This is a genomic window from Neptunitalea lumnitzerae (genome assembly GCF_027924185.1).
GTDB lineage: Bacteria > Bacteroidota > Bacteroidia > Flavobacteriales > Flavobacteriaceae > Neptunitalea > Neptunitalea lumnitzerae.
The window spans coordinates 1,268,587-1,326,257 of the sequence record NZ_BRVO01000001.1; the positions used below are offsets into that span (position 1 = coordinate 1,268,587).

Consider the following 57,671-nt stretch of genomic DNA (forward strand, 5'->3'; position numbering starts at 1 on the left):
GCTTTGGAGCCCATACCACGCTGAGGCTGCCAATAAAATGCTTACCTATTCATTTATAGGAGATAAGCCAACTATAAAAACGCAATTAGAAGAATTTATAGCTAAAACAAATATAGATGAGCTTATGGTGGTTTCGCATATTTACGATCACCAAGAGCGTCTAAAATCATATCAATTGTTAGCTGAATTGGTGTAGTTTAGAAGGAGTAGCTTAAACCTACTCCTAGTAACTGCTTTAACTGCATTCTAGCACCATAAGAGGCATCGTTACCGTATTCGTCTTCAGCTTCCACAAACTTTACGTCGTCGTCATATTTAATATGGGTACCAATATTTGCCTTCACAAATTTATTAACGGTAAGGTCTATAGACATTTCCCAATCTACGTCTATATTACCAAAAGAATTAACATAATCTGTATAAAAGCTTACTTTGTTATTCATTGTCATATTTTCGTAGAGTTGCTTTTCCCATGACCCTGAAACCAAAATACCAAATTCACCCATATACTTTTTACCTTCTTCAATAATGTCTCCGTTCATATCATATTTGGCACCGGTAACACCAAAAGACCCTGCGTTTGCTAGTCTTTGGTCTAATACAAAAGTAGCCTTATAGGTAGCAGGAGAGAAATATGCAGTTAATTGTTCTGGTGTATCAGAATACTCCATACCCAAACCAACAAATAAATACCCAGGAGCCATTAAACGTGAAATAGGATTGTCTCTATCAGGATAATTATAACCATTTGCAAACTGAGTATTAAAGGTCATTTTAGCAGAGTAAAACCAATAGGATAGAGAATCTTTTCTATAACCAAACGTAGAGTTGATGTTTATTGCATCATCTGCTTTTCTAACTTTTTGTCCCTCTTGCAAGTTAAGCCCGTATTTTAAAACCATTTCATTATTCCATTGCATGTATTGGTCTTCATACTTTCTTACAAAGGTTGCTTTGTTAAGCATAGAAATAGAATTTTCACCCCCAGCACTCCAGTTAGAGAATGCCACCTCATTTAAGGTTGTGTTTAGCTTGTTACTTTTTGTCCATTGTGGAGGTGGAATAACTTTAGCTTTTTTGGTTTTTTTCTTTTCCGTTTTTTTCAATGGAGCATCACGGTCTACATAGTCAAATTTCAGATTTAGAATTTGTTCCATTGGAAGTCTTTTTACCCTTGTAGAATCTTGTGCTTTTAACTGAATTGTTATTAAAAACGGTAGTATAAGTAGCAATTTAAAAACCTTCATGCTTAATTAATGGTCTATTATAGTTTAGTTAATAGTTCTTCTATTTTTGTTCTAATACTTGAAACGTCAATTTTACAAATTTCTTGTAATAAATTTGTATTTCCATGTTCTACAAAAGAATCTGGTATTCCCATAGGGTAAATACGTTGCGTATATAAATGTTGGTTGGCAAAGGCTATAACAGATTCACCAAACCCACCCGTTATGCAACCATCTTCCACAGTTATAACAGCCGCATGATTTTTAAATATTTCATGTAGTAGTTGTTCATCTAGTGGTTTTACAAATCGCATATCGTAATGGCTAACTTTGTTAGGCGCTGAAATGTTTTCTAAAGCCAAGCTAACATTTTTAGCTATGGTACCTATAGAAAGTACAGCAATTATTGTACCCTTTTTAATTTCTTTAGCCTTACCAATCGTTATTTTTTTAAAAGGTTGTTTCCAGTTAATCGTAACTCCAGTTCCTCTGGGGTATCTAATGGCTATGGGATTATCTAAACCAAGTTGTGCGGTGTACATAATATTACGTAACTCTACTTCATTACTTGGTGCAAATATGATAAGGTTGGGGATACACTTTAAGTAGGCAATATCAAAAACACCATGGTGTGTAGCACCATCTCTACCAACCAAGCCTGCACGGTCTAAACAAAATATAACCGGTAGTTTTTGTAAAGCCACATCATGTATCACCTGGTCGTAAGCTCTTTGTAAAAATGTTGAGTAGATATTACAAAATGCAATCATGCCTTGTGTAGCCATACCCGCGGCTAGGGTTACAGCATGCTGTTCTGCAATTCCAACATCAAAGGCTCTATCGGGTAAAGCCTCAATCATATATTTTAAAGAGCTTCCGGTTGGCATAGCAGGTGTAATACCTACAATTTTATTATTTTGTTTGGCTAGTTCTACTATGGTATGCCCAAATACATCTTGATATTTGGGAGGTGTAGGCTCAAGAGAAGGTTTTTTAATACGTTCTCCGGTAATTTTATCAAATTTTCCTGGAGCATGATACGTAACCTGATCTTCTTCTGCTTGTTTTAAACCTTTTCCTTTGGTGGTTATTACATGCAGAAATTTAGGCCCTTTCACGTGCTTTAAGCGTGTAAGTTCTTTTAGCAATAACGGAAGGTTATGACCATCTATGGGGCCACTATAGTTAAAGTTAAGCGACTTTATAATGTTGTGTTCTGCTAGCTTAGGATGGGTTTTTACCTTAGTAAGGTATTCTTTTAATGCACCAACACTTGGGTCTATACCTATGGCATTATCATTTAATATCACCAGCATATTGGCATTGGTAACCCCAGCATGGTTAAGTCCTTCAAAGGCCATACCACTAGCAATAGAAGCATCGCCAATTACTGCAATATGATGTTTTTCTAATTCTCCTTTTAGGGTAGCGGCCATAGCCATACCTAATACAGCAGATATAGAGGTAGAGGAGTGTCCTGTACCAAAATTATCATATTCGCTTTCGCTAATTTTAGGGAAACCACTAATACCATTTAATAATCTGTTGGTGCCAAATACATCTCTTCTACCCGTAAGTATTTTGTGGCCATATGCTTGGTGACCAACATCCCACACTAGGGTATCTTCTGGAGTATTAAAAATGTAATGAAGCGCAATAGTAAGTTCTACCACACCCAAACTTGCTCCTAAATGGCCTTCTTTGGTAGCTACAATATCAATAATAAATTCTCTCAACTCTTTAGAAAGTTGTTCCAGCTGTGTTGCATCAAGCGCACGCAGGTCTTTTGGAGAATTAATATGTGCTAACAGATTTTGACTCATTACCGTGGGCAAAATTACAATTATTTATCATTCTTTGTTAGTTCTATTACAATGTTTACACAATAAGCGAGATGAAATTATTTGAGGATGATACGGTTGCTTAGTTGGTGCTGTAATTGGAGCTTTTTTATTTGTATTTTTACTTCATGGAAAACATACTTGATGATGCTTATTTTATGAAAAAAGCCTTGCAAGAGGCAGAAGTGGCTTTTGAAAAAGGCGAAATACCTGTGGGTGCTGTAATTGTAATAGATAATAGAGTTATTGCGCGTGCGCATAACCTAACAGAAGCTCTTAATGATGTTACCGCCCATGCCGAAATGCAAGCTATTACTGCGGCAGCTAATTTTTTAGGAGGTAAGTATCTTAAAAATTGTACCTTGTATGTAACCTTAGAGCCTTGCCAAATGTGTGCTGGTGCCTTGTATTGGAGTCAGATAAGTAGAGTAGTATATGGTGCTACTGATGAACACCGTGGTTGTGGTGTTATGGGAACCAAACTACACCCTAAAACAACCATAGAAGGAGGTTGTATGGCCGAAGAGGCATCTACTCTTATGAAGCGCTTTTTTATTGAGAAACGGAATTTGAATTAAAATCCTTTCGCATTGCTTTACCATTTTTAAAGGTGATTAGTCTATTCCTTTTTTGAGGTAACGGATTGCTTGATAAGCTTGTATTGAAATAAATATCGCTGATACCATCTCCATTGAAATCAGATATCACAAAGGAAGGGAATAAATCATCTTCTTTAACGGATTTTAATTCTGATACATCTCCTAAATAAGGCATGTCTGTATCTAAGTCTTTAAACTTAAACAGCGTGTTATTGGTGCTAAGTTGTACTTCTAAATAGAAATATAAATGAACACCTCCTTTTCCAATAAACTTTAGATTATCAGAAATCCCATCACCATCAAAATCCCAGTTATTTGATAAATTTAAAATATTCAACGAATCATTGTATTCAAATTTAAGATGGCTGAAATTATCATTGTAAAATGATTCATAAGGATTTGTAGGGAGTGGATTTACAGTATCCTGGGCATAGGTATTCGTGTAGGTAATGAAAAACAGAATAAGATGTAATAGACCATATTTCATTAGAAATGTTTTTTGAGATATTATACTATAATTTAATTTTCCTTTTTTATTAAAGATAGTTAAAATAAAGCTGTAACAATTCTATAGAGTTATATTAATAGCAGTTTTTTCCATAAAAAAAGCAACCCATTGGGTTGCTTTTCTTTTAGTCAAAATAAAATATTCTATATCTTGAAATTAGCCGATGATTCTTACGTCAGCTGCTACTAATCCTTTTCTACCTTCTTCTTCAACATATTCTACTTTGTTGCCGTCTGATAAAGTAACTCCTTTAAGTGCTGTTACGTGCACAAAAATGTCTTTACCTGTTTCGTCGTTTGTAATGAATCCGAACCCTTTAGATTCATTGAAAAATTTAACTGTACCTGTCATTATAAATGTAATAAAATAATTATGGGCTAAAAGTAATGTTAAATTTCGAGACTAAGACAAGAAAAATGAAATTTATTTTTTTTAAATGAATTGATTATCAGTGTTTTTTGTTTTTTTCTCCTGAAGAATCATTCATTTTGTCAAGATTTTCCTTGGTTAACATGTAATTACGAATGTCCTTACCCTTCCATCTATGATAAATAAAAAGTGGCATTAAAATAAAAGAGGTAGCCAATACACAGATACCCATAATACGGTCTCCATTTACTTTATCTCCACTTATTAATGTATAGGTGCCATAAATGACTCCACCAATAATTAAAAAAAAGACAATTTGTATAAGACGTTTCATGTTGTTTATATTAAATACCAGAGTTTATTTATTGTTGGGTAAAGGTAATTAGTTTTCTTCGGTAGGCAGTTAAAAGCTTCGACTTAGAAATAAAGCCTACATATTTTTGATTGCTAATCACTGGTAAGTTCCAGGCACTACTATCCTGAAATTTTTGCATTACTTCAGACATACGGTCGTTTTCAAGGTCTATAACAGCAGGTGCGTTTTGCATCACATCTTCTGCTAAAATTTCTTTGTATAGCTCTTGGTTAAACATGATAGGTCTAATATCATCTAGTAATATAATACCTTCTAAGGCATTGGTTTCAAGATCTACCACCGGGAAGATATTACGGTTAGACTTTATCACTGCCTTGTGTACAATTTCACCTAAGTTCATTTGCGGATGTACCGGAACAAATTTTTTCTCAATTAAACTTTCTAAGTTCATTAAGGTTAGTACCGCCTGATCTTTATCGTGTGTAATAAGGTCTCCTGTTTTAGCAAGCTCCATACTATATACCGAGTATGGTAAAAAGTATTTGGTAATAGCAAAGCATATTGCTACTGTTATCATTAAGGGTAAAAACAATTTATACCCTCCTGTAAGTTCTGCTATAAGAAATATAGCTGTTAAAGGGGCTTGTAATACACCACCTAATACACCTGCCATACCTACTAAGGTGAAATTTTTCTCAGATAAATCAAAGTTTAAAAAGTTTAGGGTATTAATTAGTTTTGCAAAAAAGCACCCTAATACAGAGCCCATAAACAAACTAGGCGAGAAAATACCTCCAATACCTCCAGCACCAAAAGTAAACGCACTAGCTATAATTTTAAAAACAACCAAACCAGCTAACATACTAATAATAAACCATGCATTATGAATTTCAATATGCATAAAGTTGTTATCTAGCGCTTCGTTGTAGTTGCCCTTTAATACGTTGTTTATAACATCAAACCCCTCACCATAAAGTGGAGGGATAAAAAACACAATAACACCTAGCCCTAAACCACCTATTAAAAGTCGTTTTATGGGAGATGATATACGCTCAAAATAATCGTGAAAAAATTTATATACCTTGGTGAAGTATATTGAAGTTAACGCGGTTAAAATACCAAGAAACGCAAAATAAGGAACTTGGTTTAAGCTAAATTTATCTTCTAATTGAAAGGGTAAAATAGTATCTGATCCGTAAAAGAAATAGGATAATAATACCCCAGAAATAGAAGCTATTAATAATGGTAATAATGATGATAATGTAAGATCTAAACTAAATACCTCTATAGCAAATACAATAGCGGCAATAGGAGCCTTAAAAATACACGCTATGGCACCTGTAGAGGCACAACCAATAAGTAAAGTTCTTGTAGATTGGTTGGTATGAAACAATCTTGAGATATTAGAACTCATAGCTGCTGCGGTAGAAACCGTAGGCCCTTCTAGTCCTACAGACCCACCAAAACCTACTGTAAAAGGTGCTGTAAGTAATGCAGAGAACATTTGATATTGTTTCATAATACCTTTCTTTTTAGCAATAGCCTTTAAAGTAGAAGGTATCCCATGACCAAAATTATGTCTTATCACATACTTTTTAATTAAGAAAGTAATGGTAAGCCCCACAATAGGAAATACAAAGTAGAATGCGTGGTGATAATCACTAATTACTTTGGCTTCTAACAAATGTTGAATAAAGTGCGTAAGGTTTTTTAAGGTTACAGCACCTAACCCTGCAATTAGCCCCACCAGTATACTTAGTATGTACACAAAGTTACGTTGCGGAATGTGTTTTGTTTTCCATAACAAAAACCGAGTAAGTATCGATTTGTTTTGTGTATTTGGCATAGTACAAGTCTAAAAATCCCGTGTAAACGGGATTTTAAAATTAAACATTCAGTTTTATATGTAGTTCTTTCAATTGCTCATCGTCAATAGTAGCAGGAGCGTCAATCATCACATCTCGTCCTGAATTATTTTTAGGGAAAGCAATAAAGTCTCTAATCGTTTCTTGTCCTCCTAAGATAGCAACTAATCTGTCAAATCCAAAGGCTAAACCTCCGTGTGGTGGTGCACCGTATTGGAAGGCATTCATTAAGAAACCAAATTGCTCTTGTGCTTGTTCTGGTGTAAATCCTAATAAAGAGAACATACGGCTTTGTAATTCTTTGTCGTGAATTCTTATAGACCCACCTCCAATTTCATTACCGTTTAATACCAAGTCATAAGCGTTTGCTCTTACTTCTCCCGGATTGGTTTCAATAAGACTAAAGTCTTCTGGTTTAGGAGAGGTAAATGGGTGGTGCATTGCGTGGTAGCGTGCTGTTTCTTCGTCCCATTCTAATAGCGGGAAGTCTACAACCCACAATGGAGCAAACTCGTTTGGTTTTCTCAAGCCTAAACGTTCTGCCATTTCCATACGCAAAGCACTAAGCTGCGCTCTTACTTTGTTAGTAGCACCAGATAAAATACAAATAAGGTCTCCTGGTTTAGCTCCGGTAGCTTCAGCCCATTTAGCTAAATCTTCTTGGTCGTAAAATTTATCTACAGAAGATTTAAAAGAACCATCTTCATTACATTTTACATACACCATACCTAAAGCACCTACTTGTGGGCGCTTCACCCAGTCAATTAATTTGTCAATTTCTTTTCTGGTATAAGAGTTAGCACCTGGTACTGCAATACCTACTACTAATTCAGCATCATTAAAAACTTTAAAGTCTTTGTGTTGTGCTACTTCGTTTAGTTCGCCAAACTCCATCCCAAAACGAATGTCTGGTTTGTCGTTACCATATTTTTTCATTGCCTCTGCATAGGTCATTCTTGGGAACGATGCTATTTCAAAGCCATGTATTTCTTTTAGCAAGTGGCGTGTTAAGCCTTCAAAAATATTTAAAATGTCTTCTTGCTCAACAAAAGCCATTTCACAATCTATCTGAGTAAACTCAGGTTGGCGGTCTGCACGTAAGTCTTCATCTCTAAAACATTTCACTAATTGGAAATATTTATCCATGCCACCTACCATTAATAACTGTTTAAAAGTTTGAGGAGATTGTGGTAATGCATAAAACTGCCCTTCATTCATTCTAGATGGAACCACAAAGTCACGAGCTCCTTCAGGAGTAGATTTAATTAAATAAGGGGTTTCAACCTCTATAAAACCTTCGTTAGATAAATAGTTACGTACCTGCATAGCTACTTTGTGTCTAAATAAAAGGCTATTTTTAACTGGGTTACGTCTAATATCTAAGTATCTGTACTTCATTCTTAAATCTTCACCACCGTCAGTTTCATCTTCAATAGTAAATGGAGGTGTTTTAGCAGTGTTAAGAACTGTAAGATCGGTCACTAGTATCTCAATATCTCCTGTTGGGATATTAGGGTTTTTAGAAACCCTTTCAATTACTTTACCTGTAACTTGAATTACAAACTCTCTTCCTAAACCTTGTGCTTTTTCAAAAACAGCTTTCGGGGTACGTTCTTCATCAAATATAAGTTGTGTAATACCATAACGGTCTCTTACATCAACCCAAACCATAAACCCTTTATCTCTAACTTTTTGTACCCACCCTGAAAGTGTAACTTCTTGATTTATATGTGCTGAACGCAGCTCTCCACAAGTGTGACTTCTATACATTTTAACAGATGTTTTTTGAAAGTGCAAATGTAGTAAGTTAGTTATTCTTAATAAATAAAATTGTGAAGTAATTCATGTTAACAGGTGTTTTTAATTTAAACAACTGTAAATCAGTATTTTATCGTTTCAATGTTAATTTAATGTTATGTAAATGTTTGGTGTATGTAAAATTTTAGTATATTTGTTATAGAGAAAGACGGAAAATGAACTTTAAATTTTAGAGCGGTATGAAAAAAATTATATTCACTTTGGCAATGGTTTTTACGTTAGCAGGATTTGCTCAACAAGAAAAGCCGGTTTTAGAGAAACAAGGAGATTTAGTGAAAGCAACATATACTAATGAAGAAGGAGTAGTAACGCAGATTGGATTTTTTAAAGATGGAAAACCGCATGGAGAATGGGTAGCTTTTGATGATGCTGGTAAGAAAATTGCTATGGCTACGTATGACGAGGGTAAAAAAGTTAATACTTGGTTCTTCTGGACTGATAATAAGAAAAGTTTAAGCGAGGTTGAATTTGATAATAATGAGATTAAAAATGTTACCAATTGGAGTAGCATGGATGCATTAGCAACAAATCCCTAAGAAACATTACTATTGTTTAAAAACTTTGTGTTAAGAGTTTAAACCCGGAATTTACATTCCGGGTTTTTTTGTACCTTATAGTAGGGAAGAAAATACACCTTGGTTTTGCATTTAATTAAGTAATACTTTCTATTTAATTGGTAACTAGTCTTGGCGTAGTATGGAAATGAGGTAATACATTAGGAACAATGTAAATTTGTACAGACTATGGCGAATAGTCATACAGTGCTATAATAACATGTGCCAGTCTTATAATACTATTGATATGTTTATAAAAAAAGCCCTGCTTTTAGTAAGCAGGGCTTTTTAATATTATGGGTAAAAGAATTATTCTTTTACTATTTTAATAACTTTAAGACTGTCACCTACCATTACTTTTACGAGGTAATTACCAGAGGCTAGCTCATGCATTTCCATTGTGTATACGGTGGTTTCAGGAGTAAGATAGGTTACTTTTTGACCTAACATATTAAATACTTCTATAGAATAGATTGGCTCGCTACCTCTAAGATTTAAAATGTTATGATTAACTGGGTTAGGGTAGTAGCTAAAGCTTACAGAATCTACATTTTGTGTATTGGTACTATCTAAGTCTATTACTTCTATACCAAAAGTACCTTGTAAACCTACCGTACCAGCATCTACTTGAACATAGTACGTATCTCCCGGAATTAAAGTTCCGTAGGTAGTGCCGTCAAAGTAAATCATTTCGCTTTGTGCTATGTTCATACCATTATCTTGCATACATGCTTCTGGTGCTGCTAAAGTAGATAGGTCGTTACAATAACTTCCTGCGGCATTGTACACAGCAATTTCTGTATCTAATAAAGACCCTCCTAATAAGTCGGTAGTTACTAATACTTCTCCAGATGGTGGGGCTACAAAGCTAAACCATACCGAACCGTCAATACTTCCATTAAAACAAGAAGGTATAGGTTCATTGCCTACAGCTGTGGCGCCTACAGTAGTATAAGTGTCTCCAGGGGTACTTCCTGCAGTTGCTAAATCAAGTACGTTTAATGGTATAGCATTACAAGTGTCGTCATTATCCGGAGGGAAAACTGGACAGGTATACGTAAAGTTTCCTAAATCTATATTACAACTAGCATCGGTACCATGCTCTAGTAATAATGCTACATTAGCTCCATTTACAAACGGACCTACTTGCATAGTACCAGTAGTTGTTACCGTCCAAATATTTGTTCCATCTGAAATGGCTGGTGTACCATTACCTAAATCTGTGATGGTTACATCTACATAGAATTGACTGTTGTTACAATCTTCCGTTATAACAGCGGTACTGTAGCTGGCTGGGCTACAAACAAACGGACAAGTATAAGTGAACGAGCCTAGGTCTACATCACAGGTTGCATCGGTGCCATTTTCTAATAGTAGGTTTACAGTGGTATCACTAGCAAATGGTCCTACAACTCTAATACCTGTGTTGTTTATTTGCCAAGTGTTTGTGCCATCTGTAATGCTTGGCATACCACTACCTAAATCAGTTACATCTACTAAAACAAAGAATTGGTTGTTATTACAATCTTCATTAACGGTAGCAGAAGCATATGCAGGGGCTGAACATACTGCCGGGCATGTATAGGTAAAGTTTCCTAAATCAACATCGCAGCCTGTATCGGTTCCGTGAGCTAAGGTAAGTATTGCCGAAGTACCGTCTGTAAACGGACCAACTTGTGTAATGCCTGTTGCCGTTACTGGCCATGTATTGGTGCCATCTGTGATGGTTGGTGTGCCATTTCCTAAATAAGATACATCAACATCTACATAAAATTCTGTATTGCTACAATCTGCGCTTATAACTGCCGAATCATAATTAGGCGCATTACAAACAAACGGACAAGAATAGGTGAAGGTACCTAAATTAACATCACAAGTAGAACTTGAACCATGTGTTAATGTTAATGCCACATTAGTGTCACTAGCAAATGGCCCTACTTGCATATCTCCAACACTGCTTACATTCCAAACTGATGTACCATCTGTTATAGTAGGTGTGCCATTACCTAAATTAGTAATAGTAACATCTACATAAAACTGGGCGTTGCTACAATATGGTGTTACGGTTGCATTTGCGTATTCAGGTGCCACACAACAAGTAGAACTATAGGTGCCTATTAAGGTATTACAAGAAGCGTCTGCCCCATGTAACACATTTAAAGTAACCGTGCTTATATCACTAAAAGGTCCTATTTGTATAACCCCAATAGCAGTTAAAGGCCATGTATTAGTGCCATCGGTTATGGTTGGTGTACCATTTCCTAAGTCTGTAACATCAACATCTACATAAAATACATCGTTAGCACAGTCGTCTACTATACTAGCACTAGCAATAACCGTAGGTGTACATGGTAATGGGCACGTGTAAGTAAAAGAACCTAAATCAACATCGCAAGTGCTCAATCCTCCGTGTTTTAAGGTTAGTAGTGTGGTGCTTCCATCTACAAACGGACCTACTTGAGTGGTTCCTAATGAGGTCACATTCCAATTGGTAGTGCCGTCTGTAATATAAGGGTAGCCATCTCCAAGGTCATTAATATTTACATTTACATAATACTGATTGTTATTACAATCTGCCCATACACTTGCTACGGTATAGCTTGGTGCATTACATGAGCTAACACAAGCATAGGTAAAAGTACCTAAGTTGTTGTTTTGACAGCCGTCATTCAGTATAATATTAGGAGAGGTGTTGCCACTGGTATAAGGTCCTATTTGTATAGTGCCTAAATTAGTAATAGGTAATGTGGTAGTACCATCTGTTATGGTTGGTGTGCCATTACCTAAATCGGTAATATCTACTGTTACAAAAAATTGATTGTTTGCACAGTCTTCAAATACCGCTGCATTGGCATAGGTTAAAGGCTCACAGCAAGTAGAAGTAAAAGAACCAATAGCCGCATTACAAGAGCTGTCCATTAGATTCTCAATTACTAATTGCGTCGTTGAGCCATTAGTGAAAGGCCCTACTTGAATTATACCTGTAGAAGATAAATTCCAACTGTTACTACCATCTGTAATAGCAGACCCGCCCATTCCTAAATCAGAAATGTTTAGTTCTACAAAATACTGGTCATTAGCACAATCATCTATAACGGTTACATTATTATAGAGCACCGGGCTACATACTAATGAGCATGAATAGTTGAAACTACCTAAATCTACATCGCATGTACTATCAATACCATGCGTTAATGATAAGTTTACTGTAGAGGTATTTGTAAACGGACCTACTTGCATAACACCAAGTCCGGTAATATCCCAGTTGTTAGTACCATCTGTAACGGTACTATATAATCCATTCCCAAGTCCTGTAATATTTATATCTACATAAAATTGTGCGTTTGAACAATCAGGATCAATAATAGCAGAACTATATGTGATAGGGGTACATTCAAGGTCTATGATTTCAATGTTAAAGTTAGGAGCACTACCTGTAACCTGATTAACTTGCACAAAATAAGCATTTCCTGGTGTTAAGCTATTGCTTCCTGTAAACTCCAAAAAGGTGGAGGTGTTTGTACATCCTATTTCTGTAGTAGGTGTGGTTAAAAAGGTACAAGCAGTAGAATCTGCTTCAAAAACTGCTAGTTCAATATCTGTATAACCAGAAGGTAAATAGGTAGCTACTTTTACTTGTCCAGATGTAGGGGCTGTAAAAGTATACCATTGTGTTTGGTTAATACCACTAGTAAAACAAGAGCCTACAGGTTCTTGTGGTTCTAAAATATAATTACTAAAATCAAATGGATATGTGGTGCCTAGCCCAGCTTGGTTAAGCTCTATAGGTGTTAATGTAGTAGCGTTGTCACTAGTAAATTCGTTTTCATCTACAGGTGTTGTAACATTTACTGTTACATCATCTGTTAGTGTAACTACAGAACCATCACAAGTGTTATAGCTTATTTGGGCTGTATAGGTTGTAGTATCTAAAGGGTTTACAGTAATATCGGCATCATTGCTAACAAAGTTTCCGCCTTCTAACCATTCAAAAGTGTAATTGGCTGGCCCAGAAGGTACATATCTCCAGTATTCATTTTGAGCAATCCATGTACCGGTATTTCTGCCCGGTGGTGTATAGCCAAGTGTTCCATCTGCATTTTGTATTCCAACAATTGCATTACCTGAATTCCAAGATGCACAAGCTGGTTTGTCAATAATGTTAATTTCAATGGCATTGGTGGTTTCATGTATGATGATTTGAGTTGTAGCAATTAAATTAGTACAGCTATAAAAACAAACATCAGTATAATTAATAATAAATGATCTATTAGGGGCGGTACCACTTTGTGCATATTCTATAGCACCACATACTCCAGGGTCTAAATCTTGATAAGCTCCAAAAATAGCATTTAATGGAAGGTTAGGGCTAGGTACTGATTGGGTGAATGCCCATGGACAGTTTTGGCCTGCTAAGGTAGTGTCGAATGATACTACTCCATTGGCACCAATAACTAACTGATTGTAAATACCACCAAAGAAACAAAAATCAAATCCTATGTCAATAGCATTAGAGTACCGGTCATCAATAACTACATTAGCAGAGGTTCCCGGAGTAGTATCTGGGTCGCATCCAATACTACTTAATTGATAAGTGTTTGTATCGGTACCTGAAAAAATAAAACTCGCATTTAAGTCAACATCTGTAATACCACAATCTATATCAACATCTTCACCGGCATCTATTGTGTTACATGTTACACTTGGTATAAGAGGGCAAGTTGATTGTGTAAGAGGGTTACTATAAACATTACAATTTGGTATATCTCCATTTGCAAGGTTAATTACCACATTTGTATTGTTGCTATAAGGCCCCATAATGTAAATAGATGGGCTAGAAACTGTTAATGGAGCTCCTCCTTGGTTGTCACTAATAACAATGTTAGATGCACCCGCCATATCTGTAAGTTCTACATTTACCATAAATTGTGGTCCGTTAGCACAATCACTTACAACCGTGTAAATAGCTTCAGGAGTATTGGTGCAACCTAGGCAACTAACTATAAAATCTAGCGGTTGCGTTACACTTCCACTTTCACAGCTATTGGTAGAGTCAGAATCTATTTGAATATATAAACCAGGTCCGCTAGAGGTAAAAAAGAGGCCTGTTAAATCTCCAGAAGATCCATACCCTGAATATAATAAGGTCATATCATAATCATAAATCAAAATTTCATCATTAAGGTCTTCTACCATTCCTGAATTGAAAAATACATTTAATAAAGAGCTACCATCTGAAGGAGTGAAACTAAATAGCGTTGAATCATTATCGCCATAGCAATAATTAATGTTAGTACTGGCAGATGTGCCACAGTCTACAACATAGTCTGTTGCTATTTCGGTTTCAAATGTTTCAGGGCCAGCCCAATCACTGTAAATACCTGGGGCACATTCAGAGCGTACATAAATGTCATAAGAAGTGCTATAGTCTAGCAGTATATCATCAAGAAATGTTGTGGTACTAGGAGTTCCAGAACCTGTTGGAACCCCACTCCCTGTAGGTACAATTACATATTCCCATCCTGTTTCAATACTACTAGGGATCCAGTTTATATCAACACTATTATCATGTATGTCTGAAACTTGAATAGAAGTTGGAGAAAGACATACGTCACTACATGCTTCTACACGTAGATAGTCAATAGACATGTCTCCCACAGGAGAGGTAGCAGGATGTGTCTGCTTAAACTGTAAGTAAATAATTTGTCCTGCGTATGCGGATAAGTCAATACCCACTGGTAGCCAATCATCATTTCCTGAGGTTTGGTAATCACCTGAAAAATTAAAAATAGATGTAAAAGAACCACTTATAGAATTACCAATACCAACTTCAAGATCTCCCATGCCAGCGCCATAAGCATAAAGATAGAACGATAGCTCTATGTTTCCTGTTATGGCAGTTAAATCAATAGCTGGAGAGATAACTTCTGCTACAGTTCCACTGGATGCTCCTGAAGCTTCAAAATTCATGAAGTTGCTGCCGTTATAACCAGTGTTTGGTCCGGTAGAGGCAGAAGTAGATCCGTCTGGGATTTCCCATGAACCTCCTCCTGAATTCAAATCACCAGTCCAATCTCCAGGGACATCAAAATTTTCTACAAAAATAAAGCTATTGTACCCTGTTGTACAACTTACTCCAGAGGGTGGAGTAGGTGTATTATCAGAGGTAGTGAAAGTAACAGGGCCTACCCAGTTACTTTCTATATTAGTACCGCAAATAGCGCGTATATAAATATCGTAAGTAGTTTCAGCTGTTAAACCGTTATAAATAAAGTTGGTATTGTTATAAGATGTAGTTCCACTAGTAGGGGTAGTGCTGCCTGTAGGTACTACGGCTACTTCCCATTGGTTTTCACTACCTGTTGGTGTCCAAGATATGGTAACTGTAGTATCGTCAGATGGATCAAAAGTTATATTTGTTGGTTCTGGGCAGGGTGGTGGTCCGGCAGAATATATAGAGGGGCTACTAACACAAAAACCATAGGCGCTACTGTTTCCATCAGTATAGAAAACTCTATACTGAAACGAGGTTAATTGAGCTAAAGAAAACCCACTAATGTCTAGACCACTAGATACATAAGTTTGCGATATTCCTGCACAGTAATTATCTGTAGGAGCAGATGGAGTATCGGTGTCAAATGGGGCATCTAAATTAATCCACGTACCAGTTGTAGTATCATAATATTGAAACATTAATTGGTCTGGTCCATTGTTATTGTAAACATAATCCGCAGTTATGTAAATGTAGGTTTCACCCGCATAAAATGCACTGGATAGATCAATTATGGGAGATTCTGCGGCAATACTATTGAAGCCGCCAATAGCTGCATCATCATAAGCAAAATTAGGATTGATTAAAGGGTTTCCTTCAAATACTCCGGTGCTTACATAGTAGCTACCGCTAATAGTCCAACTGGTACTAGGCCAGTTGGCAGATTGATTTAATACTTGTCCCTTTGCTAGAATGCATGAAAAAATGAAAAATAGAGATAGTAGGAACTGAGTTCTCTTCATTGGTTGTTGATTTAAAACAAATTGGTGTTTAAGTAATAATACAAGTGCATATTTTTCATCTATATTAATAGATAAAAAATAGTATAGGTCATGTGTTCCTAGTTTTATTTTTTAAAACGAGAACAACTCATAAAAGACTGTGGGGAATATCCTTTCTAACAAGGATTTAGGTATGTATAATATCAGAGGTAAAAATAAAAGATTATTTTCACTAAGCAACGTTTTTAATATAAAAAAAAGCGCTCAAATGAGCGCTTTATGTTAAATTTTAAAATTATTCTTTAATGATTTTTACAATTTCTTGATGATCACCAATAGTTATTTTTACTAAATAGTTTCCTGCAGCCAAGTCGTGCATTTGAATTGCATATTCACTACTGTTTGGGGTAAGGTGTAATACGCTTTGTCCTAAAATATTTAGAACTTCAATTGTGTTCATTGGTTTGCTAGCTCTTATATTTAGAATGTTATGATTAACCGGGTTAGGATAATATGTGAAGTTAACTGCGTCAGTTGAAGCTGTGGTAGTGGTATCTAAATTAATAACTTCTATACCAAATGTACCTTGTGCTCCTAGTGTACCAGCGTCTACCTGTACATAATAGGTAGCTCCAGGTGTTAATGTAGCATTGGTAGTACCATCAAAATAGATAGCTGTGCTTTGTGGTATATTAGAACCATTGTCTTGCATACATGCTATAGGGCTAAGTCCGCTTACATCATTACAATCTGCACCTAAGCTGCTGTAAACAGCTACTTCTGTATCTAATAATGTGCCTCCTATTAAATCTGTAGTAACTAATACTTCTCCGGTTGAAGGAGCAGTAAAGCTAAACCATACAGATCCTTCTATAGAACCATTAAAACATGAAGGTACTGTTTCACTAATTTGCGAAGTAGCGTCTATTGTGGTAAACGCATCTCCTGGTGTACTTCCCGCGTTACTTAAGTCTAATACCGTTAAGTTTGTGGCATTACATGCATCATCATTTGCAGGTGGTGTTGTAACCGTACATGTATATGTATATGTTCCTAAATCAACATCACACGTAGCATCAGTGCCATGTTCTAAAGTTAAGGCTACAGTGGTAGCATCAGCAAAAGGCCCTACTTGAGTAATTCCTGTAGTAGTAATTGGCCAAGTGGTAGTTCCGTCTGTAATAGCTGGGGAACCATTTCCTAAATCAGTAATATCTATATCTACATAGAATAGAGCGTTATCGCAATCTTCATTTATTGTAGTAGAAGCATACGTTGCAGGGCTACAAACAAACGGGCAAGAATATGTATATGTTCCTAAATCAACATTACACGTAGCATCAGTACCATGTTCTAAAGTTAAGGCTACAGTGGTAGCATCAGCAAAAGGTCCTACTTGAGTAATTCCTGTAGCGGTAATAGGCCAAGTAGTAGTACCGTCTGTAATAGCTGGCGAACCATTTCCTAAATCAGTAATATCTATATCTACATAGAATAGAGCGTTATCGCAATCTTCATTTATTGTAGTAGAAGCATACGTTGCAGGGCTACAAACAAACGGACAAGTGTAAGTATACGTTCCTAAATCAATATCACACGTAGCATCAGTACCATGTTCTAAAGTTAAGGCTACAGTGGTAGCATCAGCAAAAGGTCCTACTTGAGTAATTCCTGTAGCGGTAATAGGCCAAGTGGTAGTTCCGTCTGTAATAGCTGGGGAACCATTTCCTAAATCAGTAATATCTATATCTACATAGAATTGAGCGTTATCGCAATCTTCATTTATTGTAGTAGAAGCATACGTTGCAGGGCTACAAACAAACGGGCAAGAATATGTATATGTTCCTAAATCGACATCACAAGTAGCATCAGTACCATGTTCTAAAGTTAAGGCTACAGTGGTAGCATCAGCAAAAGGCCCTACTTGAGTAATACCTGTAGTGGTAACAGGCCAAGTGGAGGTACCGTCTGTAATGCTTGGTGTACCATTACCTAAATCAGTAATATCTATATCTACATAGAATTGTGCGTTGTCACAATCTTCGTTTACCGTAGCGGTAGTGTATGTGGCTGAGCTACAAACAAGCGGGCATGTGTAAGTGAATGTTCCTAAATCAACATCACAGGCATTATTTAACCCGTGCTCTAATACTAGAACTGTACTAGTACCATCAGCAAAAGGTCCTACTTGAGTAATTCCTGTAGCGGTTACTGGCCATGTAGTAATACCATCTGTAATAGCTGGTGTACCATTTCCAAGGTCTGTAATATCTACATCTACATAAAATTGTGAGTTATCACAGTCTGCATTTAAAGTGGCTGAAGTATATGCTGCCGGACTACAAACAAACGGACAGGTATATGTGAAGGAACCTAAATCTTCAGAACAACTAGCGCTGGTTCCGTTCTCTAAGGTTAAGGTAACATTATCACCATCTAAAAATGGTCCTATTTGTGTGATTCCTGTAGTGGTTATTGGCCAAGAGCTTATTCCGTCTGTAACTACAGAACTACCGTCTCCAATATTGGTAATATCAATATAAACGTAGAATTGTGAGTTTACACAATCTTCGGCAATATCAATTGTAGTATACGATGCAGGGTTACAAACAAACGGGCATGTATAAGTAAAACTACCTAAATCAACATCACAAGTAGTATCTGTACCATGTTCTAGCGTTAATGTTACGGTAGAAGCATCAGCAAAAGGCCCTACTTGTGTAATACCTGTAGCGGTAACAGGCCAAGTAGAAGTACCATCTGTAATGCTTGGTGCACCATTGCCTAAGTCTGTAATATCAACATCAACATAAAACTGTGAAGTGGTACAACTAGTTACAACTGTAGCACTAGCATATGCTGCTGCACTACATGGCATAGGTATTACATCTATATTAGCATCAATAGTTACTCCTTGTGGACCACTGTAACATGGGTTTGGTGGTGTTTGTCCGTCAAATGCAGTGCCAATTCTCATTTTATGTTGCCCTACAGCAACAGAAGCAGGTACCGTAAAGGTGGCGCTTAAGACAGTAGGGTTGGCACTAGCTGAGGTACCAGAGTAAACTAGTTCACTAGCGTCAAATGTATAATTATCATTAAAATCAATCCAAATATTCGCGTCGTATGGTATTCCGGTAGCAAATGTAATGTCTACTGTTGCATTAGCACCTTGTTCTATAGAAACTACTGGTATTATTTCGTAATAAGTAACATCAGGTATGCTATTAGAAGTTGACTCTATAGTAACATTGGTAATACCTGCAAGATCATTACTTGTTGGAATAGACTCACAATAACATGGTGTAGCTGCTGTAGTAAAATTATATTCAGTACAACTAGTAGCAGTTCCAAAAGTATTATAAGGTGTTATAGTAACATAGTAGGTAGTGGCAACCGTTAAGAAATCAGTTGTGTAAGCTGTTACATTTCCTAGATCAATATTATTTAAAATATCCGTGCCACCTGGAGAGGTACCCATAGAAATATAATAACCTTCTGCATCTAAGGTAGTATCCCAGGTAATGTCAGCAGGATAATTTCCGCAACTTCCATTATCAGTTATCACCACATTTGAAGCACATTCTGGTGGGCATACATACGTAAATGCTCCTAAATCTATATCGCAATCGGTATCTAATCCATGTTCTAATACTAAAGAAACGTTTGTGCCATTAGTAAAAGGACCTACTAAATTAGTTCCTAACGTTACATTCCATACCGTTGTGCCGTCTGTTAATACAGGTGTTCCATTTCCTAAATCAGTTACATTAAATGAAATTGAGAATTCATCATTTGTGCAATCAGGTACAATAGTTGGAGTAGTATAAGAGGTTGATGAACAACCAAAGTATAATACTTCAATACCAAATGAATCTAATAAATCATCTGGGTTGTTTACTTGAATATAATAAGTTTCTCCTGGAGTTAATGCATTAGAGCCGTTCAAACTTAAGGTGGTGCTGCCAGAAGCACAGGCCACTTCACTACCTAAGGTGGTGATATCGGTACAGTCAAAAGAACTATTGCTGCTATACACAGCAAATTCTACATCTGTTGTAGCTCCTGTTGGGTGGTAGGTATTTATTTTTACTTCTCCTGTTGGAGGCGCAACAAACTCAAACCATACTGTGCCATCTAACCCACTGCTGTAGCAAGAGCCTACTGGTTCGTTAGTTTGGTCAAAAGCGGTTTGTAGGTCATAAGCATAACCATCAACCGAACCTTCATCTGCTAAAGGAAGTGTAGTTAATGGTGTAGCATAGCATATAAAGTTATTATCAGGAGGACAAAAACCTAAGTTTAAAGTGTGTGAAGATAAAAACACTGCAGAGTCATAATTAGAATCCCCATTATCTTGAATAGCTAATTTTAAATGATAAGTTTGCCCTGGTATCACATCGCTTTCTGCGGTAAGTACAACCGTTTGTCCGTTAAAATCAATTTCTCCAGTTCCACTAGCATTATAGGTGTCAAAATATTGAGCATTTGCTGGTCCACAAGCGCCTATGCCTCCATGTACATTTACTACCGTAACAGGAATATTACTGTTTGGCAATACTGCCATATTAGTAGTGTTTCCATTCTGATCGGTTAGCAAAAACGCAAATACATCAGAAAAATTACATTCAAATTGAGCAAGGTATTCTTCTGATGCAAATATGTAATCAAAACTAATATGTTCCACTTGCGGAACAAAGTCAAATTCTATATAAGAGGCATTAAATCCAGGGCCAGAGATAGCAGTTAAATCAGCATCTGAAGGCCAGGTTGTAGTTCCGCCGCTATGATTTGCAACATTAGGTCCTTCAGCCGTAAAAATATCCCCTGTAGATAAAATAATACCTTCCTGAATAGGGAAGTTCCAAGCGGCAGAAAATGATCCTATTCCGTTTACATTTCCATAATTACTTCCTGTAGAGTATTGAATGTTACTGGCTGTAGAGCATGATTCATTAATTAAAACATCTTTAATTAATTGGTCTACGGTGTAATCAGTATCAGAAATTACTATTGGAGGGCAATCTACTGGCACTAGCGGAGGACTAGTTATTGAGCAGCTACTATCTGTAGGGTCTGTTATTTGAAATTCAATTGGGTTTGAAAACGCATATGGTCCAAATGTGTATACACCTGCGGAGTTCACAGTTTGGCTATAAAGGCCTGCATCATCTGAAATAACCAGTGATGAAGCTGATCCCATAGCGGTAATATTTACTTCTACATTAAAATCTAATCCTATAACACAATTTCCAATTACTTGGTAGTCTACTGTTGGAGAGTAACAAGATATACATGAAACATCAAAGTCTAAGGGGGTAGAAATTCCGCCGTCATCACAACTCACGTTTGTATTAGAAATAATTTCTAAATAAATTTCAGACCCTGTAGCCTGAAAGGATAGCCCTGATAAATCTCCTGAAGTTCCATACCCTTGATATAGGATAGTAGTAGCATCTGAATCATATATGGTTATTTGGTCTCCGCCATCTTCTACCATCCCTGAATTAAAATTAAGGAGTAAGTATTGATTTGGATCTGTTGAGGTAAAATGGAATGTAGTGTTTTCAAGATTTTCATAACAATAAGTCATATTGGTTGGAGCTAAACCACAGTCTACTATAAAATCGGTTTGAATAGATGTAGTGAAGTTTGCTGGTCCTTCCCAATTGCTAAAGAAGTTTGTAGCACAAATAGCTCTAACGTATACTTCATAATCAGTATCAGGTGTTAAGCCGCTAATATCATCTAATGAAGTTGTGGTTACCTCTGTTCCCGAAGTTGGAATACCTGTACCTGCGGGCTGTATCACATATTCCCATAAAGTTTCGTTGCCATTAGAAGTCCAAGAAATATCTACACTGGTATCTGTAATATCTGAAGTTGTAATACTAGTTGGTGTAATACAAAAGTTACCACAGGCTTCAATTCTTAGTAAGTCTATAGCCATATCGCCAAGTGGACCGTCTACAGCTGTTTGTTTAAACTGTAAGTAAATTGTTTGTCCTGCATATGCTGTAATGTCTATACCAACAGGTAACCAAGGGTCGGTGGCACTTGTTTGGTATTGATCGGTTAAAGTAAATATTGTTGTAAATGTACCTGTAGGAGATGTGCTAATACCCAACTCAAAAGTACCAATATGTAATCCGAAGGCATGCATGTAAAATGATAGTTCTGCTTCTCCGGTAACATTGGCTAAATCAATAGCAGGAGAAATAATAGTACCCACATCGCCATTCATGGTGGCTGTAGCTTCAAAGTTCATATAATTAGAACCGCTGTAGGCGCTAGAAGGCCCGGTGCCTACCGTTGTAGAACCGTTAGGGATTTCCCAAGAACCATTTCCGCTATTTACGTCTCCTGTCCACCCTGTTGAGTTGTCAAACTCTTCAATATACATGTATGTGCCGGTGCCAGAAGTACAGCTTACACCTGATGGTGGCGTGGGTGTACTCATGGCTGTGGTAAAGCTAATAGGGCCATACCAATCGCTATAATCTCCACCTCCACAGTCAGACCGTACGTAAACATCATAGGTGGTTGTTTCAGATAATCCGTTGTATGTATAGTTATTATTAGTAGTAGCTGATGTTCCTGATGATGGTGTTGTACTGCCGGTTGGTACTACAGCAACTTCCCAAGCAGTTTCCATATCGCCAGGATTCCAGTCTAAGGTAACAGTTGTGTCTGTAAACGTTACAACGCTTAAATTAGAAGGAATAAAGCATGTAATGGGCTCATCGGAATATATAGTAGGACTGCTAAAGCAAAATCCTTTAGCCCATGAACTGTTGTCATTAAAATAAAAACGATATTGAAAATTAGATAATTGGTTAGCAGAAAATCCTGAAACATCTAAGGCTTGTGACACAAAATTAGCTTGTGTACCTGAGCAGTAATCATCTGCTGGCGGAAAGCCAGGAGTGTCGCTATTAAAAGGAGCTTGCCAGTTTACCCAGTTGCCAGTGTCTGCATTATAGTATTGAAGCACGAGGGTTTCTGATGCTTCAAAATTATATACATATAATGTTTGAACAAAAATATCGGTTTCCCCCGCAGTCACGGCAGAATTCAAGTCAATGATAGGTGATTCTGCTGCAATTTGGTTAGGTACTCCAGACCCCGATGCGTAATCATCATAGGCAAAGTTGGGGTTAATGAGTGGATTGCCTTCAAATAAACCTGCACTTACATAATAACTACCAGAGATAGTCCATGAAGTACTTGGCCAGTTTGCTGGCTCATTAAGTACTTGCGCAGATAATGGTAGGAATGAAATAAGAAACAGGTAAAAACAATATAGTGTAGTTTTTTTCATAAGTAAAGCGCTGTTTATTAAATTGGTAGGTTAAAAATATTGTTTTTTTACACAAGGGAGTGTTAAAATTGTAGTTTTTTTCTTTTAACAACTGTATTACTTTGGTTAAATGTGTGTTATTTAACAATTTTGATAAAAAAAATGAAATAAAAAAAAGGGTTGGCAATTGCCAACCCTTTTAGGTATGTATATGTAAAGAAAATTATTCTTTTACAATTTTTACAGTTTTAGAATGTTCACCAATCCAAACTTGAACAAAATATGTTCCACTTGCCAATTGAGACATGTTTACAACATAATTGCTTGTGTTAGGAGTAAGTTTCATAACTTCTTGACCTAATACGTTGCTAATGTTTACAGTACTAATTTCTTCGTCTGAAGATAAAGTTAGCATGTTGTTGTTAACAGGGTTAGGATAGTAAGTGAAGCTTACATTGTTGAAATCTTCAACTTTGGTAGGCGCCATGTCTATAACTTCAATAGAGAATGAACCTTGTGATCCATCTGACCAGCTATCTACTTGAATGTAGTACATTTCTCCTGGAGTTAATAAAGCATTAGTAGTGCCATCAAAATAAATAATAGAGTTGAAAATTTGGTCAATACCACCATCTTGATCACAACCTACTGCTGTGCTTAATGTACTCAAGTCTCCGCATGTAACACCATTGGCACTATATACAGCAATTTCGGTATCGCCAGATGATCCTCCTAAATAATCTGTAGTAACCATTACATCACCAGAGGTAGGAGCTACAAAGCTAAACCAAACAGACCCGTTTAAGCCACTACTAAAACAAGCACCAAGTGGCTCATTTGTTTGAGCAGTAGAACCTTCTAAAGTATAGTCTGCACCAGTTACGTTACCAGCAGTACCCATGTCTACTACAGTTAATGATGTAGCATTACATAAATCGTCATTAGCTGGAGGGCACATATCATAAGAGTAAGTTCCTATAGAGAAATCACAAGTAGCGTTAGTACCATGTAACATAGTTAATGTAACAGGAGTACCAAAAGGGAATGGCCCAACAGTTGTAATACCTGTAGCAGCAACTGGGTATGTATTTGTGCCGTCAGAAATAGCAGGTGTTCCATCTCCTAAATCGGTAACATTTACATCTACACTAAATTCACTGTTAGCACAGTCATAGGTTAAATTAGTGCTATCTACTACAGCAGGAGCACAAGTTAATGCTACTATTTCAATTGTGAAGTCTACAGTAACTCCCCAAGAACCACTATAACAAGGGTTAGGTATAGCTTGTCCGCTATCTGCAGTACCAATACGCATTCTATGTAACCCTAAGGTGGCTATAGTTGCATCTGGCATCATAAAAGAAGTGTCTAATGTAGTAGGGTTTGAAGCTAATGATACTCCGTCAAAAACAATTTCACTGTCTTCAAAAATATAGTTATCATTAAAGTCAATCCAGATATTGGTGTCGTATGTGAAACCAGTTTCAAAAGTAATAGAAGAAGTAGCTGAAGCTCCTTGAGCAAACTGAGTTACAGTAGCCGATGTTAAATCTTCATAAGTTACGTCAGTAACAGAATAACTATTACTTCCTAAAGTAATATTAGTAATACCGTTATTATCATTACTTGTTGGTAAAGATTCACAGTAGCATCCTGTAGTAGCCGTAGTAAACATGTATTCTGTACATCCGGTAGTAGTACCAACAATATTATAAGGTGCTACTGTGTAATAGTAAGTTGCACCAATTTCACCAACAAAAGCATATGAAGTAGTGTTCAAAAGGTCTTCATTATCTAAAACATCATTGGCTCCACTTGTAGTTCCAATGGTTAAATAATATCCGTCTGCATCTGCAACCTCATCCCATGTGATTATAGTAGCTTCATTTCCGCAAGATGCATCAATGGTAGCCATTACATTAGCAGGGCATGTAGTAGGAACAGAAGTAGGAGCTTCATCAAAAGTAACGTCATCAATAGCAACGTCATCATAGAAATCCGTTCCGTTATTTTCGTCTACCACAAATCTAGCTCTAACATCACCAGAAATAGTATAGGTGCTTAGGTCTATCGTAAATTTAGTCCAGCTTGGTACGTTAGTGTTGCTAAAGAAAACATCGTTATGCCATGTAGCACCATCGTAAAAATCTACAGAGAAATCTACATTTGAGACCCCTTCGTTGTTACTAGTCATGTAAAAAGATAGTATCGGGTTTGTTAATGGAGAAACGTCTATCCATGGAGTGTATAGTTCAGTAGTAATACTGCTAGGAGAACTATCATCTACATATGCAAAGTAGTTATCGGTGTCAGTTGAACCAGAAATTGTACCAGCATCACCCACGTGTCCTGCAGTTGTAGCAAACAACCAACTTTCTCCATTAGAAGCACCTTGTTCCCAACAAGTAGGAATATCACCTGCGTTTTCGAAACCTTGTGTATAAGGAGCTACTTGTGCTAAACAGTCAGTTGTGAAAGTTATAGGCCCTATTTCTAAACTTTGAGCTGTATAACATTCAGCTTGAATATATACATCATAAGTAGTTGCATCCATTAAAGTTTCAATAGTTGCTGGGTTTGTGTATACAGTAACAGAAGTTCCAGTACCTGGTGTAAATCCTGTTGGACCGTATTCAATAATCCATGCTTCAGCAGTTCCGTTCTCTACCCAAGCTAGTTCTACTCCACTAGGAGTAACGTTGCTAAATGAAAGGTTAGAAGGAACCGTACAAGTTGGCATTTCATCAAACATTACATCATCTATTGCAACGTCATCATAAAAAGTAGTGTTGTTGTCATCAACAACAAATCTTGCTTGTACAGGACCAGTCACAGTATAAGAACTTAAGTCAATTGATACAAGTTCCCATCCGTTAGTATTAGAGTTACTAGTGAAAACACCCGTGTTCCAAGTAGCACCATCGTAAAAATCTACAGAGAAATCTACATTTGTAAACCCTTGGTTGTCACTGATTAAGTAGAACATAAGCGCTGGTGTGCTTAATCCTGAAATATCAACTAGAGGAGTTAATAAGCTAGTACCTAAATTGTTAGGAGAGCTATCATCTACATAAGCAAAGTATCCTCCACTAGAAGTACTTCCTGTAATAGCACCGCTGTCACCTACATAACCAGCTGAAGTAGCAAAAACCCAATCTTCTGAGTTAGAGGCACCTTGCTCCCAACAGTTAGGGATAGAACCAGCGTTTTCAAAAGTTTCATGGTATGGAGTACCGTAAATATCACATTCTGTTGTAAATGAGTATGGACCTGTAGTAATGCTTGTATCACCACCGCCACAATCAGAAGTTACATAAAAATCATAATCTGTAGCAGCTGTTAAACCAGTTAACGTAAATGGGTTACTTGTAGCTGGTACAGTAGTTCCCGTTCCAGGAGTAAATCCTTCTGGGCCATATTCTATATTCCAAGCAGTTTCTGTACCTAATGATGTCCAAGATAGCTCAGCTTCAAAAGGAGTGAAGTTGGTAGCATCTAGGTCTGATACAGGTAAACATGATGGCATTTCATCAATATAAATATCATCAATAGCAAGATCATTATAAAAATCAGTACCATTGTTTTCGTCTACTACAAATCTAATTTGAACAATTCCATTTGAAGCATAAGGAGCTAAATCTACAAGTGTGAATTCCCACTCTGATGTATCGGTATTCAAGAAAAATACATCGTTTGTCCAAGTAGTACCATCAAATACGTCAATAGAGAAATCTACATTTGAAAATGTATCTCCATTATCACTATTTAAGTAGAAATATAAAGAAGGGTTTGTTAACGTAGTAATATCAATAAGTGGTGTTAACAATGAAGTTCCAGTATTGTCAGAAGAACTATCATCTACATAAGCAAAGTAACCTCCACTTTGGCTAGCTCCATCTCCTACATAAGTAGCTGAAGTAGCAAAAATCCAATCTTCTAAATTAGCATCTCCTTGATTCCAACAAGTAGGAATAGATCCTGCGTTTTCAAAATCTTCATAATATGGAGCAGCTATAGGAGAACATAGTGTTGTGAACGAGAATGGACCAACCCAAGTGCTCGCATCTCCACCGCCACAGTCGGCTTGTACATATAAATCGTACGTAGTGTTACCTGTTAATCCAGTAATAGAAAAAGGTACACTAGGTGCAGTCATTGAAGTTCCTGTACCAGGAGTAAATCCTGCAAGACCATATTCATAATTGTAACCAGCAATAGTACCTACTTGTGTTAATGAAGTGGATACAGAAGTATCTGTTAACGCATCAAAAGAGATGTCTGAAGGATCTATACAAGTCGGTAGTTCATCAAATGTAATATCATCAATAGCAACGTCATCATAAAAATCAGTTCCATTATTTTCGTCTACTACAAATCTTACCTGAATAGGGCCTGTAATAGTCAATGTGCTTAAATCTATGTAGATTTTTGTCCAACTTGGTTTGTTAGTGTTACTAGTGTAAACTGCAGTTTGCCAGGTAGCACCATCAAATACGTCTACAGAGAAATCTACGTTAGAGTGTCCTTCGTTATCGCTTAATAAATAGAAATAAACAGAAGGAGTAGTTAAACCTGAAACATCTACATAAGGAGTGTATAACGCAGTTCCTGTATTGTGAGTAGAACTATCATCAACATACGCAAAGTATCCATCACTATCTGTATTTCCAGAAATTGTACCAGCATCACCTACGTGACCACCTGATGTAGCGAAAATCCATGATTCGTTATTAGAAGCACCTTGCTCCCAACAGTTAGGTATAGAACCACTGTTTTCAAAATCTTGAGTGTAAGGCGCTACTTCACTGGTACAAGCTGTAGTAAAGGAGTATGGACCTTCCCAAAGACTTGTTCCACCAGCAGCACAAGCTACTTGAACAAATACATCATAGTCTGTACTAGCAGTTAAGCCACTAATAGTGTAAGGGTTAGAAGTAACAACATCTGTTGTACCTGTACCTAAAGCAAAACCAGAAAGTCCGTATTGTACGTTCCAAGTAGTTTCGCCACCATTCTCTACCCAAGTAATTTCAGCACTGTCGGCTAAAACTGTGCCCGAAGCTAGTGAAGTAGGAGTAGGACAATCTGGAGGAGTATCAGAATATATCATTGGAGACTGTATACAGAATCCGTAAGCATAAGCTCCACCATCATCAAATAAAATGCGGTACTGGAAACCAGCTAACTGTGTAGCGGTAAAACCAGAAATGTCTAGCTCATCAGAAGCTAGTGTTTCATAAGTACCTGCGCAATAACTAGACGTTGGTGCACCAGTAGTAGATGTGTTAAATGGAGTAATCCAAGTTACCCATGCTGCAGCATCTGCATCGTAGTATTCAACGGTTAAACTTGCACTTGTAAATTGTCTGTAAACATAGGGTGCAGTGAAGAAAATCCAAGTTTCTCCTGCGGTAGCTGCAGTAGTAAGGTCTATAACCGGAGATTCTGCAGCAACGCTATTTACTGAAGAACTCCCTGCATCATCATCATCAAAGCTGAAGCTTGAGGATACGGTGGGGTCTTCATACAGATACGTGGCGTTGTAAGAGCCCGTAACTGACCAAGTCGCATTAGGCCAATTGGCCTGTTGATTAAGCACCTGAGCAAAACTCAAAGTACTTACCAACATCAAAAAAATCAGTAAAGTAGTTTTTCTCATTTATCTATTAATTTTCGTTTCCGACCAAATATAATTAAATATTATGTTAAAACAATAGGTATTTTTTCGTTGGTTATTATAAATTTTTGTGTTTTTGGAATTTAATTGTTTTTTATGTTAATTTTTGATTAAAATAAAAAAAGCCACCTGTAAAAGGTGGCTTTCTTGTTAGTTATTAGAGTTTTACCTAAAAAATAAGTTACTCTTTAATAATTTTTACGGTTTTAGAGCTTTCTCCAATCCAAACTTCAACGAAGTAAGTTCCCGAAGCTAACTCAGACATATTAACGGTATAGTTGCTAGCGTTTGGTTCTAGCATCATAACTTGTTGTCCTAAAAGATTGATTACATTAACTGTAGTCATCTCTTTGTTAGCGGTTAGTGTTAACATGTTGTTGTTAACTGGGTTAGGATAGTAATTGAAGTTCACGTTAGCAAAATTATCTGTTGCTGTTGTGTTAGCATCTTCAAAAGTAATATCATCAATAGCAACATCATCATAGAAATCAGAACCATTGTTTTCGTCTACAACAAATCTAGCCTGTACAGGTCCAGAAATAGTGTAAGTAGATAAATCAATAGACATTTGAGTCCATGAAGTAACATTAGAATTGCTAAAGTATACATCATCATGCCATGTAGCACCATCATAGAAATCTACAGAGAAATCTACATTTGTATAACCTTCATTATTACTAATCATAAAGAATGTTAATACAGGGTTGGTTAAGGTAGTAATGTCTACATATGGAGTGTAAAGTGTAGTTCCAATACTGCTAGCAGAACTATCGTCTACATATGCAAAATAGCTGCCGCTTGTTGTGCTACCAGATAATGTACCAGCATTACCAACGTGTCCTCCACTTGTAGCAAAAATCCAGTCTTCTCCATTAGAAGAACCTTGTTCCCAACAGTTAGGTATTGATCCGCCGTTTTCAAAGTCTTGAGTATATGGAGCAACAAATGTAGCACATTCAGTAGTGAAACTAAATGGGCCTACCCATGCAGTAGTAGAGCCACTACAATCTGTTTGGATATAGAATTCATAAGTAGTAGCAGCCGATAAACCTGTTAATGTGTAAGGGTTTGTAGTAGCTGAAACTGTTGATCCTGTACCTTGTGTAAATCCTGGAGTTCCGTATTCAATGTTCCATCCGGTTACGGTACCTGGTTGGAAAATTGAAAGTTCTGCAGTGGTATCTGTAGTACTTGTTATGGCAACGCCTGTTGGTTCAAAACACATTGATGGTAGTTCATCAAAAGTAATATCATCAATAGCTAAATCGTCGTAATAAGTAGTGTTGTTTTCATCAACTACAAATCTAGCTTGTACTGGCCCTGAGATAGTATATGTACTTAAATCAATATAAATTTGAGTCCAGCTTAATTTATCCGTATCACTAAAATACACATCATTATGCCAAGTAGCACCATCATAGAAATCTACAGAGAATTCTACATTGTCACCAGTTTGGCTATCGCTAATAATATAGAATGATAAAGATGGGATTGTTAAGGCAGAAAGATCTACAAATGGAGTTACTAAAGTAGTACCGTTGTTGTTTGTAGAGCTATCATCTACATAAGCAAAGTAACCACCTGTAGCTGTAGAACCAGAAAGAGTACCGCCTGTACCAGCGTAGGATGCAGATGTAGAGAAAATCCAATCTTCTGCATTAGAAGCACCTTGAGACCAACAGTTAGGAATGTTACCTGAATTTTCAAAACCTTCAGTATAAGGAGCCATAAACGTAGCACATTCTGTTGTAAAGCTAAATGGCCCTACCCATGCAGTTGTTGTACCACTACAGTCAGACTGAACGTAGAATTCGTAATCAGTAGCTGGAGTTAAACCAGTTAAAGTTAACGGGTTGGTAGTACTGTTAACTATGGTGCCTGCACCTGTATCAGGAGTAAATCCTGGGGTTCCGTATTCAATGTTCCAAGAGGTTGGTGAACCTGCTTGATAAATTGAAATTTCAGCAGTATCAGCAGTAACAGAATTAACAACAGCTCCGTTAGCAGCTAAACAAGATGGTAATTCATCAAAAGTTACATCATCTATAGCAATATCGTCATAGAAAGTAGTATTGTTGTCATCTACCACAAATCTTGCTTGTATTGGTCCTGTAATGGTAAATACACTTAGATCAATATAAATTTGAGTCCAACTTGTTTTGTTTGTATTACTTGTAAATACGTCATTGTTCCATGCAGATCCATCATAGATATCTACTGAGAAGTCAACATTTGAGTATCCTTCATTATTACTAATCATGTAGAAATACATAGATGGAGTAGTTAATGCTGAAACATCTATAAATGGAGTGTATAGCTCAGTACCTGTGTTGTTTGGTGAACTGTCATCTACATAAGCAAAGTAGTTATCAGTGTCAGTTGCACCAGAAAGTGTGCCTGTATCACCTACATGACCACCTGATGTAGCAAACACCCAATCTTCTATGTTAGCAGCACCTTGCTCCCAGCAGTTAGGGATGTCTCCTGCGTTTTCAAATCCTTGAGCGTAAGGTGCAACTTGCACAGCGCATTCGGTTGTAAGTGTTGCAGGTCCTATTTGTAAACTTTGAGAGGTGTAGCATTCTGCTTGTATGTAAATATCATAAGTAGTAGAATCGTTTAAACCTTCTAAAGTTACAGGGTTTGTGTAAACAGTTACAGAAGTACCTGTACCAGGAGTAAAACCAACTGGTCCGTATTCAATAATCCAAGCTTCTGCTGTTCCGTTTTCTGTCCAGCTAATATCTCCACCTATAGTGGTTGGGTTTGTAACAAGTATGTCAGAAGGAATGTCACAAGTAGGCATTTCGTCAAACATTACATCATCAATAGCAAGGTCATCGTAAAAAGTAGTGTTGTTTTCATCTACTACAAATCTTGCTCTAACAGGACCGGTAATGGTATAAGAGCTTAAGTCAATAGAAACTAATTCCCATCCGTTAGTGTTAGAGTTACTTGTGAATATTGCGTTGTTCCATGCAGCACCATCGTAAAAGTCTACAGAGAAATCTACACTAGTAGACCCTTGGTTATCACTAATTAAATAGAATAAAAGAGCTGGTGAGCCTAAACCTGAAATATCTACTTGTGGAGATATTAAAGAAGTACCTGTGTTGTTAGGTGAGCTATCATCTACATAAGCAAAGTGTCCGCCACTAGAAGTACTACCTGTAATAGTACCACCGTCGCCTACATAACCGGCTGTAGTAGCAAAAATCCAATCTTCTGAGTTAGAAGCGCCTTGCTCCCAACAGTTAGGGATGTCTCCTCCGTTTTCAAATGTTTCATGGTATGGAGTTCCGTAGATAGCACATTCAGTTGTGAAAGTGAATGGTCCTGTAGTAATACTAGCGTCGCCACCACCACAATCAGAAGTTACATAATAATCGTAATCAGTTGCAGGGTCTAAACCTGTTAAGGTAAATGGGTTAGAGCCAGCAGGAACAGTAGTACCAGTACCAAGAGTAAATCCTTCTGGTCCGTATTCAATATTCCAAGCAGTTTCTGAACCTGTTGAAGTCCAAGATAATTCTGCGTCAGACGTAGTCATGTTTGTAGCATCTAAATCAATAACTGGTAAACATGTTGGTAATTCATCAATGTGAATATCATCAATAGCAAGGTCATTGTAGAAATCAGTACCATTGTTCTCGTCAACTACAAATCGTATCTGGATAGTTCCAGAAGATGCGTAAGGTGATAAATCTACTACAGTAAATTCCCATTCAGAGGTGTCTGTATTAAGGAAAAATACATCATCTGTCCAAGTAGTTCCATCAAATACATCAATTGAGAAATCTACATTTGAGTATATGTCACCACTGTCACTATTTAAATAGAAATATAATGAAGGTGTTGTTAAAGCAGATACATCAAAAAGAGGTGTTACTAATGTAGTACCTACATTATCAGTTGAGCTATCATCAACATAAGCAAAATATCCTCCACTTTGGCTAGTTCCAGGTCCTAAATATGTTGCAGAAGTGGCAAAAATCCAATCTTCAGAATTAGTAGCACCTTGTGTCCAACATGAAGGTATAGATCCTGCATTTTCAAAATCTTCATAATAAGGAGCAACAATTGGAGAACATAGTGTAGTGAAAGCAAATGGTCCTATCCATGTACTAGTATCTCCACCACCACAATTTGTTTGAACATAAACTTCATAGTCTGTATTTCCTGTTAATCCTGAGATTGTAAAAGGAATCGTAGAAACTGTTGTTGCTGAACCAGCACCAGGAGTAAAACCTAGTGGGCCATATTCTATATTGTAATCAACAGCTGTACCTACTTGGTTTAGCGTAATTGTAGCTGTAGTGTCTGTTATAGTATCTAAAGCTAAATCTGTAGGGTCAATACACGCTGGTAGCTCGTCAAAAGTAATGTCGTCAATAGCAAGGTCATCGTAATAAGTAGTGTTGTTTTCATCTACTACAAATCTTGCTTGTACGTCTCCAGAAATAGTATATGTACTAAGATCAATAAAAATCTGTGTCCAGCTTAATTTGTCTGTATTGCTAAAATACACATCGTTGTGCCAAGTAGCACCATCATAGAAGTCTACAGAAAATTCTACGTTTACACCTGATTGGCTATCGCTAATCAGGTAAAATGATAACGCTGGAGTTGTTAGAGTAGAAATGTCTACAAAAGGAGTTACTAAAGTAGTACCGTTATTATTTGTAGAACTATCATCTACATACGCAAAGTAACCACCAGTAGCAGTAGAACCAGAAACAGTACCACCTGTACCTACGTAAGTAGCAGAGGTAGCAAAAATCCAGTCTTCTGCATTAGAAGCTCCTTGCTCCCAACAGTTAGGTATAGCACCTGCGTTTTCAAATCCTTGTGTATAAGGAGCTACAAATGAAGTACATTCTGTTGTAAAGGTGTATGGTCCCATCCATGTAGCTAGGTCACCCCCACCACAATCAGTCTGAACATAATATTCGTAATCAGTAGCTGGTGTTAAACCAGTAATTGTAAATGTAGCTGAAGTGGCTGCCATAGTAGCGCCTGTACCTTGGGTAAACCCTGCAGGTCCGTATTCTATATTCCACCCAGCTGCTGAACCAGTTTGAAGTACTGTAATTGTAGCGCTATCAGAAGTAGTGGCGTCTGTAGCAGCTTCTGTGATATCTAAACATGAAGGTAGTTCGTCAAAAGAAATATCGTCAATGGCAAGATCATCATAGAAAGTGGTGTTGTTATCATCTATAACAAACCTTGCTTGTACCGGCCCAGATATGGTATAAGTACTTAAATCAATGTATATTTTGGTCCATAATGGTTTGTTAGTGTTACTTGTGTACACATCATCATGCCATGTAGTACCATCAAAAATATCAACTGCAAAATCTACATTTGAATATCCTTCATTATTACTAATCATAAAGAATGAAAGAGCAGGTGTTGTTAAAGCAGACACATCTACATAAGGAGTGTATAATTCTGAACCTATATTATTAGGAGAACTATCGTCAACATACGCAAAGTATCCTCCAGAGTTTGTAACTCCAGAAATGGTACCTGCATCGCCAACGTGCCCGGCTGAAGTTGCAAAAATCCAGTCTTCTGAATTAGAAGTACCTTGTTCCCAACAGTTAGGGATAGCTCCACTATTTTCAAAATCTTGTGTATATGGAGCAACTTGGTATGTACATGCAGTTAAGAAAGTCATAGGGCCTTCCCAAAGGCTACTTCCTCCGGCTGCACAAGCCACTTGAACATACACATCATATTCTGTACTAGCAGAAAGGTTGCTAATAGTGTATGGGTTTGTAGTTGCTACATCTGTAGTACCAGTACCTAAAGCAAATCCTGTAGGTCCGTATTGTACGTTCCAAGTAGTTTCACCCCCATTTTCAACCCAAGAAATTTCTGCGGTATCTGCCATAATTGTACCTGTAGCTAAAGAGCTTGGTGTAGGGCAATCTGGTGGTGCAGATGAATATACTGTTGGAGATTGAAAGCAAAATCCGTAGGCATAAGCGCCACCGTCGTCAAACAAAATACGGTACTTAAATCCTGATAATTGAGTAGCAGTAAATCCAGAAATATCTAACTCAGTAGAAGAAAGATTTTCATAAGTACCACTACAATAGCTAGATGTTGGTGCGCTGGTTGTAGAGGTGTTGAATGGTGCAATCCAAGAAATCCACGCAGCTGCATCAGCATCCCAGTATTCTACAGTAATACTTGCACTAGTGTATTGTCTGTAAACATAAGGAGTTGTAAAAAACATCCAAGTTTCTCCTCCTGTTACAGCGGGTGTTAGGTCAATTACAGGAGATTCAGCTGCAACACTGTTTATTGAGCTTAATCCTGCATCATCGTCGTCAAAGCTAAATCGGTCTGACGTGGTAGGGTCTTCATACAAATAGTTAGCATCGTATGAGCCTGTAACAGTCCAATTGGTGTTTGGCCAGTTTCCAGGTTCATTAAGCACTTGAGCAAAACCCAAGGAGCCTAATAACATGAATAAAATTAGTAAAGTAGTTTTTCTCATATGGTAATTTATATGTTTAATTGTTTCAAATTTAACTAAATACAATGTTAAAATCATAATAATTTAAAAGAGTTTTAGGTTAAATACTGATTTATTTGTTGTATTTACAACAAATAAATAGACTAATTTATATATACAAAAAGCCACCCATTTGGGTGGCTTTTTTCTTTATTTTAAAGGTAGCTTAGTGCTTACTCTTTAATTATTTTAACTGTTTCTGATGCGTTTTCTGTCTGTACTTCAACGAAATACGTTCCGGATTTTAATTCAGACATGTTAATAGTATAGTTAGAAGTATTAGGGGTTAGAGTCATTACTCTTTGCCCTAGTAAGTTAAATACATTAACTGTATTTATTACTTCTTGAGAGTTTAATGTTAAGTTGTTATTCTTAACTGGGTTAGGGTAGTATGTAAATACATTTGAATTGAAATCGTCTGTTTTAGCAGGGTTCATATCAATTACTTCAATACCAAATGATCCTATAGAGGAGTTTCCATAGCTATCTACTTGGATGTAGTACATTTCTCCTGGGGTTAATAATGCGTTAGCTGAACCATCAAAATAAATGATAGAGTTAAACGCAACATCACCAAATGCATCTTGGTTACAAGCTAACTCAGTACCTAAAGTTGTCATGTTACCACAGTTAACACCGTTTGCACTATAAACAGCTATTTCAGTGTCTCCAGAGGTGCCTCCAGTAATATCTGTAGTTACCATAACATCTCCAGATTGAGGAGCAACAAAGCTAAACCAAACAGAACCGTTTAATCCTCCGTTGAAACAAGAAGGTGTAGGCTCATTTACTTGCGAAGTAGAGAATTCAGTTGTATACGCATCTCCTGGAGTTGTATTAGCACTACCTAAATCTAAAACTGTAAGTGCTGTAGCATTACATAAATCATCATTAGAAGGTGGACAAGCATCATAAGAGAATGAACCAATAGGTAAATCACAAACACTGTCGTTTCCGTGTAATGCAGTTAAAGAAACTGGAGTACCGTAAGTGAATGGACCAACATTAGTAATACCTGTTGCATTTACAGTCCAAGTGTTAGTTCCGTCAGAAATAGAAGGAGTACTGTCACCTAAATCAGTTACGTCTACATCAACGCTAAATGTTCCTGTAGCACAGTCGTGTACTACTGAAGTACCTGCAATTGTAGGGGCTGTACAAGTAGCGGCCGTTATGTCTACTACGAAATCTAAGGTAACCCCATAAGATCCGTTGTAGCATTGGTTTTCTGTACCATTCCAAACACCGTTAATTCTCATAACGTGTTGTCCTGTAGTACCAGCAGGTAACTGAATTTGTGCCATCAAGGTATTAGGGCTATAGTTAGCTGACATACCAGAGAATAATTTTTCGCTATCTTCAAAAGTATAGTTGTCATTTAAATCTATCCAAATACCTGTAGCGTACTGGTAAGTAAATGTATCATAGGTAATTGGGATAGTAGAAAGTACTCCTGAAGCTAATGTAGCTGGGGTAGCTGTAAAGTCATTGTAAGTATTAGGGCCTCCTACAGTATTGTCATACGTAGAAGATCCAATAACTACTTGTGTAATACCTTGGTTGTCTACAGAAATAGGGTTAGATGTACAATAACATCCGGTAGCTACTGTTGTAAAGCTATACTCTGTACATCCTGTAGCAGTGCCAGAAGCGTTGTAAGGTGATACTGTATAGTAATAAGTAGTATCGTAACTTCCTTCAAATGCGTAGAAGTTAGAGTTTCCTAAGTCTTCGTTATTCACAACATCAGTAGCACCTGGTGTAGTTCCTACAGAAATATAATATCCATCTGCATCAGCAGTAGCATCCCAAGTAATTTGGTTAGCAAAGTTACCACAACTAGCATCTGGTGTAGCTACAACATTAGTAGCGCATCCAGGCGCAGTAGTTGGTATTGCAGTCCATTCAAAATCGTCAACATATAAAGTTTGGTATGTTGCTGTGCTACCATGTTTTATAGCTACATAGCTATCAGTAGTAGGTGTATCAAAATCTACTATGTATTGTAAGTAATCTCCAGTAAGGTCAAAAGTAGCCACAGAAGTAAATGTAGATGGGTCTGTGTTGTCACTCATAGTACCTACTTCAATTGAAATTGTAGACCATGCAGAACCCTGAGCATAGAATTTAGCTCTGTGCGTTCCGTTAGGAAGATCTGTAAGCGCTGGAGTTATTAATAGTAAATCTGAATTAATATCTCCTGAGTTGTACATGCTTATATTGTTAGGGCTTGAATTTGGGTTCCAAGATTCTACTTGTGTATAAGCGTACTGATCTGTAGTGTTTTCTAAGATAGACCAACAAAGTGGTGTTTCACCAGTAGTTGTAGTATCAAAACTTTCTACAAAATCTCCGAATGGTAAACATAAGGTAGTAAATGTTAATGGACCTACCCATAAACTTGTAGAAGATCCACAGTCTGCTTGAATGTAAATATCGTATGTGGTAGCATATGTAAATTCTTCAACAGTAGTAGGGTTAGAAGTAGCAGGTATAACTGCACCAGTTCCTGGTGTGAATCCTTCTAAACCATATTCAATGTTCCAAGAAGTAGCACTTCCGTTTTCAACCCATGAAAAATCAGCACCATAAGTAGTGATGTTAGATACGGTTAAATCTGTAGGGATAGTACAGCTTGGCATTTCATCAAACATTACATCATCAATAGCAACATCGTCATAGAAATCTGTACCGTTAGTTTCACTAACAACAAATCTAGCTTGAACAGGTCCTGTGATGGTGTAAGCAGATAAATCAATAGTAACTAAAGTCCATCCGTTAGTGTTAGCGTTGCTAGTGTAAATACCAGTATTCCAGCTAGCGCCGTCAAAGAAATCAACAGAGAAATCTACGTTAGTGTATCCTTCGTTATCACTAGCCATGTAGAAAATAAGCGCAGGAGTAGCAAGTCCTGAAACATCTACTAAAGGAGTTTCTAAGCCTGTGTTAGCACTCTCAGGAGAAGAGTCATCTACATAAGCAAAATATCCACCACTTGTAGTAGAACCTGTTAAAGTTCCATCATTACCAATGTGGTTTCCTGCAGCAGTGTTTGTAAAGTACCAATCTTCTGTGTTACTAGCAGATTGTTCCCAACAGTTAGGGATTACACCTCCATTGTTGAAAGTTTCAATGTAAGGAGAAGGGTATACTGAACATTCAGTTGTAGCAGTAAGCGGACCAGCTAGTACGCTGTTAGTACCTGTTGCTATGTCGCAATTTGTTGCTACATAAAAATCATATTCTGTAGCTGCATCTAAACCGTTAACAGTAGCGGTTGTAGTAGTTGCAGTTGTTGTAGCTCCTGTTCCTGGAGTAAACCCTTCAGGACCATATTCAATCGTAAATCCTTCAGGAGTTCCTGTTGCAGTCCATGACAAATCTACCGAGCTAGCTGTAATATTGGTAGTTTCAAGGTCTGTTGCAGGTAAACAGTCAGGGTATTCTTCAAAAGTAACGTCGTCTATGGCAATATCATTTGCTGTAGTGTAATTTACTTCAGTTACTCTAAATCTGGCTCTAACAGGTCCTGTGTATCCGGTAAGGTCTACAGCAATATAGGTCCAGCCTAGAGTGTCTGTGTTGGATGTAAATACAGAAGTGTTCCAAGTAGTACCATCAAATATATCAACGGTGAAACCGTTGGCTCCTAAGGCAGTGTTGTTGGTGTTGTACCAAAAAGTAAGTGCGGGAGTTGTTAACGTAGAAATATCTACTAAAGGAGAAAGTATACTAGTGTCTGTATTTTCAGGATAAGTATCACTTACATAAGCAAAGTATCCTCCACTTGCGCTTGCTCCAGGTCCTATAGAAGCAGTGGTGTCAAATAACCAATCTTCATCGTTGTCTTCACCTTGAAGCCAGCAGTTTGGAATTGCACCTGCATTTTCAAAATCTTCTGTGTATGGAGCAGTAAATGGTGAGCATAGGGTGGTAAATGTATATGGTCCTATCCAAGTACTTGTATCACCAGCTCCGCAGTTAGTTTGTATGTAAAATTCATAATCTGTATTTTCTGTCAGGGTAGCTATGGTGTAAGGCATGCTAGAAGCTGAAACCGTAGTTCCTGTTCCTTGTGTGAATCCTGGAGTTCCATATTCTATATCCCATCCATTAGAACCACCGGTTTGTTGCAGTGTAATTTGGGCACTATCATAACTAATAGAAGATATTTCTACATCCGTTGGTTCAATACATGAAGGTAGTTCATCAAAAGTAATATCGTCAATTGCTACATCATCATAATAGTCAGATCCGTTTGTTTCACTAACAACAAAACGTACTTGTACGTTTCCTGATAGCGTATAAGTTGATAAATCTATATAGATTTTAGTCCATTGGGTTTTGTTAGAGTTACTAGTGTAAACTCCATTGTGCCATGTTGCACCGTCGTAAAAATCAACAGAAAAATCTACATTAGTATATCCTTCATTATCACTAATCATATAAAATGAAACAGATGGAGTTGTTAATCCAGTAACATCAATGAATGGTGTTAGTAATGCAGTATTTGAGCTTTCTGGATAAGAGTCTTCAACATAAGCAAAATATCCATCTGTGTCTGTATTTCCACTTAGAGTACCCTCGTAACCTATATGAGTACCAAGAGTTGAACTTGTAATTATCCAGTCTTCTGAATTTGATGCTCCATGATTCCAACAAGTCGGAAGATCACCGCCATTATCAAAACCTTCGGTATATGGTGCTGTAATTGCATTGCAGGCAGTAGTAAATGTAATTGGTCCTATCCAAGCACTTGTTTCAGATCCACAATCAGATTGAACGTAGATATCGTAAGTGGTGTTTCCGGTTAACCCTGTAACATTGTAAGGATTATTTGTAGCACTGTTTGTGCTCCCTGAATCTAATGTATACGGACTTTCTCCGTATTGGATGTTCCAGCCAGCGGCAGAACCATTTTCTATCCAAGAAAAATCTGCTGTAGCATTGGTAATGTTGTTTACAGCTAGCATAGTTGGGTCTGGACATGTTGGTGGAGTTTCTGAATAAACTAATGGGTTTTCAAAACAAAATCCATATGCATAATCAGTTCCGTCATCAAACAATAAACGGTATTTGAAGCCAGATAATTGAGTTGCTGTAAACCCTGCAATGTTAATAGGGTCGCTCAATGTAGTTTCAAATGTACCTGTACAGTAGTCTAAATAAGGTGCACTTGTGGTAGATTCGCCTATTGGATTTACCGCGTTCACCCATGTGTTTGCATCTGCGTCAAAGTACTGAAAGTAAATAAAATTGTTTCCCCCTGTATAAAAGGTGAAGACCATGTCTGCTTGAATATAAATCCAAGTCTCACCGGCATTATAAGCTGCTGTTAAGTCAATTGTAGGAGACTCTGCGGCAATGCTATTAATAGAGGAACCGCCCGCGTCATCATCATCAAAACTAAAATTTGAAGTGGTTGTGGGGTCGGAGTACAAAAAGGTAGCATCATAACTACCTGAAATCGTCCAGTTAGCATTGGGCCAGTTACCGGTCTCACTTAGTGCTTGTGAAAAACCTAAATAACTAATTAGCATCAATGCTAAAGTTAGTGTAATTCTTTTCATGAATAATGTGGTTAAAAAAATTGGAGGCGTAAGTTAAAAAAATTAACATTAAACCTTTATTTTTGATATCACATTTAACAGTTTAAAAGAAATATATTCGTTTTTGGTGTAAAATGTAAGGTATAGTGAGAATTATCTCCTGATGTTTTGAAGTTAAAAAATAAAAGCGTTTAGGTGTTTTTAGGTTGGTGTTATTTGTTTTTTATAGTAGTTATATTAACAGATTATTGGAGTATTTCTAATAAGCGTTCCATTTGCATACCTCTAGATCCTTTTATTAAAATGGTGTAATTATGAATATCTAGATTTTTTAGATAGCTTTTTAATTCATCGTAACTTGTGAATTTTAGGTGAGAAGAGTTGGTGTTGTAGAAATGTTCTCCTAGCGTAATAACTTTAGTGAAGTTGAGTTCTTTAGTTAAGTTGATGATGTTTTGATGTTCAAAACTGCTGTCTTTACCTAGTTCAAACATGTCTCCTAAAATAACCATTGTATGGTTAGCTTCTAAGTTTTTTAGGTTTTCTAAAGCGGCTGTCATGCTGGTAGGGTTAGCATTATAAGCATCTAAAATAAGTGTGTTAGTTGCGGTTTTAAGTATTTGAGATCGGTTGTTGGTTGGGGTGTAGTCTTCGATACCTTTTTTTATGGTAGCTATGTCTATTTTAAAATGTGATGCTATCAATATTGCGGCAGCAATATTTGGTAGGTTGTATGTGCCAGTAAGATTAGATGTGATTTCAATATTGTTTATAGTAACTGATGCAGCACTGGTATTAGATGTTTTACTCAGCGTTATGTTGCTATTGCCGTTTTCAAAACTATAACTGTATTTGTTAGGGTAGTCTTTTAGTATTTCTGATTGTTTAGCATCGTCTGCATTGTAAAATATAGGGCGATTATGATTCATCAAAAAATGATATAGTTCACTCTTTCCTTTTACAACTCCTTCTAAGCTACCAAAACCTTCCAGGTGTGCTTTACCAAAATTGGTAATGTATCCAAAATCAGGTTCTGCTATAGTGCATAATAATTCAATTTCTTTTAAATGATTGGCTCCCATCTCTACCACTGCAAACTCGGTATCTTTTGTGATAGAAAGTAATGTTAGTGGAACTCCAATATGGTTGTTAAGGTTTCCTTGGGTAGCTACGGTTTTGTAGGTAGTGGCAAGTGCAGATTTTATTAGTTCTTTGGTGGTGGTTTTGCCGTTACTACCGGTTAATGATATGATTGTTGTGTTTAATTGTTTACGGTGGTAATTAGCTAGTTTTTGTAGTGTGGTAAGTACGTCTTTAACTAAAATAGTGCCTTCGGTATGGTATTCATCTTCATCAATAACGGCGGCTATGGCTCCGTTTGCTAGCGCGGTGCTAGCATATTTATTTCCATTGAAGTTTTCACCTTTTAAGGCAAAGAACAGGCAGTTGGGAGTTATTTTTCTGGTGTCTGTAGAGATACCTTCTGCTAAAGAGAAGATTTTATATAATTCCGCAATGTCCATGTGTTCTTGTTTTAAAGTGTGAGTGGTTAAAAATAAAAAAGCTCTGAAATATTTCAGAGCTTTTTTAAAGATATTATTTAAGAAAAATTATTCTCTTGTCTTTTTACCACCGTTTGTAGATTTAGCACCTACTTTAGACATAGCACATCTAAATCCGATATAATTTGTTGCCATGTATTCTGGGTAGTATCTACGTTGAGCTGGGTCTAACCAGTAAGCTCTGTCTTTCCAAGAACCACCTTTGTAAACTCTCGCTTGGTTGTCAATTAAAGTAGTTCTGCTGTTAGACTTGTCGTACTGTCTGTTAAGTTCACCTAAAGAATCTGAAGTTACAGTTCCTTTTGGAGAGTTGTACATTTCAAATGCAGTTTGAGAAGATGGATCTTCTTCATTAAATCTGTCAAAGAATCTTGTAGATTGTGGGTCACCGTCTCTATAGTTTCTGTTGTCAGCTTTAGAATAGTTTGTTCTTAAGTAAGTTTGCTCAAGACCAACTTCTTCTTTAGCAATTTCACCAGGTAAAGTTCTCGCAATAATTTGACCTTGTGGTAAAGTGTCGTACTGAATGTCAGCGTCTGTTGTTACAACAACTTTTCCGTCTTCACCAATTTGGTTTTTCATATATACGTTACCACGGAAGTAGTTAAAGTCATTAGCTTCATCATCAACAATAGGTCTGTAGATATCTGCTACCCATTCTGCAACGTTACCAGCCATATCGTATAAACCGAAATCGTTAGGAGGGTAAGACTTCACTTCGTTAGTGATGTCTGCACGGTCATCAGACCATCCAGCAATTCCACCGTAGTCACCTTTACCTTGCTTAAAGTTAGCTAATTGATCACCTCTCGTTCTTTTAGCACCAGTTCTTGTGTACTCACCAGACCAAGGGTATTTTTTTCTACCTCTAATATTGTTGTATTCTCTTAAGCCGTTTAATGCTACAGCAGCGTATTCCCATTCAGCTTCAGTTGGAAGTCTGTATTCAGGGAAAAGAGCACCACTTTCTTTTTTAGCAAATACTGGTACAGAATCATTTTTGCTTTGTTTTCTACCTTGTAAGGTATCAATTGCTCCTCCGTAAGTTTGAGAAGGATTGTTTAAGTAAGTTTCTGTACTGAAGATACCAGAATTGTTTCCGTCTTCATTACTAGCATACATTACTTTTTCATCTATGTAACCTTCGTTAACTAATGCAGCTTCGTTTACACGGTCAGTTCTCCACTTTGCGTATTCAACAGCTTGAATCCAGTTAACACCAACTACTGGGTACTCCGCATAAGATGGGTGTCTTAGGTAGTTGTTAGTCATATTTTCATTAAATCCAAGTGGGCTTCTCCATACTAAAGTATCAGGTAGCGCACCGATATAAATGTTTTTATAATTTTCGTTTGATGGTGGGAACATACGTTTAATCCAATCTAAATACTCAAGGTACATAACATTGGTAACCTCAGTTTCGTCCATATAAAAAGATTGAACGTGCTGTTGGTTTGGTGAGTTGTTCCAGTCGTGCATTACGTCGTCCTGAACTTTACCCATTGTGAAGGTACCTCCTTCTACAAAAACAAGGCCTGGGGCAGCTTCTTGTTCCGTATAGCTTGTGTTATACTGGAAACCGCCATCTCTGTCATTGATTCTCCATCCGGTTCCTCTGGAAACATCGCCTTTGGAAGAAGACTTTTTGCAGCTAACAGCAAATGAAGCTACAACTAAAGCAAGTAGGAAAAATTTAATTGATTGCATTTTCATGTTATCGGATTATGGTTATCTAAAAATCGTTCGCAATATACTAATTAACTGTAAATAATCAATTTTTTTAAAAAAAATTAAGGTAGACTCGGTAAACTATTATCAGTTAACAGTTCAATTAACGATTATATTGAATTATTATTATTTTGTATCTGCAAATTTTTATAATTATTTTAATATTTGCCATACGATTTGAAATCAAATGTCGTTTTTAGTTCATGAAAAAAATTCTAACAATATTAGTATTCTTCTATAGTTTCTTGTCTTTTGGGCAGCAAAAACATTTCAATTTAACTTGGGACGGACCACGTGTTCTTGAGAATAGACTGAATAAGATTACAGTGCCTTACTTTGATAATGAATATACTGATTTTACAGATGGAGTGTTAGAATTTGGTTTTCATTGGTTAGATAATCAACGTGTTGATCCAGCTTCTTTAAAAGTTTTTAATGTGCAATATGAAACTATTAGTGTAAGTGATTTATACGATTTAAAACTTACTTCTTTAAAAGAGGATTTAGGTGCTACACTCAAAACTTCTAAAGCAAGGGAGCAGTTGCATACTTTTTTAAGGTTTAACCCTATTGTGTATAATAATGGTGTTATACGTAGAGTAAAATCTATTGATGTTTCTTATTCTTATTTAAATAATGGGTATAAGGTAGATGATGTGCCGGCAATTTCTAATTCGATATTAGCTACGGGGAATTGGTATAAATTTTATGTAGAGGAGTCTGGAGTTTTTAGAATAAATAGACAATTTTTAAATTCTCTTGGGGTTAATTTATCAGAAGTAGATCCTAGAACTATTAAAATATATGGCTATGGTGGAGATATGTTGCCATTGTTGAATGAGGATAATGAGTATTATGATTTGCCTGAGATACCTTTACAGGTAAGAGGAGAGGAAGATGGTAATTTTGACTCTTCTGATTATATATTGTTTTATGCTACAGGACCTAATGAATGGAATGAAGATAGTCAAACCAATAATAATCTCTATAATGATATTATTTATTATTATTTAACCTACGGAGGGGTAAATGGTAAAAGAGTTCAGGTTGGGGTTGAGCCGAATTTAGGAGCGTCTCAGTCTATTACTATGTATGATGATTACCAATTTCATGAGTTGGATGAATATAATATTGTGAATTTGGGTAGAAGATGGTTTGGTGAAATTTTTAATGGAGATGCAGAGGAGTCTTTTGAGTTTGATTTAGAGAATTTGGTTACCACAGAGCCTGTGAGGATAGGTGTGAAAGCAGCGGCTACATCTTCGGTAGTTACTAGTATGGATGCTTCTGTAAATGGGCAAAGTTTGTTTACACTTTCTTTTAATCCTATTGATGAAGAGGGTGGTTTGTATGCAACAGAAGATTCTAATGTTCCAGGAGTGCCTTTCACTAGAGGGTTGCGCTACGGAGAGGTAAATGTAAGTTCTGAAGAGGTTACAGTAACGCTTAATTATAATAGTAATCAGGTGCCTTCTTCTTTAGGTTTTCTTGATTATATAACGGTGGAGTCTAAGCGTATGTTATCGGGTAGAGGAGAGCAGTTTTCGTTTACTTATAATGATGCGGCCACCATGACGGGAGTTGGAGAATATGTGATTAGTAATGCTTCTAATGTGCGACAGGTTTGGGATGTTACCGATATGTATAATGTGTCAGCTTATCAAAATGTTGGGCAGGATGATGTGTATAGTTTTAAAGTAAATTTAGGAGAGGCTAGAGAATATGTAGTGGTAGATGCTTTGGGGTATAAATCTCCTTCTATTAATTCTTCTGATAGAAATGTGACCAATCAGAATTTAAAAGGAACCATATTTACAGATGAAGTTGGAAATTTTGCAGGAGTAGACTATATTATTTTTACGCCAGATATTTTTAGAAGTCAGGCAGAAAGGTTGGCTAATTTTCATCGTTCCTATTCTGGGTTAAATACGAAGGTGGTTACTTTTCAAGAGGTGTATGATGAGTTTAGTACCGGAAATCAAGATATAGTAGCTATACGTAACTTTATAAAGTATGTGTATGATAATGCACCATCGGCTGCTGAGCAGTTACAATATATATGTATGTTTGGTGATGGGTCTTATGATTATAAGAATATAACTAGTGGTAATACCAATTTTGCACCCTTATTTCATTCATACTACAGTTTTAGTTTAACCACTTCTATATCTACCGATGATTTTTATGGGATGATGGATGCTGATGATGGGGCTATGGATACTAATGATTTATTAGATATTGCTGTTGGTAGAATTGTAGTAGATGATGTTCAGCAGGCATCTGAAGTGGTTGACAAAATTATAAATTATGTAGATAACGAATCTTATGGTAGGTGGCGCAATAATATTTTATTGGTTTCAGATGATGTAGATTTAAGTTGGGAGTATCAAATTGAAGAGTTGCAAGATGCGCTTGGAGATGAGATTGAGGTTAATAAACCTTTCTTTAATATAGAGAAAGTGCATACCGATTCTTATGTGCAACAAACAACATCGGGGGGTGAGCGTTACCCTGATGCAAAAAGTGATTTGCTTGATAAAATAAAACTAGGAGCATTGGTAATAAGCTACTTTGGGCATGGAGGAGAAGAGGGGCTTTCTAGTGAGCGTATTTTTCAAACTGCTGATGTGCAGCAGTTAGATAATGAGTATAGGTATCCTTTATTTATAACGGTAACTTGTGATTTTTCTCGTTTTGATAACCCTTCTCAAGATACGGCAGGAGAATATTTGTATTGGAATGCTAATGGAGGTGCTATATCTCTAATTACAACTACTCGCGAAATCTATGCTATTAATGGTGGTATTTATAATGATATTATTGCTGAGTATTTATATGGTTACGGAACTACAGATTATGTTTCTATAGGTGAAGCGCTTCGTTTAGCAAAGAACGATCCTATGTTTGGAACATCTATCCAGAAAAGAGTGGTTTCTTATATAGGAGACCCTGCGCTGAAATTAGCCATTCCTGAGCCGCAGGTGAATTTAACACATGTAAATGGGGTGCCTGTTGCTCAAGCGGACGAGGTTTTGGAGGCATTAAGTACAGTAACGCTAAGAGGTAATGTGACTAATGAAAATGGGGTATTGCTTAGTTCTTATAGTGGTAATGTGTTTGTTACTGTGTATGATAAAGATATTGAAAGACAAACTTTGGGTAATGATGGTGTAGTGGTAGATACTGCTTCTGGGGAAGTGTATAAAATGGATTTTAAAGTGCTGGGAGAGGTGTTGTTTAGAGGAAAAGCTACTGTTGTTAATGGTGAGTTTGATTTTGAGTTTGTGGTGCCTAGGGATGCTTTAATTCCTGTAGATAATGGTAGAATAAGCTTTTACACTATAGATGATGAATATACTGGTGATAAAACTGGGTATAATACAGATATTTTAATAGGAGGTTTAAATGAGAATGCTCCAGAGGATAATGATGGTCCGGAGATTACTTTATATATGAACGATCAGAATTTTTTATATGGGGGTATGACAAATCAGTCTCCTATTTTATTGGCGTATTTAACGGATGAGAATGGTATTAATACCTCTAGCGGTATTGGGCATGATATTGTGGCTATATTAGATGGAGATGAATCCAATCCGTATGTGTTGAATGATTATTATGAAACCGAGTTGGATGTGTATACAGATGGGGTGGTAACATTTCCGTTCAGTGATTTAGAGCCAGGATTGCATACGCTTAGTTTTAAAGCTTGGGATACCTATAATAATTCATCAATTGCTGAAATACAGTTTTTGGTAGTAGATGATGAAGAAATGAAATTAGAAAAAGTGTTGAATTACCCGAACCCGTTTGTTAGTTATACCGAGTTTTGGTTTCAGCATAATAAACCATACGAACCTTTAGATGTGCAAGTGCAGGTGTTTACAGTATCGGGTAAGTTGGTATGGACACACAATCAAACTATTACAACGGAAGGGTATTTATCAAGAGATATTACCTGGGATGGAAGAGATGATTTTGGTAATAAAATAGGAAAAGGTGTGTATGTGTATAAGATAACGGTAAAATCTACGTTATCTAACAAAGTGGCAGAAAAGTTTGAAAAACTTGTCATACTGTAATTAAGAGTTATATTTGTTGAAATTTCTAGACTTAAATGAAAAAAGTACTATTTTTTACCTTTTTGGGTTTAATCGCTTTTAAATCCTTTTCTCAGAATCCTACGACGCTGATACCGAATACATATGATACTCGTGTAATTACAACAGGAGTTCCTTTTTTAATGATTGCTTCTGATGCACGTGCTGGTGGTATGGGAGAGCAAGGGGTAGCAACTTCACCTGATGCTTATTCGCAACAATGGAACCCTTCAAAGTATACCTTTATAGAAAAACAAATGGGGGTAGGTGTTAGTTATACACCATATTTAAGTCAGTTGGTAAATGATATTGCCTTAATGAATTTGACTTTCTATAATAGATTTTCTGAAAACAGTGCTTGGGCGTTTGGGCTTAAGTATTTTAGTTTAGGGGATATTGAGTTTACTGAACAGGTAGGTAACGATATTGTTTCGCAAGGTATTGAAAGACCAAATGAGTTGGCGATTGACGCATCTTATATTTTAAGACTTACCGAAAGATACTCTATGGGGGTTACGGGTAGGTTTTTAAGTTCTAATTTAAAAATTCCTTCTGAAGGGGTAGATGCTAAAGCAGCTAGTAGTTTTGCAGTAGATGTTTCTGGGTATTACCAAACAGAAGAAATAGCATATGATAATTTTGATGGTAGATGGAGAGCTGGTTTTGCGGTAACTAATATTGGACCTCCAATTAGTTATGACGAAAGTTTAGGAGATGAATATGATAGTTTTTTACCTACCAATTTAAGATTAGGAGCTGGTTTTGATTTTATATTTGATGCTTACTCTAAACTATCTGTTGCGGGTGAGGTAAACAAGTTATTAGTGCCAACACCACCAATTAGAGGTGTTGAAAGAGAATATGTTGATAATAATGATAATGGAGTATATGATGAAAATACCGATGATTTAGGAGATGTAGTAAATGATGATGTTATTATTTCAGGAATGGATGATAATGTGAGTTTTGTGTCTGGTATGTTCCAATCTTTTTATGATGCTCCAGGAGGATTTTCAGAAGAGTTAAGAGAGTTAACTTGGGCTTTAGGGGCTGAGTACTGGTATATGGACTCGTTTGCGGTGCGTGCTGGTTACTTTAGTGAGGCTGAAGATAAAGGGTCTAGAAAGTTCTTTACACTTGGAGCTGGTTTTACGTATAACGTAATTAAAGTAGATTTATCCTATTTATTCTCTGCATCTAAAGTTAGAAACCCATTAGAAAATACATTGCGTTTTTCTTTAACATTAAACTTTGGAGAAGAGTACGACGAGTATTAGAATAAAATGAAAGAAATTCAAATAAATTCAACTATACAGGTTTACGATTCAGTTCAGGAGCTTCCTAAAAATGTTCAGGAGTTGATGGAGAAAGCTGTAGAGGCAAGAAAAAAAGCATACGCTCCTTACTCGAAATTTCAGGTAGGAGCGGCTTTAATGCTTGCAAATGGGGAGGCTGTTTCTGGTAATAATCAAGAAAATGCAGCCTATCCTTCTGGTTTATGTGCAGAACGTGTAGCGGTGTTTTATGCGGGAGCTCATTATCCGGGTGAAACGGTTGAAATGATGGCTATATCTGCTACTTCTTTAGATAAGCCTGTAACTACTCCGGTACCTCCTTGTGGTGCCTGCCGTCAGGCAATAGCTGAATATGAAATAAAACAAGAAAAGCCTATAGCACTTTATTTTATGGGTGAAAAAGGAGCGGTGTATAAAACCAATTCTTTAAAAGATTTATTGCCTTTAATTTTTGATGGTAGTATGCTTTAATTGTTAGTTTTCTTTCGCTTTTAAATTTTCTTGTAAAATCTTCTATAAAACTAGGTTTTCTTTTTTCTTCTTAAAAAGTAAAATAGTAATTTTGTGACCGAACGTTTTTAAGGGTTCATTAAATAGTCGTTATTTGTATGAATTAACAACCTGAATGATCTTTTAAAAATTGAAAGTTTATCTATTCATAGAAATTATTAGTAACACATGAAAAAAGTAACCAAGGAAGTTTACCTTAAATGGTACGAAGACATGCTTTTCTGGAGAAAGTTTGAAGACAAACTTGCTGCTGTATATATTCAACAAAAAGTTAGAGGATTTCTCCATTTGTATAATGGGCAAGAAGCGGTACTTGCAGGTACCTTACATGCTATAGACCCTTCTAAAGATAAATTGATTACAGCGTACAGGAATCACGTTCAGCCAATTGGTATGGGTGTAGACCCGCGTAAAGTAATGGCAGAGCTTTATGGAAAAGCAACAGGTACTTCTCATGGTTTGGGAGGATCAATGCACATTTTTTCTAAAGAGCATAACTTTTACGGAGGTCACGGTATTGTAGGTGGTCAAATTCCGTTAGGAGCTGGTTTGGCTTTTGGAGATAAGTATTTTGAAACCGGAGGTGTTACTTTATGTTATATGGGTGATGGTGCTGTTCGTCAGGGTTCATTACATGAGACTTTTAACATGGCAATGAACTGGAAGTTACCAGTAGTATTTATTTGTGAAAACAACGGATATGCTATGGGTACTTCTGTAGAAAGAACTGCAAACCACCAAGAAATTTGGAAATTAGGGTTAGGGTATGAAATGCCTTGTGGACCTGTAGATGGTATGAATCCAGTGAAAGTTGCTGAAGCTATTAGCGAAGCAGTAGAAAGAGCTAGAAGTGGAGAAGGACCAACTTTCTTAGAAATGAAAACATATAGATATAGAGGTCACTCTATGTCAGATGCTCAGCATTATAGAACTAAAGACGAGGTTGAAGAATACAAGAAAATAGATCCTATTACTCAAGTGTTAGATGTAATTAAAGAAAATAATTACGCAACAGAAGAGGAAATTAAGGCTATGGATAAGCGTGTGAAAGATTTAGTAAAAGAGTGTGAACAATTTGCTGAAGAATCTCCGTTCCCAGAGAAAAACATCATGTACGATGTAGTATATGACCAAGAAAATTATCCTTTTTTACCTCATAAATTATAATTAAAAATGGCAGAAATTATAAATATGCCTCGTTTGAGCGATACCATGGAAGAAGGTACCGTTGCAACATGGCTAAAAAAAGTTGGAGATAAAATTGAAGAAGGAGATATCCTTGCTGAAATTGAAACTGATAAAGCAACTATGGAATTTGAGTCGTTTAACTCAGGTACTTTATTGCATATTGGTGTACAAGAAGGTGAGACCTCTCCGGTAGATACTTTATTAGCAATTATTGGAGAAGAAGGAGAAGATATTTCTGCTTTGTTAAACGGTGGTGCTTCTGAAGCGAAAGAAGAGGCTCCTGCTGCTGAAGAAAAATCAACTGAGGAGGCGGCTCCTGCAACTGAAGGTGGAGCAGAAATGCCTGCTGGTGTTGAAGTGGTTACGATGCCTAGGTTGAGTGATACAATGACTGAGGGTACTGTTGCTACTTGGTTGAAAAAAGAAGGAGATAAAGTAGAAGAAGGTGATATTCTTGCTGAAATAGAAACGGATAAAGCTACAATGGAGTTTGAATCTTTCTATTCTGGTGTGTTGCTTTATGTTGGTATAGAAGAAGGTGGTTCTGCACCTGTAGATTCTTTATTAGCAATTATTGGGCCTGAAGGTACTGATAAAGAGCAAGCTGTTGCTGCTGCTAAAGGTGGTGCTACTGCTGCACCTGCTGCTAAGAAAGAAGCTGCATCTGAAGAAACTAAAAAAGAAGCTGCTGCTGCTGCACCTGCTGAAACTCCGGCTGCTGCTGATGGTGGTAGAATCTTTGTTTCTCCGTTAGCTAAGAAATTGGCAGAAGAAAAAGGAATTGATCTTGCAACTGTTAAAGGTTCTGGAGATCAAGGAAGAATTATAAGAAGAGATATTGAGAATTATAAAGCACCTGCTGCTGCGGCTGCCCCTGCGGCTCCAAAAGCTGATGCTCCTGCTGCTGCACCGGCTGCAATGCCATTTGTACCTGCTGGTGAAGAGCGTGTAGAAGAGGTTAAGAATTCTCAAATGAGAAAAACTATTGCGAAGCGTCTTGGTGAATCTAAATTTACTGCGCCTCACTATTATTTAACGGTAGAGTTAGATATGGAGCAAGCAATGGCTTCTCGTGCACAAATAAATAGCTTGCCAGATACCAAAGTATCTTTCAATGATATGGTTGTGAAAGCTTGTGCTATGGCACTTAAAAAGCACCCACAAATAAATACTTCATGGAAAGGTGATGTTACACAATACAACCAACACGTGCATGTTGGAGTTGCAGTAGCGGTAGAAGATGGTTTAGTTGTTCCTGTACTTAAGTTTACAAACGAAATGAGTTTAACTCAAATTGGAGGTAAAGTAAAAGAATTAGCAGGAAAAGCTAGAAACAAAAAACTTACGCCAGCTGAAATGGATGGTAGTACGTTTACTGTATCTAACTTAGGTATGTTTGGTATAGAAGAGTTTACTTCTATTATTAACCAACCTAACTCTGCAATTTTATCTGTTGGTGCTATTGTTCAGAAACCAGTAGTTAAAAATGGAGAGATTGTAGTAGGTAATACTATGAAAGTTACTTTAGCTTGTGATCACCGTACTGTTGATGGTGCTACGGGAGCTCAGTTTTTACAAACTTTAAAGGCTTACATAGAAAATCCGGTAACAATGTTAGCGTAATAACGTTAAAGATTTATTAGAATATATAGAAAGCATCCAGTATTTGGATGCTTTTTTTATATTTAAGAAAAAAAGATTGATGAAAAGATTATTTGTTTTTGTTGTAGCCTGTTTTCTTCAGGTTTCAATGTTCGGTCAAACCACTGTGAAGACCGTGGAAAACCATATGAAATTTTTAGCTTCAGATGATTTGCAAGGTAGAGATGTGGGAACCGAAGGTATTGCCAAGGCAGCTTCGTATATAGAGAAGTGTTTTAAAAAACACGGTGTTAAACCGTATTTTACATCTTATAAAGATACGTTAGGTAATTTAAAGGAGTTGGCTTATAATATAGTTGGTGTAGTACCTGGGACCGATGAAAAGTTGAAAGAAGAATACATTGTAATTGGTGCGCATTACGACCATATAGGTTTTCAAGACGCAAAGAATGGTGATGAAATTGCTAACGGAGCTAATGATAATGCATCTGGAACAACGGCTGTATTAGAATTTGCCAAATATTTTGGAAAACATAAATCTAATAAGCGTAGTTTACTATTTGTATTATTTTCTGCGGAAGAGAAAGGACTGTTAGGTTCTGAGCATTTGGCAGAGAAGTTTAAAGATGAGAATTTGAATGTAGTGGCTATGCTTAACTTTGAAATGATTGGTGTGCCAATGAAAAAGGATTATATTACCTATCTGACGGGGTATGATATGTCTAATGCTGCTACTGTAATAAATGAAGAAGCAGGAACCAATTTGGCTGGTTTTTTACCAGAGGCAGAAAAGTATGGCTTATTTAAAAGGTCTGATAACTTTTATTTTTACTCATTATTAAATGTACCTGCGCATACCATTTGTACGTTCGATTTTACAAATTACGAGTATTACCATGATGTAGCCGATGAGGTTAGTGAGATGGACTTTGGGCATATGACTAATGTTATTAACGCATTTATACCTGTTTTAGATAAGTTGGCTAATACAAAAGAGTTTTTGATTAAATTATAATAAATGAAGCATGTTATTGTAACCGGTGCTAGTAGAGGTATTGGTTTTGAATTGGTACAAATACTAGCTAATGAGCCTTGCAAAGTGTTGGCGCTTTCTAGAAATATAGAACCACTGAAAGAACTATCGTGTGATGGGATAGAATTTTTAGCTTTTGATGTAACAGAAGAATCTCATTACAAAGGTCTAGTAGACTATATAAAGAACGAATGGGCAGGTAAGGTAGATGTACTTGTAAATAATGCCGGTTTGTTAATAAATAAGCCTTTTAGTGAGCTTACTAAAAAGGATTTTTATGATGTGTATAATGTAAATGTTTTTGGAGTATCAAAAATGATTCAAGCCTTAATACCATTTATGGGAGCAGATGGCCATGTAGTTACCATAAGTTCAATGGGGGGTATACAAGGAAGTATGAAATTTGCCGGGTTAGCGGCGTATTCTTCTAGTAAAGGAGCAGTTATTACGTTATCAGAGCTATTGGCAGAAGAATATAAAGAAACTGGTCCTGCGTTTAATGTGTTAGCCTTGGGTGCTGTGCAGACGGAAATGTTACAGGAGGCCTTTCCTGGTTATGAGGCATCTGTAAGTGCATATGATATGGCATCATATATAAAAACGTTTGCTCTAACCGGAGCAAAAATTTATAACGGAAAAGTGTTACAAGTTTCCAACTCAACGCCATAAGAGTTAATGAGTACAGTTTTAGAAAAATATTTACCAAAAAGTGCAGTGATACCTTGTTTTGAGTTGATAAGGTTAAATAATGTGCATCTTAAAATTGTAGATGAAAGGGCTACCCGTCATGGCGACTATAGAAGGAATCCAGACGGTACACACCAAATAACAATCAACTCAAGCCTGAATGAGTATAAGTTTCTAATAACGCTGATACATGAAATAGCTCATTTAGTGGCGTTTAAAAAGTACGGGCAGTATATTAAGCCTCACGGAAGAGAGTGGAAACAAACTTTTAGAGATTTAATGTTGCCTTTTATACATCCGGCGATATTTCCCTCTAGAATACTTCCTGTAGTAGCAAATCATTTTAAAAATCCTACCGCAAGTAGTGATACAGATGCTAAATTATCATTAGCTTTACATTATTACGATAAAAAGACTGATAAAAATTATATATTTGAAGTACCGTTTGGTAGTAGATTTAGGATATATAACGGAAAAATTTTTAAAAAAGGTAATAAAAGAGTAAAGCGATATGAGTGCCTAGAAGAGGCTACAGGCAAAATTTACCTTTTTCAGCCCCATGCTGAAGTCGAGCTTTTATAACAAACATTAAGAATATAAGAAACATCTAACTTCAAATTATGAATAAGAATTATTATGCAATTTTAATGGCTGGAGGCGTAGGATCTCGTTTTTGGCCGGTAAGTAAAAATGATTTTCCAAAACAGTTTCACGATATGCTAGGTACCGGAGAAACACTCATACAAAAAACCTTTAGCAGATTAAGCAAACTAATACCAGCGGAAAATATATTCATCCTTACCAATGAAAAATATAATGATCTTGTTCTAGAACAATTACCAGAAATAACTGCTCGCCAAGTAGTATTAGAGCCTGCTATGAGAAATACAGCGCCTTGTATTTTATATGCATCGATGAAAATACAAAAAGAGAACCCGGATGCAATGATGATTGTAGCCCCTAGTGATCACTGGATTGAAGATGAAGATATGTTTACAGCAAATGTTAATGAATGTTTTGATGCTTGCGAAAAAGAAGATATACTTGTAACACTTGGTATTCAACCAACGTTTCCTAATACAGGATATGGTTATATTAAGTTTGAGAAAGAAGGAGATTCTTCCATTAAAAAAGTAGCACAGTTTACTGAAAAACCAGATTATGAAACTGCAAAGAAATTTTTAATAACTAAGAGTTATTTATGGAATGCAGGTATTTTTATTTGGAGTGCTAAGAGTATTGTAGCAGCTTTTTCTAAATACCAAGAGGAAATGACTACCTTATTTGAAAAGGGTATGAGTTGTTACAATACAGAGGAAGAAAAAGACTTTATTGATGAAAACTATCCGAAGGCAGAAAATATCTCTATTGACTACGCAATTTTAGAAAATGCACCTAATGTGTATGTATTGCCTGTTTCTTTTGATTGGAATGACCTTGGTACTTGGGGATCTTTACACAGTAAGTTAGATAAAGATGAAAGTGAAAATGCTGTGGTAAACGCTAAAACTATTTTAGTAGATGCTAAAAATAATATCATACGTACCAACCCAGATAAAATTGTGGTGGTAGATGGTCTTTCAGATTATATTATTGTAGATAAAGATGATGTTTTAGTTATTTATCCAAAGAGAAAAGAACAAGATATTAAAAAGGTAAGAAGTGCCGTGAAAGATGCTTTCGGAGAGCATTTGGCATAGATTGTAAGTTTTTAGAGAGGTTTAGGGGCATGGAAGAGAAAAAGGAAGAAAACTTACCGGAGGATACTAATAATTTAAATGCCTCCTCAAAAGAGGTAAAAGAAGAACTGTCTGGTTTTTTAGGTAGTTTGAAAGGGTTTCTAGTAGACCTTTTGGATATACGTGAAAATACAGACAGAGATACTACCATATCAGATATAAAAGCAGATATTCCTTTTAAAGGTCATACTGCTTGGATTTTGGTATGTTCTATCTTTATTGCATCCATTGGATTAAATGCTAATTCTAACCCAGTGGTTATTGGTGCCATGTTAATTTCTCCATTAATGGGGCCTATATTAGGTATGGGACTTTCTTTAGCAATTAATGATGTAGATACACTTAAAAGATCTTTAAATAATTTTTTAGTTATGGTAGGTCTAAGTGTATTAACCGCTTTTTTGTTTTTTACCTTTTTTCCGTTAAAAGCAGATTCTTCAGAACTTTTAGCAAGAACAAAGCCCGATATTAGAGATGTGCTTATTGCCTTTTTTGGCGGTATGGCACTGGTTATTGCACGTGCTAAAAAAGGTACTGTAGCCAGCGTTATTTTTGGGGTAGCAATTGCTACCGCTTTAATGCCGCCTTTATGTACTGTAGGGTATGGCCTAGCAGTATGGCAACCCGATTATTTTTTAGGAGCATTATATCTATTTATAATTAATACCATTTTTATTGGTCTAGCAACCTATTTGGTGCTTAAGATACTTAAGTTTCCTATGGTTAGGTATGCTAACAGTAAAAAAAGAAGACGCACCATGCAATTGGCTTCTGTTGTGGCTGTAATTGTTATGGCGCCTGCCATGTATACGTTTTATAATGTTTTTCAAGAGGCTGCATTTACCAATCAGGCTTCTAAGTTTATAGATGATCATATAAAAACCTATAAGTTTGACGATCAGGGTTTCTTTATTGATAAGTTTTCTACCATATCATTTAATGATGGTGATAGCCCTACTATAGAATTGGTTTTTGGAGGTGATGAAACCATTCCAGATAAGGTTATTGAAACATGGAGAACACATAAAAATACCTATCCTAGATTAACCAATGCTACCCTAGAGATTAAAGGAGGCGGTGCTGATA

General features: G+C 36.6%; 27 protein-coding genes (2 of these 27 only partly in view). 13 read left to right on the forward strand and 14 right to left on the reverse strand.

The window, feature by feature from the left end; translation table 11 throughout:
• Positions 1-196 carry the 3' portion of an LLM class flavin-dependent oxidoreductase gene (locus tag Y10_RS05685; RefSeq protein WP_309297819.1) on the forward strand. Its footprint begins 809 nt before the window's first position, so the window shows 196 of its 1,005 coding nt (coding positions 810-1,005); its start codon lies beyond the left edge, outside the window; it ends in the stop codon at positions 194-196.
• A gap of 1 nt (position 197) precedes the next feature.
• Here Y10_RS05685 and Y10_RS05690 read toward each other — a convergent pair whose 3' ends face one another.
• Both Y10_RS05690 and Y10_RS05695 read right to left on the reverse strand, forming a co-directional pair.
• Positions 198-1,157, reverse strand: coding sequence for a DUF3078 domain-containing protein (locus Y10_RS05690; RefSeq protein WP_281764397.1), 960 nt, complete (start codon positions 1,155-1,157; stop codon positions 198-200).
• A 107-nt stretch (positions 1,158-1,264) separates the two neighbouring features.
• A complete protein-coding gene (locus tag Y10_RS05695; RefSeq protein WP_281764398.1) occupies positions 1,265-3,049 on the reverse strand; it encodes a 1-deoxy-D-xylulose-5-phosphate synthase in 1,785 nt (594 codons plus the stop codon).
• Positions 3,050-3,195: 146 nt separating this feature from the next.
• On the opposite strand from Y10_RS05695, the gene Y10_RS05700 reads away from it, so the two are divergent.
• Complete coding sequence (locus Y10_RS05700; RefSeq protein WP_281764399.1) at positions 3,196-3,645, forward strand: nucleoside deaminase; 450 nt, start codon at positions 3,196-3,198, stop codon at positions 3,643-3,645.
• Here the strand turns inward: Y10_RS05700 and Y10_RS05705 are convergent.
• The 5 genes from Y10_RS05705 to aspS form a co-directional block, all read right to left on the reverse strand.
• Positions 3,620-4,153 (reverse strand): hypothetical protein, encoded by a 534-nt coding sequence (locus Y10_RS05705; RefSeq protein WP_281764400.1) that lies wholly within the window; start codon positions 4,151-4,153, stop codon positions 3,620-3,622. The two genes, Y10_RS05700 and Y10_RS05705, sit on opposite strands and share 26 nt — an antisense overlap.
• A 177-nt stretch (positions 4,154-4,330) precedes the next feature.
• Positions 4,331-4,525, reverse strand: coding sequence for a cold-shock protein (locus Y10_RS05710; protein ID WP_281764401.1), 195 nt, complete (start codon positions 4,523-4,525; stop codon positions 4,331-4,333).
• A 97-nt stretch (positions 4,526-4,622) separates the two neighbouring features.
• Positions 4,623-4,877 carry a hypothetical protein gene (locus tag Y10_RS05715; RefSeq protein ID WP_281764402.1) on the reverse strand — a complete coding sequence of 85 codons (255 nt, stop codon included), beginning with the start codon at positions 4,875-4,877 and terminating at the stop codon, positions 4,623-4,625.
• 28 nt (positions 4,878-4,905) lie between these two features.
• A complete protein-coding gene (locus Y10_RS05720) occupies positions 4,906-6,705 on the reverse strand; it encodes a chloride channel protein (RefSeq protein WP_281764403.1) in 1,800 nt (599 codons plus the stop codon).
• A gap of 40 nt (positions 6,706-6,745) precedes the next feature.
• A complete protein-coding gene (aspS, locus tag Y10_RS05725) occupies positions 6,746-8,494 on the reverse strand; it encodes an aspartate--tRNA ligase (protein ID WP_281764404.1) in 1,749 nt (582 codons plus the stop codon).
• Between the two features lie 227 nt (positions 8,495-8,721).
• Here aspS and Y10_RS05730 point away from each other — a divergent pair, with 227 nt between their 5' ends.
• Positions 8,722-9,078, forward strand: coding sequence for a toxin-antitoxin system YwqK family antitoxin (locus tag Y10_RS05730; protein ID WP_281764405.1), 357 nt, complete (start codon positions 8,722-8,724; stop codon positions 9,076-9,078).
• Between the two features lie 327 nt (positions 9,079-9,405).
• Here Y10_RS05730 and Y10_RS05735 read toward each other — a convergent pair whose 3' ends face one another.
• From Y10_RS05735 to gldJ, 7 genes are all read right to left on the reverse strand, one after another.
• Positions 9,406-16,110, reverse strand: coding sequence for a T9SS type A sorting domain-containing protein (locus Y10_RS05735; RefSeq protein WP_281764406.1), 6,705 nt, complete (start codon positions 16,108-16,110; stop codon positions 9,406-9,408).
• A 274-nt stretch (positions 16,111-16,384) separates the two neighbouring features.
• Positions 16,385-23,410: a choice-of-anchor L domain-containing protein gene (locus tag Y10_RS05740; protein ID WP_281764407.1), complete on the reverse strand. Its 7,026-nt coding sequence runs from the start codon at positions 23,408-23,410 to the stop codon at positions 16,385-16,387.
• Positions 23,411-23,612: 202 nt separating this feature from the next.
• On the reverse strand, positions 23,613-29,048 hold the full coding sequence (locus Y10_RS05745) for a fibronectin type III domain-containing protein (RefSeq protein ID WP_281764408.1): 5,436 nt from the start codon (positions 29,046-29,048) through the stop codon (positions 23,613-23,615).
• Positions 29,049-29,247: 199 nt separating this feature from the next.
• The gene (locus Y10_RS05750) at positions 29,248-35,574 is read right to left on the reverse strand and encodes a fibronectin type III domain-containing protein (protein ID WP_281764409.1); all 6,327 of its coding nucleotides are present in this window, start codon (positions 35,572-35,574) and stop codon (positions 29,248-29,250) included.
• A gap of 191 nt (positions 35,575-35,765) precedes the next feature.
• Positions 35,766-41,162 (reverse strand): fibronectin type III domain-containing protein, encoded by a 5,397-nt coding sequence (locus Y10_RS05755; protein WP_281764410.1) that lies wholly within the window; start codon positions 41,160-41,162, stop codon positions 35,766-35,768.
• 224 nt (positions 41,163-41,386) lie between these two features.
• The gene (locus tag Y10_RS05760) at positions 41,387-42,664 is read right to left on the reverse strand and encodes a UDP-N-acetylmuramoyl-tripeptide--D-alanyl-D-alanine ligase (RefSeq protein ID WP_281764411.1); all 1,278 of its coding nucleotides are present in this window, start codon (positions 42,662-42,664) and stop codon (positions 41,387-41,389) included.
• Positions 42,665-42,751: 87 nt separating this feature from the next.
• Positions 42,752-44,416, reverse strand: coding sequence for a gliding motility lipoprotein GldJ (gldJ, locus tag Y10_RS05765; protein ID WP_281764412.1), 1,665 nt, complete (start codon positions 44,414-44,416; stop codon positions 42,752-42,754).
• 218 nt (positions 44,417-44,634) lie between these two features.
• Here gldJ and porU point away from each other — a divergent pair, with 218 nt between their 5' ends.
• From porU to Y10_RS05815, 10 genes are all read left to right on the forward strand, one after another.
• Positions 44,635-48,513, forward strand: coding sequence for a type IX secretion system sortase PorU (gene porU, locus Y10_RS05770; protein ID WP_281764413.1), 3,879 nt, complete (start codon positions 44,635-44,637; stop codon positions 48,511-48,513).
• A 35-nt stretch (positions 48,514-48,548) separates the two neighbouring features.
• On the forward strand, positions 48,549-49,808 hold the full coding sequence (gene porV / locus Y10_RS05775; RefSeq protein WP_281764414.1) for a type IX secretion system outer membrane channel protein PorV: 1,260 nt from the start codon (positions 48,549-48,551) through the stop codon (positions 49,806-49,808).
• 6 nt (positions 49,809-49,814) lie between these two features.
• Positions 49,815-50,297: a cytidine deaminase gene (cdd, locus tag Y10_RS05780; protein ID WP_281764415.1), complete on the forward strand. Its 483-nt coding sequence runs from the start codon at positions 49,815-49,817 to the stop codon at positions 50,295-50,297.
• 207 nt (positions 50,298-50,504) lie between these two features.
• On the forward strand, positions 50,505-51,503 hold the full coding sequence (gene pdhA / locus Y10_RS05785; protein WP_281764416.1) for a pyruvate dehydrogenase (acetyl-transferring) E1 component subunit alpha: 999 nt from the start codon (positions 50,505-50,507) through the stop codon (positions 51,501-51,503).
• Between the two features lie 6 nt (positions 51,504-51,509).
• Positions 51,510-53,147, forward strand: a complete 1,638-nt coding sequence (locus Y10_RS05790) for a pyruvate dehydrogenase complex dihydrolipoamide acetyltransferase (protein WP_281764417.1) — start codon at positions 51,510-51,512, stop codon at positions 53,145-53,147.
• 79 nt (positions 53,148-53,226) lie between these two features.
• Positions 53,227-54,141: a M28 family peptidase gene (locus Y10_RS05795; RefSeq protein ID WP_281764418.1), complete on the forward strand. Its 915-nt coding sequence runs from the start codon at positions 53,227-53,229 to the stop codon at positions 54,139-54,141.
• Positions 54,142-54,144: 3 nt separating this feature from the next.
• Entirely contained in the window at positions 54,145-54,828 is a 684-nt protein-coding gene (locus Y10_RS05800) for an SDR family oxidoreductase (RefSeq protein ID WP_281764419.1), read from the forward strand.
• A gap of 6 nt (positions 54,829-54,834) precedes the next feature.
• Positions 54,835-55,428 (forward strand): SprT-like domain-containing protein, encoded by a 594-nt coding sequence (locus Y10_RS05805; protein ID WP_281764420.1) that lies wholly within the window; start codon positions 54,835-54,837, stop codon positions 55,426-55,428.
• Positions 55,429-55,466: 38 nt separating this feature from the next.
• Positions 55,467-56,546 (forward strand): mannose-1-phosphate guanylyltransferase, encoded by a 1,080-nt coding sequence (locus Y10_RS05810; RefSeq protein ID WP_281764421.1) that lies wholly within the window; start codon positions 55,467-55,469, stop codon positions 56,544-56,546.
• Positions 56,547-56,575: 29 nt separating this feature from the next.
• A protein-coding gene (locus Y10_RS05815; RefSeq protein WP_281764422.1) for a DUF389 domain-containing protein crosses the window boundary here: on the forward strand, positions 56,576-57,671 show its 5' portion. 359 nt of this gene lie beyond the right edge of the window; 1,096 of the gene's 1,455 nt are visible here — the first part of the coding sequence; its start codon is at positions 56,576-56,578; its stop codon lies off the right edge, out of view.

Excerpts from the sequence above, each read along its gene's own strand:
- Y10_RS05795 (WP_281764418.1), top strand. The coding sequence starts at position 53,227 with ATGAAAAGATTATTTGTTTTTGTTGTAGCCTGTTTTCTTCAGGTTTCA.
- Y10_RS05690 (WP_281764397.1), bottom strand. The coding sequence starts at position 1,157 with ATGGAACAAATTCTAAATCTGAAATTTGACTATGTAGACCGTGATGCT.
- gldJ (WP_281764412.1), bottom strand. The coding sequence starts at position 44,416 with ATGAAAATGCAATCAATTAAATTTTTCCTACTTGCTTTAGTTGTAGCT.
- Y10_RS05700 (WP_281764399.1), top strand. The coding sequence starts at position 3,196 with ATGGAAAACATACTTGATGATGCTTATTTTATGAAAAAAGCCTTGCAA.
- pdhA (WP_281764416.1), top strand. The coding sequence starts at position 50,505 with ATGAAAAAAGTAACCAAGGAAGTTTACCTTAAATGGTACGAAGACATG.
- Y10_RS05745 (WP_281764408.1), bottom strand. The coding sequence starts at position 29,048 with ATGAGAAAAACTACTTTACTGATTTTTTTGATGTTGGTAAGTACTTTG.
- Y10_RS05720 (WP_281764403.1), bottom strand. The coding sequence starts at position 6,705 with ATGCCAAATACACAAAACAAATCGATACTTACTCGGTTTTTGTTATGG.
- Y10_RS05760 (WP_281764411.1), bottom strand. The coding sequence starts at position 42,664 with ATGGACATTGCGGAATTATATAAAATCTTCTCTTTAGCAGAAGGTATC.
- Y10_RS05740 (WP_281764407.1), bottom strand. The coding sequence starts at position 23,410 with ATGAAAAAAACTACACTATATTGTTTTTACCTGTTTCTTATTTCATTC.
- Y10_RS05715 (WP_281764402.1), bottom strand. The coding sequence starts at position 4,877 with ATGAAACGTCTTATACAAATTGTCTTTTTTTTAATTATTGGTGGAGTC.
- porU (WP_281764413.1), top strand. The coding sequence starts at position 44,635 with ATGAAAAAAATTCTAACAATATTAGTATTCTTCTATAGTTTCTTGTCT.
- Y10_RS05805 (WP_281764420.1), top strand. The coding sequence starts at position 54,835 with ATGAGTACAGTTTTAGAAAAATATTTACCAAAAAGTGCAGTGATACCT.
- Y10_RS05755 (WP_281764410.1), bottom strand. The coding sequence starts at position 41,162 with ATGAAAAGAATTACACTAACTTTAGCATTGATGCTAATTAGTTATTTA.
- aspS (WP_281764404.1), bottom strand. The coding sequence starts at position 8,494 with ATGTATAGAAGTCACACTTGTGGAGAGCTGCGTTCAGCACATATAAAT.
- Y10_RS05735 (WP_281764406.1), bottom strand. The coding sequence starts at position 16,110 with ATGAAGAGAACTCAGTTCCTACTATCTCTATTTTTCATTTTTTCATGC.
- cdd (WP_281764415.1), top strand. The coding sequence starts at position 49,815 with ATGAAAGAAATTCAAATAAATTCAACTATACAGGTTTACGATTCAGTT.
- Y10_RS05810 (WP_281764421.1), top strand. The coding sequence starts at position 55,467 with ATGAATAAGAATTATTATGCAATTTTAATGGCTGGAGGCGTAGGATCT.
- Y10_RS05800 (WP_281764419.1), top strand. The coding sequence starts at position 54,145 with ATGAAGCATGTTATTGTAACCGGTGCTAGTAGAGGTATTGGTTTTGAA.
- Y10_RS05790 (WP_281764417.1), top strand. The coding sequence starts at position 51,510 with ATGGCAGAAATTATAAATATGCCTCGTTTGAGCGATACCATGGAAGAA.
- Y10_RS05705 (WP_281764400.1), bottom strand. The coding sequence starts at position 4,153 with ATGAAATATGGTCTATTACATCTTATTCTGTTTTTCATTACCTACACG.
- Y10_RS05730 (WP_281764405.1), top strand. The coding sequence starts at position 8,722 with ATGAAAAAAATTATATTCACTTTGGCAATGGTTTTTACGTTAGCAGGA.
- Y10_RS05710 (WP_281764401.1), bottom strand. The coding sequence starts at position 4,525 with ATGACAGGTACAGTTAAATTTTTCAATGAATCTAAAGGGTTCGGATTC.
- porV (WP_281764414.1), top strand. The coding sequence starts at position 48,549 with ATGAAAAAAGTACTATTTTTTACCTTTTTGGGTTTAATCGCTTTTAAA.
- Y10_RS05750 (WP_281764409.1), bottom strand. The coding sequence starts at position 35,574 with ATGAGAAAAACTACTTTACTAATTTTATTCATGTTATTAGGCTCCTTG.
- Y10_RS05695 (WP_281764398.1), bottom strand. The coding sequence starts at position 3,049 with ATGAGTCAAAATCTGTTAGCACATATTAATTCTCCAAAAGACCTGCGT.